Annotated in this window: 55 protein-coding genes, 2 tRNA genes and 1 pseudogene; 33 read left to right on the forward strand and 25 right to left on the reverse strand. The window is 31.8% G+C overall.

The genetic code is table 11. The features are described from left to right. The first annotated feature begins 204 nt into the window (after positions 1 to 204). The 5 genes from thrS to WNY78_RS03575 all read left to right on the forward strand — a co-directional run bounded on the left by thrS (position 205) and on the right by WNY78_RS03575 (position 6,871). The gene (gene thrS / locus WNY78_RS03555) at positions 205 to 2,148 is read left to right on the forward strand and encodes a threonine--tRNA ligase (protein ID WP_342871814.1); all 1,944 of its coding nucleotides are present in this window, start codon (positions 205 to 207) and stop codon (positions 2,146 to 2,148) included. A 28-nt stretch (positions 2,149 to 2,176) separates the two neighbouring features. Further along, positions 2,177 to 2,728 (forward strand): translation initiation factor IF-3, encoded by a 552-nt coding sequence (infC, locus tag WNY78_RS03560; protein WP_321223362.1) that lies wholly within the window; start codon positions 2,177 to 2,179, stop codon positions 2,726 to 2,728. A 64-nt stretch (positions 2,729 to 2,792) separates the two neighbouring features. Then, positions 2,793 to 2,990, forward strand: coding sequence for a 50S ribosomal protein L35 (gene rpmI / locus WNY78_RS03565; RefSeq protein WP_020897364.1), 198 nt, complete (start codon positions 2,793 to 2,795; stop codon positions 2,988 to 2,990). A 105-nt stretch (positions 2,991 to 3,095) separates the two neighbouring features. Next, a complete protein-coding gene (rplT, locus tag WNY78_RS03570) occupies positions 3,096 to 3,440 on the forward strand; it encodes a 50S ribosomal protein L20 (RefSeq protein WP_321245548.1) in 345 nt (114 codons plus the stop codon). A 161-nt stretch (positions 3,441 to 3,601) separates the two neighbouring features. After that, on the forward strand, positions 3,602 to 6,871 hold the full coding sequence (locus WNY78_RS03575; protein ID WP_342871815.1) for an amidohydrolase family protein: 3,270 nt from the start codon (positions 3,602 to 3,604) through the stop codon (positions 6,869 to 6,871). Positions 6,872 to 6,914: 43 nt separating this feature from the next. Here WNY78_RS03575 and WNY78_RS03580 read toward each other — a convergent pair whose 3' ends face one another. Together WNY78_RS03580 and WNY78_RS03585 are read right to left on the reverse strand one after the other, a co-directional pair. Beyond that, positions 6,915 to 7,622: a response regulator transcription factor gene (locus WNY78_RS03580; RefSeq protein WP_342871816.1), complete on the reverse strand. Its 708-nt coding sequence runs from the start codon at positions 7,620 to 7,622 to the stop codon at positions 6,915 to 6,917. After that, on the reverse strand, positions 7,615 to 8,640 hold the full coding sequence (locus WNY78_RS03585) for a sensor histidine kinase (protein ID WP_342871817.1): 1,026 nt from the start codon (positions 8,638 to 8,640) through the stop codon (positions 7,615 to 7,617). The genes WNY78_RS03580 and WNY78_RS03585 overlap by 8 nt, the downstream gene beginning before the upstream one ends. Positions 8,641 to 8,840: 200 nt before the next feature. Here WNY78_RS03585 and WNY78_RS03590 point away from each other — a divergent pair, with 200 nt between their 5' ends. The 3 genes from WNY78_RS03590 to WNY78_RS03600 all read left to right on the forward strand — a co-directional run bounded on the left by WNY78_RS03590 (position 8,841) and on the right by WNY78_RS03600 (position 10,814). Next, positions 8,841 to 9,575, forward strand: coding sequence for a hypothetical protein (locus tag WNY78_RS03590; protein WP_342871818.1), 735 nt, complete (start codon positions 8,841 to 8,843; stop codon positions 9,573 to 9,575). A 101-nt stretch (positions 9,576 to 9,676) separates the two neighbouring features. Next, on the forward strand, positions 9,677 to 10,474 hold the full coding sequence (locus tag WNY78_RS03595; RefSeq protein ID WP_342871819.1) for a sterol desaturase family protein: 798 nt from the start codon (positions 9,677 to 9,679) through the stop codon (positions 10,472 to 10,474). Between the two features lies 1 nt (position 10,475). Then, positions 10,476 to 10,814: a hypothetical protein gene (locus tag WNY78_RS03600; RefSeq protein ID WP_342871820.1), complete on the forward strand. Its 339-nt coding sequence runs from the start codon at positions 10,476 to 10,478 to the stop codon at positions 10,812 to 10,814. Here the strand turns inward: WNY78_RS03600 and WNY78_RS03605 are convergent, their stop codons facing one another. From WNY78_RS03605 to tgt, 10 genes are all read right to left on the reverse strand, one after another. Then, positions 10,815 to 12,074, reverse strand: a complete 1,260-nt coding sequence (locus WNY78_RS03605; RefSeq protein ID WP_342871821.1) for an asparagine synthetase B — start codon at positions 12,072 to 12,074, stop codon at positions 10,815 to 10,817. Positions 12,075 to 12,156: 82 nt separating this feature from the next. Next, the gene (locus tag WNY78_RS03610; protein ID WP_342871822.1) at positions 12,157 to 12,885 is read right to left on the reverse strand and encodes a sulfotransferase family protein; all 729 of its coding nucleotides are present in this window, start codon (positions 12,883 to 12,885) and stop codon (positions 12,157 to 12,159) included. Continuing rightward, entirely contained in the window at positions 12,878 to 13,795 is a 918-nt protein-coding gene (locus WNY78_RS03615; protein WP_342871823.1) for an aminotransferase class IV, read from the reverse strand. The genes WNY78_RS03610 and WNY78_RS03615 overlap by 8 nt, the downstream gene beginning before the upstream one ends. Positions 13,796 to 13,962: 167 nt before the next feature. Further along, entirely contained in the window at positions 13,963 to 15,009 is a 1,047-nt protein-coding gene (locus WNY78_RS03620) for an AI-2E family transporter (protein ID WP_342871824.1), read from the reverse strand. Positions 15,010 to 15,243: 234 nt separating this feature from the next. After that, positions 15,244 to 15,630: a hypothetical protein gene (locus tag WNY78_RS03625; protein WP_342871825.1), complete on the reverse strand. Its 387-nt coding sequence runs from the start codon at positions 15,628 to 15,630 to the stop codon at positions 15,244 to 15,246. A gap of 10 nt (positions 15,631 to 15,640) precedes the next feature. Continuing rightward, a complete protein-coding gene (dnaB, locus tag WNY78_RS03630) occupies positions 15,641 to 17,179 on the reverse strand; it encodes a replicative DNA helicase (RefSeq protein ID WP_342871826.1) in 1,539 nt (512 codons plus the stop codon). Between the two features lie 165 nt (positions 17,180 to 17,344). Continuing rightward, on the reverse strand, positions 17,345 to 18,298 hold the full coding sequence (locus tag WNY78_RS03635; RefSeq protein ID WP_342871827.1) for an acetyl-CoA carboxylase carboxyltransferase subunit alpha: 954 nt from the start codon (positions 18,296 to 18,298) through the stop codon (positions 17,345 to 17,347). A 67-nt stretch (positions 18,299 to 18,365) separates the two neighbouring features. Then, complete coding sequence (locus WNY78_RS03640) at positions 18,366 to 19,280, reverse strand: DMT family transporter (RefSeq protein ID WP_342871828.1); 915 nt, start codon at positions 19,278 to 19,280, stop codon at positions 18,366 to 18,368. Beyond that, on the reverse strand, positions 19,267 to 20,337 hold the full coding sequence (locus tag WNY78_RS03645; protein ID WP_342871829.1) for an LptF/LptG family permease: 1,071 nt from the start codon (positions 20,335 to 20,337) through the stop codon (positions 19,267 to 19,269). The genes WNY78_RS03640 and WNY78_RS03645 overlap by 14 nt, the downstream gene beginning before the upstream one ends. Continuing rightward, complete coding sequence (gene tgt, locus WNY78_RS03650; protein ID WP_342871830.1) at positions 20,338 to 21,468, reverse strand: tRNA guanosine(34) transglycosylase Tgt; 1,131 nt, start codon at positions 21,466 to 21,468, stop codon at positions 20,338 to 20,340. Between the two features lie 222 nt (positions 21,469 to 21,690). Between tgt and WNY78_RS03655 the strand changes: the two genes are divergently transcribed. From WNY78_RS03655 to WNY78_RS03665, 3 genes are all read left to right on the forward strand, one after another. Beyond that, positions 21,691 to 22,536: a transketolase gene (locus WNY78_RS03655; RefSeq protein ID WP_342871831.1), complete on the forward strand. Its 846-nt coding sequence runs from the start codon at positions 21,691 to 21,693 to the stop codon at positions 22,534 to 22,536. Between the two features lie 20 nt (positions 22,537 to 22,556). Then, positions 22,557 to 23,510, forward strand: a complete 954-nt coding sequence (locus WNY78_RS03660) for a transketolase C-terminal domain-containing protein (protein WP_342871832.1) — start codon at positions 22,557 to 22,559, stop codon at positions 23,508 to 23,510. A 337-nt stretch (positions 23,511 to 23,847) separates the two neighbouring features. After that, on the forward strand, positions 23,848 to 24,438 hold the full coding sequence (locus tag WNY78_RS03665) for an outer membrane beta-barrel protein (RefSeq protein WP_342871833.1): 591 nt from the start codon (positions 23,848 to 23,850) through the stop codon (positions 24,436 to 24,438). A 78-nt stretch (positions 24,439 to 24,516) separates the two neighbouring features. Here WNY78_RS03665 and WNY78_RS03670 read toward each other — a convergent pair whose 3' ends face one another. Continuing rightward, positions 24,517 to 25,452, reverse strand: a complete 936-nt coding sequence (locus WNY78_RS03670) for an FKBP-type peptidyl-prolyl cis-trans isomerase (RefSeq protein WP_342871834.1) — start codon at positions 25,450 to 25,452, stop codon at positions 24,517 to 24,519. A 126-nt stretch (positions 25,453 to 25,578) separates the two neighbouring features. Between WNY78_RS03670 and WNY78_RS03675 the strand changes: the two genes are divergently transcribed. Together WNY78_RS03675 and WNY78_RS03680 are read left to right on the forward strand one after the other, a co-directional pair. After that, entirely contained in the window at positions 25,579 to 25,959 is a 381-nt protein-coding gene (locus tag WNY78_RS03675) for an RNA-binding S4 domain-containing protein (protein WP_342871835.1), read from the forward strand. Positions 25,960 to 26,016: 57 nt separating this feature from the next. Then, positions 26,017 to 26,520 carry a phosphoribosyltransferase family protein gene (locus WNY78_RS03680; RefSeq protein ID WP_342871836.1) on the forward strand — a complete coding sequence of 168 codons (504 nt, stop codon included), beginning with the start codon at positions 26,017 to 26,019 and terminating at the stop codon, positions 26,518 to 26,520. On the opposite strand, the gene WNY78_RS03685 is transcribed toward WNY78_RS03680, so the two are convergent. Beyond that, positions 26,512 to 27,030, reverse strand: a complete 519-nt coding sequence (locus WNY78_RS03685) for a shikimate kinase (protein WP_342871837.1) — start codon at positions 27,028 to 27,030, stop codon at positions 26,512 to 26,514. The genes WNY78_RS03680 and WNY78_RS03685 overlap by 9 nt on opposite strands. A 129-nt stretch (positions 27,031 to 27,159) precedes the next feature. Here WNY78_RS03685 and WNY78_RS03690 point away from each other — a divergent pair. From WNY78_RS03690 to WNY78_RS03720, 7 genes are all read left to right on the forward strand, one after another. Further along, positions 27,160 to 27,232, forward strand: a tRNA-Lys gene (locus WNY78_RS03690). A gap of 56 nt (positions 27,233 to 27,288) precedes the next feature. Continuing rightward, positions 27,289 to 27,372 (forward strand) — tRNA-Leu (locus WNY78_RS03695). Positions 27,373 to 27,565: 193 nt separating this feature from the next. Continuing rightward, positions 27,566 to 28,465 (forward strand): MerR family transcriptional regulator, encoded by a 900-nt coding sequence (locus tag WNY78_RS03700; protein ID WP_342871838.1) that lies wholly within the window; start codon positions 27,566 to 27,568, stop codon positions 28,463 to 28,465. A 53-nt stretch (positions 28,466 to 28,518) separates the two neighbouring features. Then, a complete protein-coding gene (gene crtI / locus WNY78_RS03705; RefSeq protein ID WP_342871839.1) occupies positions 28,519 to 29,985 on the forward strand; it encodes a phytoene desaturase family protein in 1,467 nt (488 codons plus the stop codon). A gap of 1 nt (position 29,986) precedes the next feature. Continuing rightward, complete coding sequence (locus WNY78_RS03710) at positions 29,987 to 30,826, forward strand: phytoene/squalene synthase family protein (protein ID WP_342871840.1); 840 nt, start codon at positions 29,987 to 29,989, stop codon at positions 30,824 to 30,826. A gap of 4 nt (positions 30,827 to 30,830) precedes the next feature. After that, complete coding sequence (locus tag WNY78_RS03715) at positions 30,831 to 31,280, forward strand: beta-carotene hydroxylase (protein WP_342871841.1); 450 nt, start codon at positions 30,831 to 30,833, stop codon at positions 31,278 to 31,280. A 16-nt stretch (positions 31,281 to 31,296) separates the two neighbouring features. Further along, positions 31,297 to 32,442, forward strand: a complete 1,146-nt coding sequence (locus tag WNY78_RS03720; RefSeq protein ID WP_342871842.1) for a lycopene cyclase family protein — start codon at positions 31,297 to 31,299, stop codon at positions 32,440 to 32,442. On the opposite strand, the gene WNY78_RS03725 is transcribed toward WNY78_RS03720, so the two are convergent. The 6 genes from WNY78_RS03725 to WNY78_RS03750 all read right to left on the reverse strand — a co-directional run bounded on the left by WNY78_RS03725 (position 32,439) and on the right by WNY78_RS03750 (position 39,453). Further along, positions 32,439 to 33,422 (reverse strand): hypothetical protein, encoded by a 984-nt coding sequence (locus WNY78_RS03725; protein WP_342871843.1) that lies wholly within the window; start codon positions 33,420 to 33,422, stop codon positions 32,439 to 32,441. The two genes, WNY78_RS03720 and WNY78_RS03725, sit on opposite strands and share 4 nt — an antisense overlap. After that, complete coding sequence (locus WNY78_RS03730) at positions 33,423 to 33,998, reverse strand: TlpA disulfide reductase family protein (protein WP_342871844.1); 576 nt, start codon at positions 33,996 to 33,998, stop codon at positions 33,423 to 33,425. A 94-nt stretch (positions 33,999 to 34,092) separates the two neighbouring features. After that, a complete protein-coding gene (locus WNY78_RS03735) occupies positions 34,093 to 34,977 on the reverse strand; it encodes an anti-sigma factor (protein WP_342871845.1) in 885 nt (294 codons plus the stop codon). 83 nt (positions 34,978 to 35,060) lie between these two features. Beyond that, a complete protein-coding gene (locus WNY78_RS03740) occupies positions 35,061 to 35,732 on the reverse strand; it encodes a Crp/Fnr family transcriptional regulator (RefSeq protein ID WP_342871846.1) in 672 nt (223 codons plus the stop codon). A 122-nt stretch (positions 35,733 to 35,854) separates the two neighbouring features. Then, positions 35,855 to 38,125 carry an aconitate hydratase gene (locus WNY78_RS03745; RefSeq protein WP_342871847.1) on the reverse strand — a complete coding sequence of 757 codons (2,271 nt, stop codon included), beginning with the start codon at positions 38,123 to 38,125 and terminating at the stop codon, positions 35,855 to 35,857. A gap of 191 nt (positions 38,126 to 38,316) precedes the next feature. Further along, positions 38,317 to 39,453, reverse strand: a complete 1,137-nt coding sequence (locus WNY78_RS03750) for an acyltransferase (RefSeq protein WP_342871848.1) — start codon at positions 39,451 to 39,453, stop codon at positions 38,317 to 38,319. A 38-nt stretch (positions 39,454 to 39,491) separates the two neighbouring features. Here WNY78_RS03750 and WNY78_RS03755 point away from each other — a divergent pair, with 38 nt between their 5' ends. Continuing rightward, entirely contained in the window at positions 39,492 to 40,634 is a 1,143-nt protein-coding gene (locus WNY78_RS03755) for a hypothetical protein (protein ID WP_342871849.1), read from the forward strand. Between the two features lie 3 nt (positions 40,635 to 40,637). Next, positions 40,638 to 41,231 (forward strand): SCO family protein, encoded by a 594-nt coding sequence (locus tag WNY78_RS03760; protein WP_342871850.1) that lies wholly within the window; start codon positions 40,638 to 40,640, stop codon positions 41,229 to 41,231. On the opposite strand, the gene WNY78_RS03765 is transcribed toward WNY78_RS03760, so the two are convergent. From WNY78_RS03765 to WNY78_RS03785, 5 genes are read right to left on the reverse strand one after another with little or no spacing between them, the layout of a single operon-like run. Next, positions 41,228 to 41,425, reverse strand: a complete 198-nt coding sequence (locus WNY78_RS03765; protein WP_342871851.1) for a hypothetical protein — start codon at positions 41,423 to 41,425, stop codon at positions 41,228 to 41,230. The genes WNY78_RS03760 and WNY78_RS03765 overlap by 4 nt on opposite strands. Further along, the gene (locus WNY78_RS03770) at positions 41,426 to 42,379 is read right to left on the reverse strand and encodes a MoxR family ATPase (protein ID WP_342871852.1); all 954 of its coding nucleotides are present in this window, start codon (positions 42,377 to 42,379) and stop codon (positions 41,426 to 41,428) included. It lies immediately after the preceding gene. Between the two features lie 2 nt (positions 42,380 to 42,381). Beyond that, entirely contained in the window at positions 42,382 to 43,821 is a 1,440-nt protein-coding gene (locus WNY78_RS03775; RefSeq protein WP_342871853.1) for a peptidylprolyl isomerase, read from the reverse strand. Further along, a complete protein-coding gene (locus WNY78_RS03780; RefSeq protein WP_342871854.1) occupies positions 43,805 to 44,656 on the reverse strand; it encodes a peptidyl-prolyl cis-trans isomerase in 852 nt (283 codons plus the stop codon). Before WNY78_RS03780 ends, WNY78_RS03775 begins: the two co-directional genes overlap by 17 nt. 1 nt (position 44,657) lies before the next feature. After that, the gene (locus WNY78_RS03785) at positions 44,658 to 46,604 is read right to left on the reverse strand and encodes a peptidylprolyl isomerase (RefSeq protein WP_342871855.1); all 1,947 of its coding nucleotides are present in this window, start codon (positions 46,602 to 46,604) and stop codon (positions 44,658 to 44,660) included. Positions 46,605 to 46,909: 305 nt separating this feature from the next. Between WNY78_RS03785 and WNY78_RS03790 the strand changes: the two genes are divergently transcribed. From WNY78_RS03790 to WNY78_RS03840, 11 genes and pseudogenes are all read left to right on the forward strand, one after another. Further along, complete coding sequence (locus tag WNY78_RS03790) at positions 46,910 to 47,365, forward strand: SRPBCC family protein (RefSeq protein WP_342871856.1); 456 nt, start codon at positions 46,910 to 46,912, stop codon at positions 47,363 to 47,365. Then, complete coding sequence (locus WNY78_RS03795; RefSeq protein ID WP_342871857.1) at positions 47,358 to 47,594, forward strand: hypothetical protein; 237 nt, start codon at positions 47,358 to 47,360, stop codon at positions 47,592 to 47,594. The genes WNY78_RS03790 and WNY78_RS03795 overlap by 8 nt, the downstream gene beginning before the upstream one ends. Before the next feature lie 140 nt (positions 47,595 to 47,734). Continuing rightward, positions 47,735 to 49,591, forward strand: a complete 1,857-nt coding sequence (locus tag WNY78_RS03800; protein ID WP_342871858.1) for a M1 family metallopeptidase — start codon at positions 47,735 to 47,737, stop codon at positions 49,589 to 49,591. A gap of 117 nt (positions 49,592 to 49,708) precedes the next feature. Continuing rightward, positions 49,709 to 50,173 (forward strand): TerB family tellurite resistance protein, encoded by a 465-nt coding sequence (locus WNY78_RS03805; protein WP_342871859.1) that lies wholly within the window; start codon positions 49,709 to 49,711, stop codon positions 50,171 to 50,173. A 120-nt stretch (positions 50,174 to 50,293) separates the two neighbouring features. After that, positions 50,294 to 51,181, forward strand: coding sequence for a 2-dehydropantoate 2-reductase N-terminal domain-containing protein (locus WNY78_RS03810; protein WP_342871860.1), 888 nt, complete (start codon positions 50,294 to 50,296; stop codon positions 51,179 to 51,181). A gap of 313 nt (positions 51,182 to 51,494) precedes the next feature. Further along, a complete protein-coding gene (locus tag WNY78_RS03815) occupies positions 51,495 to 52,199 on the forward strand; it encodes an alpha/beta fold hydrolase (protein WP_342871861.1) in 705 nt (234 codons plus the stop codon). 33 nt (positions 52,200 to 52,232) lie between these two features. Then, positions 52,233 to 53,180: pseudogene (locus tag WNY78_RS03820) on the forward strand (hypothetical protein); the annotation flags it as partial. Between the two features lie 480 nt (positions 53,181 to 53,660). Further along, positions 53,661 to 54,755 (forward strand): carboxylate-amine ligase, encoded by a 1,095-nt coding sequence (locus WNY78_RS03825; RefSeq protein ID WP_342871862.1) that lies wholly within the window; start codon positions 53,661 to 53,663, stop codon positions 54,753 to 54,755. 15 nt (positions 54,756 to 54,770) lie between these two features. After that, positions 54,771 to 55,592 carry a GMP synthase gene (locus WNY78_RS03830; protein ID WP_342871863.1) on the forward strand — a complete coding sequence of 274 codons (822 nt, stop codon included), beginning with the start codon at positions 54,771 to 54,773 and terminating at the stop codon, positions 55,590 to 55,592. A gap of 6 nt (positions 55,593 to 55,598) precedes the next feature. Next, positions 55,599 to 56,798 carry a hypothetical protein gene (locus tag WNY78_RS03835; RefSeq protein WP_342871864.1) on the forward strand — a complete coding sequence of 400 codons (1,200 nt, stop codon included), beginning with the start codon at positions 55,599 to 55,601 and terminating at the stop codon, positions 56,796 to 56,798. Positions 56,799 to 56,847: 49 nt separating this feature from the next. Beyond that, positions 56,848 to 57,546, forward strand: coding sequence for a DUF3667 domain-containing protein (locus WNY78_RS03840; RefSeq protein WP_342871865.1), 699 nt, complete (start codon positions 56,848 to 56,850; stop codon positions 57,544 to 57,546). Positions 57,547 to 57,671 lie beyond the last annotated feature (125 nt).

Genomic DNA, 57,671 nt, shown 5'->3' on the forward strand with positions numbered 1-57,671 from the left:
TATATCCTAACCTTTTTTTAATTTATTTCTGAAAAATTTTAAACTAAAACTCTAACACCTATTAATGAATGTGTTATGACGATTAATTTACAATTAAACAAAAGTAATAACTAATCCTTATATATAAAGATTAAGTAGAACATCTATTGTATGTCATTATATAAGATACTATCTTTGTAGACTTAATTATTTAGGTTACTATATATGATTGATATTACTTTGCCAGATGGCACTATTAAAACTTTTGAAGATGGAACAACTCCAATGGGAGTTGCTAAGAATATAAGTGAGGGATTTGCTAGGAATGTTATTTCTGCAAATTTCAATGGTGAAACAATAGAAACATCTACTCCTTTATATAATGATGGATCATTAATTCTTTACACATGGTCAAACGATGAAGGAAAAAAAGCGTTCTGGCACTCAACATCACATGTACTAGCTCAAGCGCTAGAAGAACTATATCCTGGAATCAAATTATCTATAGGACCTGCAATTGAAAACGGCTTTTATTATGATGTAGATTTTGGAGAGCATTCGATTTCAGAAAAAGACTTTAAGGCTATAGAAAATAAAATGATTGAAATAGCTAGAGGTAAGCATGATTTTAAAATGCGAGCTGTTAGTAAAGAAGATGCTTTAACATTATATAGGTCTCAAAATAATGAATATAAAGTTGAATTGATTGAAAACCTTGAGGATGGTACTATCACTTTCTGTGATCATTCAACATTTACAGATCTGTGTCGTGGTGGACATATCCCTAACACAGGAATTATTAAGGCTGTAAAAATAATGTCAGTTGCAGGTGCTTATTGGAGAGGTGACGAAAACAATAAACAATTGACCAGGATTTATGGTATCTCATTTCCGAAGCAAAAAGAATTAACAGAATATTTACATCTATTAGAAGAAGCAAAAAAACGAGATCATAGAAAACTTGGTAAAGAATTAGAATTATTTACGTTTTCTCAGAAAGTTGGTCAAGGCCTACCTCTCTGGTTACCAAAAGGAGCAGCATTAAGAGAACGTTTAGAGAATTTCTTAAAGAGTGCTCAAAAGAAAGCTGGTTATGAAATGGTAGTTACACCACATATTGGACAGAAAGAACTATATGAAACCTCTGGTCATTACGCTAAATACGGAGAAGATAGCTTTCAGCCTATTACAACACCAAAAGAAGGTGAAGTATTTTTACTTAAACCTATGAACTGCCCTCATCATTGTGAAATTTACAATAGTAGTCAATGGTCATATAAAGATTTACCTAAAAGATTTGCTGAATTTGGAACAGTATATAGATATGAACAAAGTGGTGAATTACATGGTTTAACTCGTGTTAGAGGTTTCACTCAGGATGATGCTCATATTTTCTGTACACCTGATCAATTAGACAAAGAGTTTAAAGATGTTATTGATTTAGTACTTTATGTCTTTGGATCATTAGGTTTTGAGAATTTCACAGCTCAAGTATCTCTTAGAGATCCTAAAAATCCAGAAAAATATATTGGTAGTGACGAAAACTGGAAAAAAGCTGAAGATGCAATTTTAAATGCTGCTATTGATAAAGGTTTAAACTATGTTGTTGAAACAGGTGAAGCTGCTTTCTACGGACCAAAATTAGATTTCATGGTTAAAGATGCGCTAGGAAGACAATGGCAACTTGGAACCATACAAGTAGATTACACATTACCTGAGCGATTTGATTTAACTTATAAAGGTAGTGATAATGAACTACACAGACCTGTTATGATACATCGTGCTCCATTTGGAAGCATGGAACGTTTCATTGCAATTTTATTAGAACACACTGGTGGTAATTTCCCATTATGGTTGGTGCCTGAGCAAGCAATTGTATTGACATTAAGTGAGAAATATGAAAAATACTCCGAAAAAGTTTTAAGTTTGCTAGAAAATCACGAAATTCGCGCCCTCGCAGATAATAGAAACGAGACGATTGGAAAGAAAATTCGTGAAGCAGAAATGAACAAAATACCGTTCATGATTATCATTGGCGAGAATGAAGAGAATGAAAACAAGATTTCTGTAAGACAGCATGGAGGTGAAGATTTAGGCATGATTAGTGTAGAAGAGTTTTCAGAAATCGTTACAAAAGAAGTCAATAAGACATTAAAAACATTTAAATAAAAATTAGTTTAACTTAAATATATAAGCCATAGCAATACGTAGAAGACACAACTCTAAGCGAGTCGTAAAAGAAGATCAACACAAAATTAACTCTAAAATTAGAGCCGAAAAGATAAGACTTGTAGGTGATAATATTGAAGTAGGGATTTATGCAACTAAAGATGCACTAGCCATTGCAGATGAGCAAGGGTTAGATCTTGTTGAAATTTCACCAAAAGCTGATCCTCCTGTATGCAAGGTTATGGACTATAAGAAGTTTCTTTATGAACAAAAGAAACGTGATAAAGCTCTAAAATCTAAAGCAACAAAGGTAACAATCAAAGAAATTCGTTTTGGTCCTCAAACAGATGATCATGATTACGAATTTAAAAAGAAACATGCTGAGAAGTTTTTAAAAGACGGAGCAAAATTGAAAGCATTTGTGTTTTTCAAAGGACGATCAATCATATTTAAAGAACAAGGTCAAATCTTATTATTAAGATTAGCTCAAGATCTTGAAGAATTAGGTAAGGTTGAACAAATGCCTAGATTAGAAGGTAAGCGTATGACAATGTTCATCGCTCCAAAAAAAGTAAAATAAACTGAACCGACGCTTCGGAACAGGATTAAAGATAATAAGCGAATCGTAAATAAAATAGGAAACAATGCCTAAAATGAAAACAAAATCTAGTGCTAAAAAGCGTTTTAAGCTTACAGGTACTGGTAAAATCAAAAGAAAGCATGCTTTTAAGAGTCATATTTTGACAAAAAAATCTAAAAAGCGTAAGCTTAAATTAACTCATGATGGTTTAGTACATAAAGCAGATGAGAACAATATTAAAACAATGTTACGTTTAAAGTAATATCGTTTTAATCGGTTAAAACAAATTTATAAACCCTGGAGTTAGGCAAAATAATTTAGCAAGTATCGAAATATCGATCGCCTACTACAAAAAACAATTAAAGAAATGCCAAGATCAGTAAATTCAGTAGCGAAGAGAGCCAGAAGAAAAAAGGTTCTTAAGCAAGCAAAAGGTTACTTTGGAAGACGTAAAAACGTTTGGACAGTAGCAAAAAATGCGGTTGACAAAGCGATGCAATATTCGTATAGAGACCGTCGAGTTAAAAAGAGAAATTTCCGTTCATTATGGATTATGCGTATTAACGCAGGAGCTAGACAGCACGGAATGAGCTATTCAAGATTTATGGGAAAACTTAAAGCTAATAACATCGAATTGAACCGTAAAGTTCTTGCAGATTTAGCAATGAATAATCCTGCAGCTTTTGAAGCTATAGTAAACAAAGTAAAATAAGGCGTTGGCCTAATTAATAACATCTATTCGCTTATAAAAACCGATTCAGAAATGAGTCGGTTTTTTTATGTTTAAACATTTCAATTTCCGAAGGATTATCATAAATAAATTTCTAACAGTTTCATTTTTTAGTAACTTACAATTCAATTAAAACTAATCAAATGAAACGCACTCAACTTATCACAGTCCTCCTTCTACTCCTTACTTTAAATAGCTTTAGCCAAGACAATGAAAAAGACAATGAAAAAGAGAAACCTTGGGATGTTTCTAACCCAGAAGGTAATTGGGATTTTAATGAACTGAAGCTCTCTACAAATGAAGGCACTTGGATGAACCTTGATGTGAGTCCAGATGGTAAATCCATAGTCTTTGACTTGTTAGGAGATATTTACAAACTTGACATTAAAGGCGGGACTGCTAAAATCTTAAGAGAAGGTCTACCTTTCGAAATACAACCACGCTTTAGTCCTGATGGACAACATATCTCTTTTACAAGTGATGCTGGTGGAGGCGACAATATTTGGATTATGAATAGTGATGGCTCTGACGCCAAACAAGTCACCAAAGAAAAATTCAGGTTATTAAACAATGCTATTTGGACACCAGATGGAAATTACTTAATCGCTAGAAAACATTTTACTTCTGGTCGTTCTCTTGGTGCAGGCGAAATGTGGATGTATCATAAAACAGGAGGAAGTGGGATTCAACTTACCAAAAAGAAAAACGATCAACAGGATGTTAACGAACCTACCTTATCACCAGATGGTAAATATTTGTATTATAGTGAAGATGTTTATCCAGGTGGATTTTTTCAGTACAATAAAGATCCAAACAGTCAAATCTATGCGATAAATCGTTATGACATGGACACTGGTAAAACCGATAGAATTACTGGTGGTCCAGGAGGTGCTGCTCGTCCGCAAATATCGAGAGACGGAAAAAAACTTGCTTTTGTAAAACGTGTTCGTACAAAATCTGTTCTATATATTCATGATTTAGAAACTGGAGAAGAATGGCCAATCTATGATCAACTTAATAAAGATCAGCAGGAAGCTTGGGCAATTTTTGGTGTTTATACCAATTTCAACTGGATGCCAAATAATGAAGACATTGTGATTTGGTCTGGAGGAAAAATCAATAAGATTAATATAAGCTCACTTGATGTTTCAGATATTCCATTTCAAGTTAATGCAACGATAAAAATTGCAAAAGCAATTGAAGTTGATACACCTGTGGCTCCAGATACTTTTGATGCCAAAGTGATTAGACATGCGGTGACTTCTCCTGACGGAAAGTCTCTAGTATTTAACGCGCTTGGTTACTTATACACACAGAAATTACCAAACGGAAAAGCAAAACGATTAACAACAGGAACCGATTTTGAATTTGAACCAGCCTTCTCACCAGATGGAAAAACGATCACATATGTTACATGGAATGACCTCAATTTAGGCACAATACAATCCGTTTCTGCAAATGGAGGAACACCAATACAATTATCTTCGGAAAAAGGCATTTATAGAAATCCGTCGTATGCACACAATGGTAAACAAATTGTATATCGCAAAGAAAGCGGAAACAATGAACAAGGAAGAACATTTGCTAAAAACGCAGGTTTATATCTTATGAATGCTGATGGGTCCAATGCTAAACGTGTTTCAAAAGAAGGGGATTATGCGATGTTTAATACTGATGATACTAGAATTATCTATCAAAAAGGTGGTCAGTTTTTTGGTGCTTTAACCAAAGAATTAAAAAGTGTCGATCTTAATGGTTTTGACGAACGTGTTCTTGTAAAATCTAAACACGGAAATCGTCTCGTTCCAAGTCCAGACGGAAATTGGATAGCTTTCGTTCATTTACATAAAGTATATATGGCTCCAATGCCTAAGGCTGGTAAAACTTTAGATTTAACAGACAAAACTAAATTTGTTCCTATTACAAAATTATCTAAAGACGCAGGTATCAATTTACATTGGTCAAAAGATAGTAAGACCATACATTATACTTTAGGCAATATGTATTATTCATCTAAAGTTTCCGAAGATATAAAACTAGTAGAATCTGGAATTAAAATAAACTTAGAAGTAAAAACGGATAAACCTAAAGGGAAAATTGCTTTAAAAGGAGCTCGAATTATTACAATGGAAGGTGATGAAATCATCGAAAATGGAACTATCGTTATTAACAACAATAGAATTATAGCTATTGGTAATGCATCTGATGTATCCATACCTAAGGATGCTAAAGTTTATGATGTCACTGGGAAAACAATTATGCCTGGAATGGTTGATGCACATGCTCATATTGGAGGTTTTAGATATGGTTTGACCACACAAAAGCACTGGCAATTTTACGCAAATCTTGCTTATGGAGTGACAACTTCTCATGATCCTTCTGCAAATTCTGAAACTGTTTTTGCGCTTTCCGAATTACAAAAAAATGGAACACTCGTTGGACCACGCCTCTACTCTACTGGATTTATATTATATGGAGCAGATGGAGATTTTAAAGCTGTAATAAACAATCTCGAAGATGCACGTTCATCAATTAGAAGGACAAAAGCTTTTGGTGCATTGTCAGTTAAAAGTTATAATCAGCCACGACGTGAGCAAAGACAACAGGTTTTACAAGCTGCTCGAGAGGAAGGTATTTTTGTAGTGCCTGAAGGTGGATCAACGTTTTATCATAATATAACTATGGTAATGGATGGTCATACTGGTGTAGAACATAATATTCCTGTTGCTCCAGTTTATAAAGATGTTTTAGAACTTTGGGGACAAAGTAATGTTGGTTATACGCCTACGCTTATTGTGAATTATGGAGGAATGAATGGTGAAATGTACTGGTATCAAAAAACGAATGTTTGGGAAAATGAAAAACTCTTAAAATATACACCTAGAGGAATTATAGATGCACGCTCAAGAAATCGTCTTATGATTCCTGATGAAGAATATGAAAACGGTCATATTTTGGTTTCAAAAACTTGTAAAGCATTGAGTGATGCTGGTGTTAAAGTAAATCTTGGTGCTCACGGACAACTACAAGGTTTAGGTGCTCATTGGGAATTATGGATGTTACAACAAGGTGGTATGTCTAATCATGAAGCCCTACAAGCAGCTACTATAAATGGTGCTAATTATATTGGCGCCGGAAATGATATAGGTTCACTAAAAGAAGGTAAACTAGCAGATTTAATTATCATGGATAAAAATCCATTAGAAGATATTAGAAATTCTGAAAGCATTATTTACACCATGATAAATGGTCGTTTATATGATACTGAAACGATGAATGAAATTGGTAACGAACCTAAAGAACGAACAAAGTTCTATTGGGAAAACAATAAATACAATCAAGCTTTTCCTTGGCACGAAGAAACTCAAAGTTTCACAAGAGGCGCTTGTGGATGTCATGTAGGATCTCATTAAAACTTAAAAGCCGATTCAGATTTGAATCGGCTTTTTAAAAATCTTAATTACCAAAAACAGCTAAAATCACTTCTTCTTTTTTATCTCTACTTAGTGGCACTTTAAAAGATCCTATTTCTAATTGATTTCCATGGCAAGCAGTTACTTTATCTTTGGCTATAATAAAAGATTTATGAACTCTAATAAAATTATCAGGAAGTAGTTTTTCAATATTTTTCATTCGCTCAAACACCATATGGTTATCATTTATACATCGAAACCTAACATATTCTTTCATACCTTCAACAAACAAAATGTCATCGGTAAAAATTTTTACAATTTTCCCTTCAGTTTTAACAGTAACAAATTCTATTTTTTCTAAATCGATATGTTCTGTGGTTCGATTCTCTTTATAACAAAGCTCCTTAGCTTTATTAACAGCTTGTAAAAATCGTTCAAAACTAAATGGCTTTAGCAAATAATCTACAACATTTAAATCAAATGCTTCAAGAGCAAACTCAGAATAAGCTGTAGTAAAAATAACTACTGGAGGATTTTTTAAAGATTTTAATAAATTAACGCCAGATAAAGAAGGCATTTGAATGTCTAAAAACAAAATATCTATCGAATTTGTGCTTAATACTTGTAAGGCTTCTATTGGATTTTTTATACTATCCACAAGTTCTAAATCTGAGATCTGTTCGATAAAACCAGACAAAAGATTCAAAGCTAAATACTCATCATCAACGATTAAAACTTTTAATTTAGACATGGTATGGATGGGCTAATTTCAATTTTAAATTTACAACAAACATTGTTTCTGTTTCATTCAATATAAAAGAATGTTCTGGATTTAAAATCTTCAAACGTTTCTTAATATTATTTAAACCAATACCTCCTACTTCATCTTTTTGCTTTAATGCATCGTTTTTAGTATTAGAAACTTTAAATGCAAAACTAGTATCTTCAACACTTATATCTATTTTTATAAAGGCATTTGCATTGGTCTCTAAATCACTATGCTTAAAGCTGTTTTCGATAATTGGAATTAAGATCATAGGTTCAATCATCTGTTTTTTTATTTTTCCATGAATATGCATGGTGACATTTAAATTGTCTTCAGATTTTAGTTTATACAAGTCGATATAATCTTGTATTAAAGCTATTTCATTTTCTAGCAATACTAAAGTTTGGTCTTCTTGATAAACCATATAACGTAACAAATGTGAAAGTTTCAATACCATTGGAGCTGTCTTATCAGATTTAACAGTCGCTAATGAATAAATGTTATTTAAGGTATTGAATAAAAAATGTGGATTCATTTGTGATCTCAAATATTGCAATTGCGCTTCTTGATATGCTTGCAACTCAAAAGCTTGTTGCTTTGTTTTTACAAATCTATTAACTAAAATTTGGTAAAATGCACTAAACATCAAAATCAAAATATTACTAAGAATGATACCAATGAGAAGTGATTCTTCTTGTTCTAAAAACCCAAAATCAGTCTTAAAACTGGGAAATGTGACATTAATATAAAGCCTTATCAATGAAACTACAATCATTATAAGCAATACTATGAGACCATACAAAACATACTTTTTATTTTCAAAAAACGTGTTTACAGCCCAAATATTAGTATATGCCAAAAGCATCAATGGCACACCATTAATACAGCCTCTTAGCAAACTTGTATGGAAGTCCAAAAAATAAGAAAACACCCAAGTTTGAATTGCTAAATAGCCAATCCAAAAACAGATATGTGTACAGTATATTAAAGTTTTACTTTTCATATTAATTACTCAAAAGTAGTCTAAAAGACTATTGATACAATGGTTTTTAAACCAACTGTAGACTTTCTTCAACAAACAGTGAAAAAGTTCTAAAAGTGCTACTCGATGAGTTTTTAGAGCATTTGGTTGAACTCTTTTTATTAGAATTTAAAAATCTAGAATATTTGTCTCATAATTATAAACCAAAACACATTAATATTATGAAAATTTCAAAACTTTTTTTTATCGGACTAATTACAATGAATCTGATTATCGTTACTACTTCATGCAGTTCAAATGATGACAATACAGTAACACCTAAAACTACAGAACTCAATGAAGAAGAAGCTGTTGAACTTATTGAATCATCACTACGAAAAAGTACTGCTGGATTTAATGATACCTCTAAAACATTTTCAGAGAGCCTAACAGCTGACATTACTATAAACGAAGATTGTAGTGTAATCTACAACGACACCTATGTTGTAAATTATGAAGAAAGTATTGTTCAAGCTTCATATACTGTAGATTGGAGTTACGAAATGACTTGCAACAGTATTGGAATTCCGCAATCTGTTACTTTTTCTTCTTCAACAGATGGAAATTATAGTACACAACATATTATTTCAAATGATTATTCGACATCTAACTTTGACATTATAGGCTTACAACCTTCATCTGAAACCATGGTATTAAATGGAGACTATGTAAGAAATGGCATGCAAGAATTAAACGTTGTAAATACAAGAAGTGTCACAAGCATCTTAACTGTAACCTTAACAGATATTGTTATCGACAAGAGCACAAGCAACATCACCTCAGGAACAGCATCTCTAACCTTAACTGGCACAAGTCAGAATACTAATTTTTCTTTTGAAGGCAGTCTAATTTTTAATGGCGACGAAACTGCCACTTTAACTATAAACGAAAACACATACGTCATAAATATAGGGTAGGTTGATTTGTAGCCATGATGAGCAAAGCAGAACATTGTGCCAAATGCTTTGCTCTGATTGGTACAATCATCTTCTATTTTATCCATTTAAAAACAACGTGCATGGAATATTTAATCTCAAACTTTGGAATAATACAAGCAGTAACAATTGCCATCAGTATTGTTTTTCTTAGATATCTATTTTTTTCTGGAATTCTGTATAGCATATTCTACCTATTCAAAAAGCAAAGGTTTAAGCATAAACGTATTCAAAAAAAATTCCCAAAACTGATTAGAATAAAAAAAGAAATAAAACATAGCTTCTCAACAGCTATAGTTTTTACAGGTATTGGCTTGTGCGTTTATGCGTTAAAAATTAATGATTTAACTAAAATTTATACAGATTTAAGTCTCTATGGATCAGGATATTTTTTCCTTTCTATTTTAATTATACTACTTCTACATGATAGTTATTTTTACTGGATACATCGCTTTATACATCATCCAAAGTTATTTGCAATATTTCATAAAGTCCATCATCAATCGAGAAATCCAACACCATTTACAGCTTTTTCTTTTGATGTAACTGAAGCTATTATAGAAGCTGCTATCATACCTGTGATTATATTATTCTTACCAATGCATCCTTTAGCTATTTTCATCTTCTTTAATATTTCTCTAGGTTTTAATATAATGGGACATTTAGGATACGAGTTTTTACCTTCTTGGTTTATCAAGCATCCTATTTTAAAATGGATAAACACGTCTACCCATCATAACATGCATCATCAAAAAGCCAATGCTAATTATGGATTATACTTTAATTTCTGGGATACTCTGATGAAAACTAATCATAAACACTATCACAAAAAATTCTATGCGATTACAAGAAAAAATAAGAAGACATCTATTACTGATTAGCATGATATTCACAACACTAGTGTATGGACAACAGATTCCTGACAGTCTTAATACACCTTTAAAAAGAGCTACCTTACAAACTAAGGAAATGTCAAAGAAACTGAACCTTACTAAGACTCAAATCCCTACCATTGATAGTCTAAATTTAATTTATGCTGAAAAAGTTGAAAAAGAAGTTATCACTTCTGATAGAAGTAAATTAGCAAAATACTTTAAAATGAAAGGACTATTAAATGAAAAAGAAATGTTCTTAAAACAAATATTAACTCAAGCTCAATTTAAAATTTACGAAAAAATGCGGTCTAAAGCAATGCGTAACATCTACAAAAATGGATTATAATTACGTTTTTTGCTTCTTCTTTTTAGCAGCAGGAAATAAAACATTATTAAGTATTAATCTGTATCCTGGAGATGTAGGATGCAAATCTAACTCGGTTTTTGGATCACCAACTTTGTGCGTATAATCTTCTGGATCATGTCCTCCATAAAACGTAAAAAAGCCTTTTCCCTTAATTCCATGTATGTATTTTGCTTCACCATTAGTTTTGTTTTCACCTAAAACCAATACGTTAGACTTAATCTCCTCTCTCGTAAAAGATGTGGTTTGTCCCATAAAGCCTTTAACTAAAGCAGTATGATTTTGGTTGAGCATTGCAGGAATTGGGTCCCATTTTGCTGAGAACTCCATGAGCGAAAAATAATCTGTAGTTTTCGGGATACGACGTTTTCTTGTCATATCAATTGAAGAAAACTCATACACATTAGGACTTGTTTCCAATAAAAAATCCTTAAATGCGAAGGTTTTAGAATAATCAATTTTGTTTTGATAGCCAGCATCACTCCCATCTCCATCAAACATTGGCTCACAAATATCAACACCATCTGCAGACAATGCGATATCAAAACTATCTGTTGCACTACACATGGCAAACATAAATCCGCCTCCTATCACATATTCTCTAATTTTTTTTGCAACTGCTAATTTTTCTTCGGAAACTTTAGAATAACCTAATCTCGTCGCCAATTCTTCTGCAGTCTTTTTTTCTTGAATATACCAAGATGCAGAACGATATGCTCTATAAAACTTACCATACTGTCCTGTAAAATCTTCATGATGTAAGTGTAGCCAATCATAAAGTAGTAAAGCGTCATTTAATACTTCTTCGTCATAAATAGTTTCATAAGGAATTTCGGCATACGTCAAAACCATAGTCACAGCATCATCCCAAGGTTGTAAACCTTTTGGTGTATAGACTGCAATTTTAGGCGCTTTTTCTAAAACGACTGCTTCCATATTTTGTGACGGACTAGCAATCATTTCTAAAATTTCTTCTGCTTTAGAATTGGAGATGACCTCAAAAGTAACACCTCTAATTTGACATTCTCTTTGAATTTCTTCAGAATCTGGTAACAAAAAAGAACCACCTTTATAATTTAAAAGCCATTTGACTTTTAACTGTTTTTCTAGCGTCCAATACGTAATACCATAAGCTTTTAAATGGTTGCCTTGACCTTCAGCATCCATAGGAATTAAAATGTAGGACGCATAAGATTGCATAGAAACAAGTAATATAAATACTAAGATAATTGTCTTTTTCATTGCTAATTTTTCATTTTCGCATGTTGAAATATACTCAAAAATTATTCCGAAGCTAAACCCTTTAATATAGTTTTATAGTTTTTTATGATAACGCCAACTTCTTTAACTCATTGTAATATGGAAGGCATTCTTTTAATAATGGTTTTAAATGCTTCGGAAAAGGATCTGTTTTAGGTTTATATTTAGAAAACCCAGATGATTTATGTACATTATCATACCAATAAGTTGACCATATGCCATCTTCAGGACGTTTGGATGGTTCCCATTTGAGCATGTTTTTATCAAACGGAATGTCAATATGCTCGCATAATTGTCTCAATACTCCTTCAGGATTTAATAATACATTCTTAGAATCTAAAACCACAAAATCAATATTTTGCTTTTTAAACTCTTCAATTAAATCGATGTGCAATTTATAACCCACATCATAAAGCGTTGGATTCTTAATGACTTTAGCAAAAGACGGCAACATTTCCGAAGGGTTTCTTGTCAATATAACATTGGTCAATCCTTTCATAAATGAACGATCTAAATCTAACAAATGATGTGTCATATTCTTAAAAAAAAGCACATCACTTTCCGAAGAATTAATCATCATGTCCACCACTTTTTCACCATCATTCTCCATCGTAGATAAAATATCGTCAGCTCCAGGATGATATTCTACAGCTTTAGAATTTCGTAAATAATAAGCATATAAAGGTTCATCAAAAACCTTGGTGTCAGTGCGCTGAGCAAAACTATACATTAATGCAGTAGAAATATTTCTAGGGCCAGACCAAATAGATATTCGCTTAATAGTTTTAGCCATTTGCAACCGCTTCATTAATAAGTTCATGATATAAACTACTCAACTTTTTAGTCATATCTCCATACGATTTTGTACCAATTTCTCGTCCGTCAATTTTGGTTACTGGAGTTAAACCTCCAAAAGTTCCAGTGACAAAAGCTTCATCTGCACCATACACATCAAATAATGAAAAATCTTTTTGATGACACGTAATATTATTTCGTTTACAAGCTTCAATCACTTTAGCTCTAGTGATCCCATTCATACAGTATTGACCAGTGGACGTCCAAACTTCATCATTTTTTACAATGAAAAAATTGGTTGCATTACAAGTTGATACAAATCCATTGACATCAAGCATGAGCGCTTCGTCTGCTCCAGCTTCTATTGCTTGAATAAGTGCTTGAACTTCGTGTAATTTACTATGGCAATTCAATCTAGGGTCTAGATAATCTGGAGAACCACGTCTTATTGTAGATGTAAAAAGTGTAATTCCTTTTTCTTTACTTTCTTCGGAAGCTTTTTTGTATTCAGGAATAATAACAATATTAGGTCCAGAAATGGTGAGTCTTGGATCTTGGGAAGGTGTTTTTTTAATACCTCGAGTGATCATAATCCGCACATGAACATGATCTTTCATATTATTTTGGTTGAGAACATCCCAAACAATAGTTGTCAATTCTTCTTTAGAAAACGGAAATTTCATACCAACACTTGCTGCAGATGTCCATAAACGATCTAAATGATCGTTGAGAAATACGAGCACACCTTTATGTAAACGTAAGGCTTCCCAAATTCCATCTCCTACGAGATATCCACTATCAAATACTGATATTTTAGCATCTTCTCTTCGGAAATAGTCTCCATTAATATAGATTTTTATGTCTTTATTCCTGTCATCTGCGACAGCATTATGCGTTCCGTGAACCATTTTTTGAAATTAAATATGATTCTAGAAAGATAAATATTTTGGTTGACAGTTGAAGTTATTTGTGAGATTTAAAAGAGTTTTCAATCACAGTTTTCAGTCACAGACTTACTCTTGTGGATAAAACTTAAGATTTAAATTATAAGAACAATTATTCTACAAAAACAACTCTACTTTCCCATAGATTTTATTTTAGGTTCTGGACCAGAAAGTAAGGATGCAATAGTTTTAGTACCTGGAAATTGCTCAAGAATAATTTTAATAAACACTGTAATTGGAATGGCCATTATTAAACCTGGAATTCCCCAAATAAATCCCCAAAGCATCAACATAATTAACACAGCTATGACGTTTATAGAAAAGGATTTTCCCATAAAAATTGGTTCTAATATGGCTCCAAACAATACTTGAACTAAGGTTATTGAGAGAATGAAAAAGAATAATGTACTTGTAGGATCTAATTCTACAAACGCAAAAATTGATAATAAAATAACGCATATAAATGAACCTACCATTTGAACGAAGTTGATTAAAAATCCAAATAAGCCCCAAAATATCGGAAAACTCACATCAAAATAAACACAAGCTAAACCTGTAAATATCCCAGTAAGTGCACTAACTAAAAACTTAACCTTAATGAATGTAATTAAGTCTCTTTCAATTTTCATGAATGCTTTAATAGATGTATGCTTTCGCTTTAATATCGTATTATTTAAAACTTGATGCATATTAATAGACTCAGATAACCATAGAATGGTAAAAAAGACAATCATTAAGATGTTAGTTAGAAATTTTCTAACGAAATCAAAAGTAGATCCAATACTTTCTTTTGCGAAAAACTGAGCTAAAAAGTTACCATCTGGATTGTATTCCATACCAACTTTGTCTTGCATATATAACATCAAATCATTGATTTTCACTTCTGCCTTAGCAAAAAAGCCTGTTTCATTAGATAAAATCTGCTTACTTGACAGTTGTACCAGTTCGACACCAATAAAAACACCTAATCCAATAACTGCTACTACAATAATAATACTCAATAGTCTTGGCACATTACGTCGTCCTAACCATCGCATTAATGGTAAAAACAATAAGGCAATAAACATTGAAGAAATCAATGGTATGAAAATAAAAGATAAAATCTTAAGTAAATAAAATACAACAGGTACTACTATAAAAAGTAGTAAAATATTAGTTGTTCGTCTTTGTTCTAACATGAGGCAATGGTTATTTCTTAATCAAAAATTCATTTTGACTTTTTCTTTTACCTGCAAAATTTCCATTTTTGCACTCTAATTTCGCTATTTCTTTTTATCGTAGCGATGCTATGTTAAAAAAAAACAGCTTCATTACATCACAAAAGCGAAACCTCTCGGTTTAAAACTAAAAATCAAAATAAATTCTTAAAAGCAAATTTAGGGGAAAATACTTTGATATAAATTAAGAGTATCTTAAAATTTACCGTAGAAATCGGTAATATCAAAATAATATTTTAATTGCTTATTAGTTTTCGTGTCTATAATTGATATTACATCAAAACTTTTTCCATCCTTACGATTTAGAGATTGTGTCTTAAACTTCCAACCTACTCCACGTTTACCGTGCTTTCTATCTATAAATTCATATTCTTTAGGGATTCCTTCAAAACTGTTTTTCGCTTTTATAACTACTGCATTATCAATAGACAACCCATCATTATTTAAAGAGCTTGAATTTTTAGTTTTTTCAGCTACTGTTTTAGATGTACTGGATTTGAAACTTCCACATGACGTCATAAAAAATAATGACAATGCGATTAAAACCAATTTTAAACATAAAAGCTGTTTTACTTTTATCATAATTAATTATTTAAAATGGCACATCGTTATCATCTTCCTCTGGAGTTCCAAAAGCATCTGAAGCTGATGGGAATTTATCTGGAGTAAATGTATTATCATTTGCTGCAGCATTCATTTTAGAATGAAACTCTCCAAAAGGCGTATCAAAATCATCTAGATTATCAAACTTACCTAAATGTCCAATAAACTTCAATCTAATACTTTCTAGTCCACCATTTCTATGTTTTGCAACGATAAATTCTCCTTGACCTTCGGTTGGTGAACGTTCATCATCATCCCATTCGTCAATTTTGTAGTATTCTGGTCTGTATATAAAGGATACAATATCTGCATCTTGCTCAATTGCTCCAGATTCACGTAAATCTGATAGTAATGGACGTTTACTTCCACCACGCGTTTCTACTGCACGAGATAACTGAGATAATGCAATTACCGGAATTGCTAATTCTTTTGCTAGTGCTTTTAGGTTTCTAGAAATGGTTGAAATCTCTTGTTCACGATTTCCTCCTTTTTGACTTCCACCTGCTGTCATTAACTGCAAGTAATCAATCATAATCATTTTAATTCCGTATTGAGACGCTAAACGTCTTGCTTTTGCACGTAAATCAAAAATAGATAACGATGGTGTATCATCAATAAACAAAGGTGCTTTTTCTAAAGTCTTCACTTTCACATTGAGCTGTTCCCACTCGTGCTTTTCTAATTTTCCGGTTCTTAACTTTTCCGAAGATAGGTTCGTTTCCGAAGAAATTAAACGTGTTATTAATTGTACAGATGACATCTCCAGCGAGAAAAACGCAACTGGAATATTACTATCTACAGCAACATTTCTTGCCATCGTTAATGTAAATGCTGTTTTACCCATACCTGGACGTGCAGCAATAATGATTAAATCACTTGGTTGCCATCCTGAGGTCAACTTATCTAATTTGGTAAATCCTGTTGGAATACCACTCATTCCCTCTTTATTGGAAATCTCTTCAATTTTCTTTTTTGCTTGAATTACCAAACTTTGAGCAGACTCCGTAGATTTTTTGACGTTACCTTGGGTGACTTCATACAATTTAGCTTCGGCAGTATCTAATAAATCAAAAACATCTTTGGTTTCATCGTATGCTTCTTCTATAATTTCGTTGGAAATTTTAATTAAACTTCGCTGAATATATTTTTGAAGAATAATACGAGCATGAAACTCAATATGCGCAGAAGATGACACACGTTGGGTTAAAGAAATTAAGTAAAAATCACCACCTATTAAATCTAGTTTTGCATCTTTCTTTAATTGACTAGAAACGGTTAATAAGTCAATAGGCTCACTGTTTTCAAATAATTTGAAAATAGATTCAAAGATGTGTTTATGTGCATCTTTATAGAAAGCGTCAACACTTAAAATGTCAATCACCTCATCGACTCCTTTTTTATCGATCATCATAGCGCCAAGCACAACCTCTTCTAAATCAAGAGCTTGAGGTGGTATTTTACCTTTTTCTAAGCTAATAATTGTGCTTTTATCTATTGGATATCCTTGAAGTGGGTTGGGTTGTTTCATAAGTACGAAAGTAAAAAAAATGTATTCTAATAATGAATTTGTATTGTCTCAATCTTAACAGGTCATCAACAATTTAACTGTTAATAACTTGATTATATTGTTAATAGCGACAAAAAAAACCGAAACAAAAAGTTTCAGTTTTTTTAAGCCTATGTTTTATAAGGATTAGCCTTTATAAACTCCCATCTCTAAGTATTTTTCCATGCGTTGATTTACTAATTCTTTTGGTGATAAGTTTTTAAGGGCTTCATAATTTTTCTCTATAGCGTTTTTAACTGCTAAAAATGTGGCGTGTCTATCTGTATGTGCTCCACCTAATGGTTCTTTAATAATCTCATCAATTAACTTTAGGCGTTTCATGTCTGGTGATGTTAATTTTAAAGCTTCTGCAGCTTGTTCTTTATACTCCCAGCTTCTCCATAAAATTGAAGAGCAAGATTCTGGTGAAATTACAGAGTACCACGTGTTTTCTAACATCAATACTTTATTTCCTACACCAATACCTAAAGCACCTCCAGATGCACCTTCTCCAATTATAACTGTTATGATTGGGACTTTAAGACGTGTCATCTCTAGAATATTTCTTGCTATTGCTTCTCCTTGTCCGCGTTCTTCTGCTTCCAATCCTGGATAAGCACCTGGTGTATCAATTAAAGTCACTACAGGAATACCAAATTTCTCAGCAGATTTCATTAAACGTAATGCTTTACGATACCCTTCTGGATTTGACATCCCAAAATTTCTATATTGTCGTGTTTTTGTATTAAACCCTTTTTGTTGTCCGATAAACATGTAAGATTGATCTCCAATCTTACCTAAACCACCAATCATGGCTTTGTCATCTTTAACATTTCGATCGCCATGTAATTCTAAAAAAGAATCACCACATAACGCTTTAATATGGTCTAATGTGTAAGGTCTTTCTGGATGTCTAGAAAGTTGTACACGTTGCCATGCAGTCAAATTTTTATAGATCTCTTTTTTAGTTTCGAGTAGCTTTTTTTCAATTTTTTTACACGTTTGTGTAACATCAACTTCACTCTCCTCGCCTATTATCTGACATTTCTCAAGTTGGTCTTGAAGTTCTTTTATTGGTAATTCAAAATCTAAATATTCCATAGAAATTTTGATTTGTTATTATTAGTTATTAGTTGGTCATTGATTAGTTAATACAAATATAAAAACTTTAATCCGTTTTGCTTGATAAGGCTCTTTTGTTTTTGTGGTTCTTGTAATTTTTAAGAATTCCATCTGCTATAACTGTGGCTAACACCAAGAAAGCTCCATAATAAAATTGTGTACTCATTATTTCGGTTTCGGGAAATAAAAACAAAGCTAAAGCGATACCATATAAAGGTTCTAGATTATAAGTTAATATTACTGTATACGGACTTAAATGCCGCATCACATCTACAGAACCGATGAAAGCATAGGCTGTACAAATAGATGCTAGGATAAGAATATAAATCCAGTCTGATGTTGATAGAACGAAAAATTCCGTAGAAAAACCACCTTGAAATATCAGTATGAATAATGATAGAAATCCAACACCACTTATAAATTCATAAAACGATATAACTGTAGCACGATGTTCTGCAATAAATCTTCCGTTAATGACAGCAAATAATGTTGAGAATAAGGCTGAGGAAATGCCTAATAAAATTCCATTTAAGTATTTGATTTCACTTTGTGTGATTAGAAAAACGCCTAGTATGACAATCATTCCGAAGATAATTTCATACCAAATAATCTTCCGTTTATATATTAAGGGTTCAATAAAAGAAGCAAAAAAAGCACCTGTAGAAAACATGGCTAGGGTTATAGAAACATTGGATTGATTGATGGCTTCAAAAAAAGTAATCCAATGCAATGCAATGATGATTCCTGCTCCAAAAAATTTAAGCTTAGTTTTAGTTGAAACTTGAATTTTCAGCTTAATCATTTTGATATACAAAAACATCAACACACCTGCAATGAGCATACGATACCAAACTAATGCAGTAGATCCAATAGAAATTAGTTCTCCAAGAATAGCTGTAAAACCAGCTATAAAAACTAGAAAATGTAAATGGAGATAATTTTTAAACTTAGCGTTTGGCATTGAACAGCAGATAAGCAGCTAAGATACCAAAAACAACATTAGGTAACCATACAGCCACTATTGGAGAAAAGCTAGATTGTGCTGCCATCACACCAAATACTTTATCAAAAAATACAAAAATCATGGCAACTGTAATCCCAAAAGCTAGATTAATTCCCATACCTCCTCTACGTTTAATTGAGGATACAGAAACGGCTATGATAGTTAAAATAAATACCGAAACTGGCAAGCTCCATTTTTTGTATTTCACGACTTCATAACGACCAATGTTTGATGATCCTCTTCCCTTTTCTTTCTCAATAAACTTTATAAGATCTCCATATTGAAGTGTTTCGGCGATATATTCTTCTGGAGTTAAATCATCTGTATCAAACTCAAACTCCATATCTTTTCTCCTTGACGTCTCAATGATATCATTATCTGCACCAAAGACACGTTTTGTATAATTTATTAATCGGTAAGTAGAGTCTTGATCAACAATTGAAGTTGCAGTAATCTTATACGTCATTTTATTACCTTCAAAATGTTCTAGAGTAAAATTACTACCTCGTTTTGTAACTGGATTAAAACTACTTACATAGATATAATCATTATCATTAATTTGCCGGTAAATATTTGTGGTTTGAGTAATTTGAGCATTTTTTTTAAGGTACTTATATTTAAACTCATTAAACCCTTTACTTGCATTTGGTGCAAGGTATAATCCCATAATTAGCGCTAAACCAGCAATAATTGTAGCTCCAATCATATAAGGTCTTAAAAATCTCCAAAAAGATACTCCAGAACTTAAAAAGGCAACAATCTCTGTATTATTTGCAAGTTTAGAGGTAAACCAAATTACAGATATAAATAAAAATATAGGGTATAATAAATTAGCAAAATAAATCGTGAAATCTAAATAGTATTGTGCTACTGCTCCAAAAGGGACTTCTTGTTCTAAAATCTTATCAATTTTCTCAGCAAGATTTACTGTAATCCCAATAGGAATAAACAGTAATAACATCATTAAAAATGTAAACAGATAACGTTTTAATATGTACCAATCGAGTATTTTCACTTATAATCTTTTATCCATTTGTTTCACCATCTTATCTTTCCATTCTCTAAAATCTCCAGCTATGATATGTTTTCTAGCCTCTCGAGTTAACCACAAATAGAACCCTAGATTATGTATTGTTGCTATTTGTTTTCCTAATAATTCGTTTACAGTAAACAAATGTCTTAAGTATGCTTTGCTATATTCTAAATCAACAAACGTAATACCCATTTCATCAACAGGAGAAAAATCATCTGCCCATTTTAAGTTTTTGATATTTATAGAACCGTGAGCTGTAAATAACATTCCGTTTCTAGCATTACGCGTTGGCATCACACAATCAAACATATCTACACCTAAAGCAATATTCTCTAAAATATTTATTGGTGTCCCAACTCCCATTAAATAACGTGGTTTGTCCCATGGTAGAATTTCACAAACAACATCTGTCATAGCATACATTTCTTCAGCAGGTTCTCCAACAGATAATCCTCCTATGGCATTACCTTGAGCTCCAGCGTTTGCAATATATTCTGCAGATTGCTGACGCAAATCCTTATAAGTACTTCCTTGAACTATTGGAAAAAACGTCTGCTCATAATCATATGTAAAAGGCGTTTTATCCAAATGTGTTAAACAACGTTCTAACCAACGATGTGTCATATGCATGGATCGCTTAGCATAATTATAATCACAAGGATAAGGTGTACATTCATCAAATGCCATGATGATATCTGCACCAATACTACGTTGAACTTCCATCACATTTTCTGGAGTAAACACATGATAACTTCCATCAATATGAGACTTAAACTTCACACCTTCTTCCTTTATCTTTCTATTATCAGATAATGAATAGACTTGGTAACCTCCAGAATCTGTCAAAATATTACGATCCCAATTCATAAACTTATGTAAACCTCCTGCTTTCTCCAAAATAGGCGTTTGAGGTCTTAAAAATAAATGGTAGGTATTAGCCAAAATGACATCTGGATTGATTTCATCTTTAAGTTCGCGTTGATGAACACCTTTAACAGATGCAACAGTACCAACAGGCATAAATATAGGTGTCTCAATTTGACCATGATCTGTTGTAATTACACCAGCTCTTGCTTTACTTTGAGGATCACTTGCTTTTAATTCAAAATTCATAAAACGTATTCGTAAGTGGGCAAAGATAATTATCTCAATGTATTATGGTCTTAAACATTTAATAAAATTATGACTTCGGAAACTTAAAAACTACAATTCATATTTATTTTGAATAAAAATTGTTAGCAACTGACTAAAATCGTTAATAAGTGCAGTCATTCTATTTTTGATTCCCTTTACGAAAACTTTACTTTTGATACTTAAAATATTCACTCTATTTATATGCCAAATACACAACAATTACAAGACTTAACAACACAAGTTCGTAGAGACATTTTACGAATGGTTCACAAAGTAAACTCTGGTCACCCAGGAGGTTCATTAGGATGTGCCGAATTTTTCGTAGCACTCTACCAAGATATCATGGATAGAAAAGATACTTTTGATATGGACGGAATTGGTGAAGACCTATTCTTTTTATCAAACGGTCATATTTCACCTGTTTTTTATAGTGTTTTGGCTAGATCTGGATATTTTCCTGTAGAAGAGTTAAACACATTTAGATTAATTAATTCAAGACTACAAGGTCATCCAACAACTCACGATGGTTTACCTGGAGTACGAATCGCATCAGGATCATTAGGTCAAGGATTTAGCGTCGCTCTAGGTGCTGCACAAACTAAAAAATTAAATGGTGATAACCATTTAGTATATAGTTTACATGGTGATGGTGAGTTACAAGAAGGTCAAAACTGGGAAGGCATCATGTATGCTGCTGGTAATAACGTAGATAATATTATTTCTACTATAGATTTAAACGGACAACAAATTGATGGATCTACAGATACTGTATTACCAATGGGTAGTATGAGAGCCAAGTTTGAAGCTTTTGGTTGGACTGTTTTAGATATTGAAAAAGGAAATGATATAGATGCTATTTTAGAAGGAATGGCTAAAGCAAAGTCACTAACAGGAAAAGGGAAACCTGTATGTGTATTATTACATACAGTAATGGGTAATGGTGTAGATTTTATGATGCACACACACGCTTGGCACGGAAAAGCGCCTAACGATGAACAATTAGCCGAAGGATTGTCTCAAAATCCAGAAACATTAGGAGACTACTAACCATCACAATCTAGAAAAACATGAAAACATATACAAATACAGGAAATAAAGATACACGCTCAGGTTTTGGAGCCGGATTAACAAAATTGGGTCAAACAAATGAAAACGTTGTTGCATTATGTGCAGATTTAATTGGTTCTTTAAAAATGGACGATTTTAAAGCAAATCATCCAAAACGTTTTTTTCAAGTAGGAATTGCAGAAGCTAATATGATTGGTCTTGCAGCAGGAATGACAATTGGAGGAAAAATTCCGTTTACAGGAACTTTCGCTAATTTTTCTACTGGTCGTGTTTATGATCAAATAAGACAAAGTGTAGCCTACTCTGATAAAAATGTAAAAATATGTGCATCTCACGCAGGAATAACACTTGGAGAAGATGGTGCAACACACCAAATTCTTGAGGATATTGGTTTAATGAAAATGCTACCAGGAATGACTGTAATTAATACCTGTGATTACAATCAAACCAAAGCTGCTACTATTGAAATCGCCAAACATCATGGTCCTGTTTACTTACGTTTTGGAAGACCAAAAGTTGCAAATTTTACTCCAGAAAACCAAAACTTCGAAATTGGTAAAGCTATCAAATTAACTGAAGGGACAGATATTACAATTGTCGCAACAGGACACTTGGTATGGGAAGCTTTGGAAGCTGCAAAGACATTAAATGAAAAGGGAATTTCTGCGGAAGTTATAAATATCCACACCATAAAACCTCTAGATGACAAAGCTATTATAGATTCTGTAACTAAAACAGGATGTGTTGTTACTGCCGAAGAACACAATATATTGGGTGGTTTAGGAGAAAGTGTTGCGAGAGTATTATCATTACATAAACCTGCACCTCAAGAATTTGTTGGAACTAACGACACATTTGGAGAATCTGGTACACCAGAGCAATTGATGGAAAAATACGGATTAAATGCTGATGCTATTATAAAAGCTTCGGAAAAAGTCATTAAAAGAAAATAATGAATTGACTTAATTAATTCAATAGAATTAAGACTTTAAAATCTAGCTTTAATCGGCTAGATTTTTTTGTTTATACCTATTATTCTTATCTGGCAAATTTCAGAATAAAAGAAATAATTTTCGTTTGGCAACGTTTTTGATAATATAAACTCATCTTGATTTTTTGTACTTAACCGAAAATGAGAGGAAATTTATTCAGTTGAAACTATTTTTGAAGGTCATAGTGTCGCTATGGATAAGAAAATAGCTGAAAAATATGAACAAATTTAATCCGTTTTTTTAGTAATATAAAAAGTTAAGATGAGTTTAAAAATCCAAATCACAAAAAACGAATATTATGCAAAAATTAGTTATTAGTACGTTTTTATTAACGTTGTTTTGTTTTAGTGCTCAAGCACAAAACGGGAGTTCATTTGGTATTAAAGGTGGACTTAATTATAATGCCAATGGAGATTATTTTGAATCTATTGGTGAAAATGCGCGACATCCAGATCGCAATGTTGGATATCATATTGGTGTCTTCGGAAAAATTGGAAACCAATTATATTTCAGACCAGAATTGATGTACACGAGTACAAAAAGTGATTATGATAGTGATGAGTTCACTATGAAAAAAATCGATGCACCTTTACTTGTAGGTGTTAAAGTAATTGGACCTTTAAGTGTATTTGCCGGACCATCGTTTCAATACATTCTTGATACCGAATTTGATGGTATAAATATCGATAATGTCGAAGATGAGTTTTCAGTTGGTTTAAACTTTGGTATTGGATTAAACCTTAATAAAGTTGGTATTGACTTAAGATATGAAAGAGGATTTAGCGAAAACGAAGGTACTTTTATTGGAAACAATTTAGGTGCAGGAGTTGTAAGTAGAATTGACACAAGACCAGATCAATTAATTTTGAGTTTGTCTATTTCATTATAATGTTATAGAAAATCTATTGAATAAAAAAAGACGCTAAGAGCGTCTTTTTTTTGTTTTGTATGACAAATAGATATCCTATTAACTATCTATTTGATTACTTTCTGTAGAATCTTCGTCTAAATAATTTGGTATGCCATCCATATCAGAATCATCATTAGTTGGATCTCCATCGTTATCTAAATCTTCATATTTTGTTAACACGCCATCACCATCATCATCTGGATCGATATAATTTGGGACTTCATCACCATCAGTATCATCGTCTGTAATGTTTTCATTAAAATCAAGATCTTCTAAATGTGTATAAACACCATCATTATCATGATCGTTTGGTTCTGAAGCATATAATTCAAACTTAAAAATCAAGTTAGAGTATGCAGGTATCGTATAAGGTGGAGTATTGTAATATGCTAAACCTGAAGGTAAAAACATAACACCTAAGCCATAATTATCATAGCTAAATGTTCCGTCTTCATTAATGATTGGTCCACTTTCTGCAGTTTTAAAATCTTGCATTACATCTCTCCAACCAGGAATAACTCCTATCAAATCTAATGTTGTTGGGTTTACCGTACTATCAAATACATCACCATCTTGTACAGATCCTGTATAACTAATACTTATATCATCTGTAAAATTAGGTTTAGGTCCGCCATCACCTTCAAATAATGCTGGATTTAAATCTAAAACATAATATTCGTAATCTTGACTTTGATAAGTAGCTGTATACATTACAACATCATTCATCAATAATTCGTTAGGATTACCTTCACCATCTGTCGGTGAATCTGAAATAATAATATCATCTTTAGAGTAATTCGCATTAGGATCACTAAAAAAAGATTTGTTATAATAATGTGATTGTAAATAATCTAAAAGTGAATCATTGTCTATGATTTGTTGCTCTCCTCTATCACGAGCTGGTATGATAACTACATCAACTTCATCTGGAGTACAAGCTCCAAAAGTTGCAGTCAAAACAACAATTAAGATTATTATGTATTTAGAATTCATAGTGATTAATTTTTCTTTAATTCAAATAAAATTTGAATTGTTCAATATTGCTTATTTTTAAGGCGCAAGATACAATAATATAATACTTTTGCACAATACAATTAACGTCAATTTCACAGTTTTAATATGCGAATAGATAAATATCTTTGGTGCACTCGATATTGTAAAACAAGAAGTATTGCAACTAGTGCATGTAAAAAAGGTCATGTAAAGGTCAATGGTCAAGTAGTTAAACCAAGTAGAGATGTTTATGCGACTGATAAAATAGATTTTAGAAAAGACCAAATCAACTATCAATTAATAGTTAATGACATACCAGAAAGTCGTGTTGGAGCTAAAATTGTAAATTTATATGTCACAGATGTTACTCCAAAAGAAGCTTTTGACGCTAAGGATTTGCTTAAATATTCTAAAGATTATTATCGAAAAAAAGGCGTTGGAAGACCTACAAAGAAAGATCGTAGGGATATTGACGATTTTTACGACACTCCAGAAGAAGATATCTAAAATTTAAAGGACGATTAAGAAAACTCTTTTTTATATTTGATGAAACTGAAATCACCTATGAATATTACTAAAAACATTATATTAGATCATCAGGAAATTCAACATAAAATAAAACGTATTGCTTATCAAATCTATGAATGTAATATTGATGAGAATGAAATAATTCTTGCTGGAATAGAAGATAATGGATTCATTCTTGCCAAAAAGCTGAAAAAAGTTTTAGAAAACATTTCTGATGTTAAACCAATACTTTGTAAGGTTACGATTGATAAAAAGAATCCACTGGGTGACATAAAAACTTCACTTACTAAAAATGAATACTCAAATACATCAATAGTATTAATAGATGATGTATTAAACTCTGGAAGTACTTTAATTTACGGCGTAAAACATTTTTTAGACGTGCCTTTAAAACAGTTTAAAACCGCTGTTTTAGTGAATAGAAATCATAAAAAGTATCCCGTAAAAGCAGATTTTAAAGGGATTTCTTTATCAACATCTCTTCATGAACATGTTGAGATTGATTTAACAAGCAAAACACATCAAGCTTATTTAAAATAGTTTTAGAATTAATTTATCTACGACCTCATTTATCATTAAACCATCTGTTTTAATACTCAAACTTGACTGTTCATAAAATGGTGCTCGTTCAAAAATGTGTTTTCCAATAAATTCGTTAAGCTCAGTTTTAGTTTGTAAATGTGAGATTAATGGTCTTTTAGACTTTTCTTCAAATAACCTATATGATAATGTTGGAATAGACGCTTTCAGATAAATACTTAATGCATTTTCAGATTCTAAAATTAATTTCATATTGTGGCCATAGCATGGAGTTCCTCCTCCTAAAGAAACCACTGTCTTATCTAAACCAATTAATTCATTTAGATAAAGACTTTCAACTTTTCTAAAATAAATTTCACCTTTAGTATCAAATATTAATTTTATTGATGCATGTTCTTTTTCTTCTATATAATCATCTAAATCAATATAATTATAATTTAAAATTTTAGCTAATTTCTTGCCAATTACTGATTTACCAGATCCCATATACCCAACTAAAAAAAGTATCATATTATTCTTATAAATTGATTTTTAAAAACATAACTAATGTTTAAACAAAAAAACAAAAAAATTTCTAAAAATAGGTTTGGTTTATTAATTAATCGTTTTATATTTGCACCCTCGTTAGAGAAACTTATTGACTAGTTAGCTCAGTTGGCAGAGCATCTCCCTTTTAAGGAGAGGGTCCTGGGTTCGAGCCCCAGACTGGTCACAATAAAAAAAAGTTAAGCATTCGCTTAACTTTTTTTTTACCTTTATTGAAATAATGCGCACGTGGCGGAATTGGTAGACGCGCCAGCTTGAGGGGTTGGTGGACATTAGTCCGTGGAAGTTCGAGTCTTCTCGTGCGCACTTTTAATCTCCCCAAATCCAAATCACATTTTCGTAAAAGCTTCAGTGCTATCTTGAGTATTTTTAATTTTATATTCTATATTTTTTTTTAAAATCTAGTGACTGTTTTTATTAGGCATAGTATTAAAAAAAATAAAAATTTAGCTCTCTCTCCAAAAAAACGTTATTTTTGTTTAACCTTTCTAAATTAAAAATGAACAATATAAAAAGTACTTTTAGTATAAAAGATCTTGAAAACCTAACAGGAGTAAAAGCACATACTATTAGAATTTGGGAGAAACGATACAATTTACTCCAACCAGAACGTACAGATACAAATATTAGATACTATAGCTTAGCTAACCTTCAAAAGCTTTTAAATATTAGTTATTTAAATAGTAATGGTTACAAAATATCTAAAATTGCATCCCTTAATGCAAAGCAAATACCAATATTAGTGAAAGAGGTTGCCCAAAGTGACCTCACAAACAATCATGCAATTGACATATTTAAACTGTCAATGTTAAATTTTGACCAAAAACTCTTTTATGATACCTATGAGACCTTAATAAAAGAGAAATCATTTCTTGAAATGTTTTATCAAGATTTTATTCCATTACTATCTGAAATTGGCATGCTTTGGCAAACCGATACCATAACTCCAGCACACGAACACTTCTTAACGTCTTTAATTAGACAGAAAATTTTAGTTAATACTGAGAACATTCAATCTCAAAGTCAAATTAAAAGCGACAAAGTTTTTGTTTTATATCTTCCCGAAAATGAAGTACATGAATTAGGATTAATGATTATTAATTACCAATTAATAGCCAATGGATATAAATCTATATTCTTAGGGCAAAGCGTCCCTCTAGATAGTTTAAAAGACCTTCTTAACTATTATGATGACATCACGTTCTTATCTTATTTCACAGTCAAACCTGAGAAAGAATATCTTGTAGATTATCTCAAAGAATTTTCAGAAAAGTTACTAATCAAAAAATCTATTAAACTATGGGTTTTAGGAAGAATGTTAAATGATTTCGATTTAAAAACACTTCCTAAGCAGGTAACATCTTTTAACTCTATCGAAAATTTAGTTAAAAATTTATAAAAAACTTCAGTAAAAGTTAGTTTTGTTTAACTTTGTACTACATTTGTTAAACAATGAATAAAAACATATCTATTATAGGTTCTGGATTTTCAGCCCTTGCTGCATCTTGCTATTTAGCAAAAGAGGGCTACGAGGTTACCATTTTTGAAAAAAACAAAACTATTGGAGGTCGTGCTAGACAATTAAAAAAAGATGGGTTCACGTTTGATATTGGTCCAACTTGGTACTGGATGCCAGATGTCTTTGAGCGTTTCTTTGCAGATTTCAATAAAAAACCAGAAGACTATTATACTTTAGAAAAACTTAATCCTGCTTACAGTGTTTACTTCGGAAAAGAGGATTACATCACTATTGAGGATACCTTAGAAAAAATTTGCATAGCATTTGAAAATGAAGAGAAAGGCAGCTCAAAAAAATTAATGGAATTCATTGATAACGCTCAAAATAATTACGACGTTGCCATTAAAGATTTAGTCTATAGACCTGGTGTTTCTCCATTTGAGCTAGTAACTCCTGTGACCATAAAAAAAATAGGTCAGTTTTTTAGTACTATAAAAAAAGATGTTAGAAAAGAATTTAAGAATGATAGGTTAGCTATGATTCTCGAATTTCCCGTGTTATTTTTAGGAGCAAAACCAGATAACACACCATCATTCTATAGTTTTATGAATTATGCCGATTTTGGTATTGGCACATTTCACCCTAAAAAAGGAATGTACCAAGTGATCCTTGCTATGGAAACCTTGGCAAAAAGCTTAGGTGTAAAAATCCTAACAGAAAACTCTATTGATAAAATCATCGTAGATAATGGTATAGCAACTTCTTTGATTTCAAATGGTATTGAATATAAAAGTGACATTATTTTGAGTGGAGCAGATTACCATCACACAGAAACCTTATTGGATTCTCAGTATGTGCAATATTCTGAAAACTTTTGGGAGAAAAAAACATTTGCGCCTTCATCACTATTATTTTATATAGGCTTTGATAAAAAACTAAAAAATGTCAACCATCACACCTTATTTTTTGATGTAGATTTTGATGTACATGCTAAAGATATTTACGACAAAGCTAAATGGCCAGACGATCCATTATTTTATGCTAGTTTTCCATCTATAACAGATACAAGTTCTGCTCCTGAAGGTAAAGAAGCTGGTATATTCCTAATTCCGTTAGCTCCAGGATTAGAAGACACTAAAGACTTACGAGAATTATATTTTAACAAAATCATTGACAGATTTGAAAATTTAACCTCTCAAAGCGTCAAAAAAAATATTATATTTAAAGAGTCCTTTTGCGTTAATGATTTTATTAAGGATTATAATTCATATAAAGGAAATGCTTATGGAATGGCAAACACGCTTTTACAAACCGCATTTTTAAGACCCAAATTAAAAAGCAAAAAAGTAAAAAACCTATATTTCACAGGTCAATTAACGGTTCCAGGACCAGGAGTTCCGCCATCACTAATTTCAGGAAAATTAGTAGCTGAGCTCATTAAAAAACACCACAGCAATTAATATGAAGTCAATCTTTGATTCTGTTTCTCACAAGTGTAGTAAGACTGTTACAAAGTCTTACAGTACATCCTTTACTCTTGCAACAAAAATGTTGTCAAATTCTATACGTCAAGACATTTACAATATTTATGGGTTTGTAAGATTCGCAGATGAAATTGTAGACACTTTTCATGATTATGATAAACAAATGCTTTTTGATAATTTCTCTAGAGATTTAGAGCTCGCTCTTGAACAAAAAATTAGTTTAAATCCTATTTTAAACTCATTTCAAGAAACATATCATAAACACAATATAGACAAACATCTCGTTGATGCATTTATGAAAAGTATGCGTACAGATTTACATAAAAGCACTTATTTATCTGATGATGAATATAATGAGTACATCTATGGCTCTGCAGATGTTGTTGGACTCATGTGTTTAAAAGTGTTTGTAAAAGGCGACTATGAAAAATATGAATCACTAAAAGACTCTGCTATGAGTTTAGGCTCTGCATTTCAAAAAGTAAATTTCCTAAGAGATTTAAAAGCAGATTTTGAAGATTTAAGTCGGTCTTATTTTCCAAATACAAATTTAAATCATCTAGATGAAATATCTAAACAAGCCATAATAACTGATATTGAAAATGATTTCACTAATGGCCTTGAAGGAATTAAACGTTTACCTATTGAAGCTAAATTTGGAGTTTTTGTAGCCTATAGATATTATAGTCAATTATTAAAAAAACTAAAGAAAACACCTGCTTTAGAAATTAAATCAACCAGAATAAGAGTGCCAAACTATAAAAAAATTGAGTTACTCACGAGAAGTTATGTCAAATATCAATTAAACCTATTGTAATCACATGCAGACAGTATTTTGGATATTAATTTTCTTAGGTGTGTTTAGCACGATGGAATTTATGGCTTGGTTTACTCACAAGTATGTCATGCATGGTTTTTTATGGAGTTTACATAAAGACCACCATCACAAAGATCACGACAGCTGGTTTGAACGTAACGATGCTTTTTTTATATTTTACGCCATTGTAAGTATGACCTGTTTTTACTTATGGAGCTATGAAGATGTATGGTACTGTTTACCAATAGGTCTGGGTATTATGGCTTATGGTGCAGCATATTTTTTAGTTCATGATATTTTTATTCACCAACGTTTTAAGTTATTTAGAAACGCAAATAACTGGTATGCTAAAGGTGTAAGACGTGCTCACAAAATTCACCATAAGCATTTGGGAAAAGGAGATGGCGAGTGCTTTGGGATGTTATTTGTACCTTTCAAATATTTCAAAAAATAAGCAATTTATCTCATCTATGACAACGCCTTCCCATTTCGATTTTATCATCATAGGAAATGGATTAGCAGGACTCCAACTAGCTTTAAAATTAGCTTCGGAAACGTGCTTTGACAACAAAAAAATTGCATTAATTGATCCTTCAGAAAAGTCTACCAACGATAAAACATGGAGTTTTTGGGAAACTGAACCATCACAATGGAATGCAATTATTCATAAATCTTGGAATAAGGCTTCTATAATTACTTCCAAAAAAACGACCAATTTAAATCTCAAGCCTTACTCCTACAAAACAATACGTGCTATAGATTTTTATACGGAAGCTAAAGCACAACTCAATCTAAAGGATAATATTTATTTTATTGTTGAGCTCGTAACTTCTGCAATAGAAAAAGATGAAGTTACAGTTACAACCACTAATAATTCATATACAGCAACTCATGTTTTTGATAGTCGAGTACCTAAAGACTTTTCTTCGGAAAAAGGCAACAGTATTACAATTGTTCAACATTTTAAAGGCTTAGTTATAAAAACAGAAACAAACGTTTTTGATGAAGATAAAGTGACCATGATGGATTATCGTCTCAAAGACGGAAATCAAACTACATTTACATACGTTCTACCGTTTTCAAAAACTGAGGCTTTAGTAGAATTTACTTATTTTACTGAACAAACAGTTGCAGAATCTGTTTACGACGATTATATAAAAACCTACATTAAAGCGTATTTAAAAATAGACTCCTACTCTATTTTAGAAACCGAAACTGGTCAAATCCCAATGACTAATTACAACTTCTCAAAATTCAACACTAAAAAAATTACTAAAATTGGCACAGGAGGTGGATGGGTAAAAGGGTCAACAGGTTATTCTTTTAAAAACACCGAAAAAAAAGTCGCTATAATAATTGACAACTTAAAAGCTGGACGAATACCATCAAAAGGATTATTCCAAAGAAAATATAAGTTTTATGACAAAGTGTTTTTAAAAGTTCTCAAGGACGATAACCACAAAGGTGAATGGATTTTTGAGAGTTTCTATGCTAAAAACTCAGTGCAAACCATGTTCAGGTTTTTAGATGAAGACTCTACATTTGGTGAAGAACTTAAAATTATGATGTCACTGTTTTCTTGGAGTTTTATTAAGGCTTTTTTTAAAACGCTTTAATTCTCTTCTTTACAATTTTTGTAATCACATATAAAACTATACATTGACATCATGTTATCAGAATGACTTTCTGAGTCAAAACTAAATATAGATAACGGTGCATAAAATTTAAAGTCAGTATCACTAGAATTTTGAAAAATCAGTTTCTCCTTAAAGAAGTTTTCAATTGAAGATTGTTTTGCAAATTTAGATTCATAAATCTTACAATCTACGAGTGCATAATCCATATTATCACCAATCAATGAATTCTCATATAAAGCTTTTTTTAGATCGCCATTTTCAACTGCATCACTCAAAATACTTTTTACTAAGTTAGAATTAGCTTGATAACTATGTCTATATAAACCATGAAACTTTATTACAGGGCTAATTAAACTATCATCAAAAACAATTACACCAACCTTCTCTTCATAAGGAAACCCTTTATTGTTTATTAATCTAGATAACAATGAATCTAAAAATACCGTCTTATCAAAAACATTGGATAAATCTATTTTTTTTGAAGGCAATAAACAATACGCTTGTTGATCGATATCCATTAAAATCTCTAATGAATCTGTCATTTCTTTATCAGAATGATTTTCAAAATATGATCTATAGCTTTCAAAAGCTCCAATAAATTGTTCCCATTGCTCAGTTTCATGAAATGTTTTAAAACTATTTTTCTTGAAATATGGAAGACTAACTCCTTTTTTAGCTAAGCGTTCAGACCAAATTAAAGCTTGATTCCAATCTTTGGTTTTAATAGTTAAAACTAATGCATTGTTCATATCAAAGGCTAACATCTTAGATTTTAATGAAAAAGCACCATTAAAATAGGTGTTTGCAGAATCAAATTCTTTTATTAATAGTTGTTTTTCAGCTTTTAAAACAAGATCATCATAAGTTTGATTTTTAAAATCTAAAGTCTTTTCTGTTGAGCAATTCAATAGAAATGCAAACGTCAAAATCACAACAATTATTCTAATAAATACTTTCATCTAATTATTTAATAAACCATCAATAGTCTTTGTTACCTTCTCGCTATTCCAATCTGCTGCACCAGATTTATCAACAACAATTTCTCCTTCTTTGCTTATGATAAATGTTCTTGGTATTGAAGATACATTAAATTCTTGAGGATAATTGGTTAACGATTGATAAGCATTGAAGCTGTATGCTTTCTTATTAATAAAACTACGTATGATATCAGTTTCTTCATTTGAAACAAACAAGAAGATCACATCGTCATTAGATTTATAGTTTTGATATAGCTTATCTAAACTTGGCATTTCTGCAATGCAAGGTGGACACCATGTTGCCCAAAAATTAATCACAATCACCTTTCCTTCCGCAGAAGAAAAATCAAAAGTTTCTCCTTCCAAATCTTTTAATGTCCAGTCGTAGTTTGTGAGTTTTAATCTTTCCGAAGCATCAATTACGCTAGGTTTTATAACCATTGCAATTCCTTTTTGCAAAAATACTTGAATGGGTTGTCTCGTTTGAGGTATAATCATCAACAAGATAACAACAAAAATTAAAATATTAAATAGTTTTGATTTTTTGGACTTTGACATAACAATTTATAATTAAGAAACGCATTACCATAGTCGGTAATGCGTTTCAAATCTAACAACTAAAATTCTAAAAGTTGTGTAATAATAATTTTAATTAGTTTCGAGTTACAGAACCAGACACACTTGCCGTTGGTCCTGTTCCCATAGAAATTGCAGTATGCGTCATAGCATCTGTTGGCACCACATGTGCTAATGGTTTTAAGGTAAAAGGCAATGGACTATTATCTGGACTAGGCTCAACAGAAATTACAATTGTTGCACCTCTTAAATCTGTTGGAAACATCATTCCTGCTGGAGCATTTTGTAAATAGTCTTCACCAGGATATCCAGGACCATTTCCTGCATCACCTTTGAACATTGAAGTTGCAGCATTTTCATCTGCAGCTAAAGGATCAATAAAAGTCCCTGTACTAATTGGAGTTCCGTTTAGAACTGCCCAACCTTCGTATTTCCATCCATCTGTTAATGTTGGTAAATCTAGTCCTGCTACTGCGCTTCCGCTAGAATTATCTAAAAACCAAACACCACTTTCTTCGTTAGTATCATCCATATCTGTTGGAGTTGCTAAAATATAAGTTCCTGTTGATGCGCTAAAGTTTCCAACAATACCATTAGAATCAACATTAGCTGAAGTCCCAGAAAAATCACCAGCTAAAATTTTTGTTGCTGCTGGAGTTGGATCTGGATCTACTGCTGGTTCAATTGAAAGCACAAATGTGGTTGCACTATTTAATTGCGCTGTATTTACTGAAAATGTTTGTGGAAAACTTACACTTGAAAACGTACCTGTAGATACTGGTGCTCCATCTACTATTATCCATCCTTCGTAAACAAAATCACTTCCTAGCGATTCTAATCCGTTAAGGTTAAGGGTCAAATTTGAATTTGTAGGAGCACTCGCTCCATCATCATCACTGCTGCAAGAAGTGGCTATAAATCCTAAAGCCAAAACTGTGAAAAACATTTTTTTAATCATCATATATAATTTTAAAGTTATTTTATACTTCAAAATTATAGCTTGTCAATATATTTAAATGTTAGCTAGCTAACACAAGTGAAATTTTAAGCAGATTTTTTTATAATTCTTATTTCTTTTCTATTGAAATCAATATAATTTTCCTCTTTGAGTTCATTAAGTAAAATATTAAGTGTTGGTCTAGACGTACCAATTAAAGAAGCAATATCTTTTTGAGTGTATGGATGCTTAATAACATGATCTCCAGTTTTTGGACAATCATAACCATAATCTGAGCATAATTCATCTAAAAACTCTACAAGTCGCGTTTTAGTATCTTTAAATAATAACAATTGCAACCTACGTTCTAACTTTTTAAACTTAAAACCAATAAATTTATAGACCTTAAAACTAAAGGTTTGATTATCTCGCATCAGTTCATGCAAGGTGGTCACACCTATAGGGCAAATAGATGTAGAATTATCTATAGATTGAGCAAATTCATCTCTAACATTATCACCAAGAATGGCTTTCTCACCAAATAATTCGCCTTTAGACAAAATAGCTTTTACAATTTCGTCACCATTTTCATTATAGTATCCAATTTTAACTTTACCGTTTTCTATGAGATATACTTTATTAGCAGAGTCGTCTTCGAAGTATATATAATCTTTCTTTTTATAAGCATCAAAGTCGTGATCTTTTTTATACGCCTTAAATTTATGTGGACAAAGCACCTTAAAAAGGTTGACATCGTCAAAAAACCACAGTGACTGCATTTGAATGAGTTTTATTGTTAGATATTTCAGCAGTCGTATAAAGACCCAATTCCTTACAATAATTGTCATAAAAAAAGCCTTTGATTTCTCAAAGGCTCATTTCAGTTTATATCAAAAAAATACTATGCAGCATTTTCTTTTTTAATTAAGTTTAATGCAGAACCTTCTTTATACCAATCAATTTGAGATTGGTTATAGGTATGGTTTAACATAATTACATCTTTACTTCCATCTGCATGAACAACTTCTAATGTTAATTGTTTACCAGGTGCAAAATCTTTTAAATCTGTAAAGTTAAATGTATCATCCTCTTGGATTAAATCATAATCTGCTTCATTTGCAAATGTTAATCCTAACATTCCTTGTTTTTTAAGGTTTGTTTCATGGATACGTGCAAAAGATTTTACAATTACTGCAGCGACACCTAAAAAGCGTGGTTGCATTGCTGCATGCTCACGAGATGATCCTTCTCCATAATTATGATCTCCAACAACTATTGAAGGAACACCTGCAGCTTTGTATGCTCTTGCTGTATCTGGAACACCTCCAAACTCTCCAGTTAATTGGTTTTTTACAAAATTTGTTTTCTTACCAAATGCATTTACTGCTCCAATTAACGTATTGTTTGCAATATTATCTAAATGTCCTCTAAAACGTAACCATGGTCCAGCCATAGAAATATGATCTGTTGTACATTTTCCAAACGCTTTAATCAATAATTTAGCTCCTGTAATAGAATCTCCTAAAGGTTCAAATGGTTTAAGTAATTGTATTCTTTCAGATTTTGGATCTACAGTAACCTGTACTCCACTTCCATCTGCCTTAGGTGCTAAATATCCATTATCATCAACTGCGAAACCTTTAGGTGGCAATTCCCATCCTGTTGGTTCGCTTAACATCACTTCTTCACCATTTTCATTGATTAACTTATCTGTCATTGGATTAAAATCCAATCGACCTGCAATAGCAATTGCAGCAGTGATTTCTGGTGACGCTACAAAAGCGTGTGTATTTGGATTTCCATCTGCACGTTTAGCAAAGTTTCTATTAAAAGAGTGTACAATACTATTTTTTGGTGCATTTTTTGGATCTTCATAACGAGCCCATTGACCAATACATGGTCCACAAGCGTTGGTGAAAATCTTTGCATCTAGTTTTTCAAAAATATCAAGAATTCCATCTCTTTCTGTGGTATATCTTACCATTTCAGATCCTGGATTAATTCCTAATTCAGACTTCATCTTCAAACCTTTATCTAAAGCTTGCTGTGCTACTGATGATGCACGAGATAAATCTTCATAAGATGAATTGGTACAAGAACCAATTAATCCCCATTCTACTTTTAATGGCCAATCGTTAGCTTTTGCTTTTTCGGTCATTGTAGAACCTACTGCAGTTGATAAATCTGGAGTAAATGGTCCATTTAATAATGGGTTTAACTCAGTTAGATTGATATCAATAACTTGATCAAAATACTGCTCAGGATTTGCATATACTTCGTCATCTCCTGTTAAATAATCTTTAATTTTATTTGCAGCATCTGCAACATCTGGTCTATCTGTAGCACGTAAATAACGCTCCATTGATTCGTCATACCCAAAAGTTGAAGTTGTTGCTCCAATCTCTGCTCCCATGTTACAAATTGTACCTTTACCTGTACAAGACATTCCTTTTGCTCCAGGTCCAAAATATTCTACAATAGCTCCAGTTCCACCTTTAACAGTTAAAATATCTGCTACTTTTAAAATGACATCTTTTGGTGCAGTCCAACCAGATAATGTACCGGTTAATCTTACTCCTATTAACTTCGGAAATTTTAACTCCCAAGCCATTCCTGCCATTACATCAACAGCATCTGCACCACCAACTCCAATAGCAACCATTCCTAATCCTCCTGCATTTACAGTATGAGAATCTGTACCAATCATCATTCCTCCAGGAAATGCATAATTTTCTAAAACTACTTGATGGATAATTCCTGCTCCTGGTCTCCAAAATCCGATTCCGTATTTATTAGATACAGATTCTAAGAAATTAAAAACTTCATTACTTGTACTGATGGCATGTTGTAAATCTATTGAAGCACCATTTTTTGCTTGTATCAAGTGATCACAATGTACTGTAGTTGGTACTGCTACCTTAGCTTTTCCTGCTTGCATAAATTGCAATAATGCCATTTGAGCCGTTGCATCTTGACATGCAACTCTATCTGGTGCAAAATCAACATAATCTTTACCTCTAGTAAATACTTTGGTTGGATTTCCATCCCAAAGGTGAGAGTATAATATTTTTTCTGAAAGTGTTAATGGTTTTCCAACAATATCACGAGCTGCATCTACACGCTCTGTCATATTAGAATACACCTTTTTTATCATGTCAATATCAAATGCCATATGCTTTATTTATAAGGTTGAATTTTTATTTTTTTAGTGTAGCAAATTTACGAATATTAAAGCAGATTTTAAAATGTGTAATAAAATGTAAAAAAGTATGCAGATACATCAATAAAAGGAGTGAAATCCAAACTTTAATTGATAATTTAACAATTATATTAGGTCAAAATTATATAATTAACAACTAAACGTTATTTAAAACGATTCTTAATTTTATGAGTATCTCTAAGATTCGTCATTGGTCTTTCAAAAAACGTATAGAGTAAATAAGAAGTAATTAAAGTAAGTAGTACATAAATTGAAAGGTAAATCATGAGTTTTGAGCTTGATAAACCTTCCGTAGGAAAAAAATGTTTCATTAATTGCATCACCACAGAATAGTGAATTAAATACATTGAATACGAAATCAAACTAATGATCGTAACGGGAACTAAAATCATTTTAGGTGCCGATTTAATTTGTGACAACAAAGGAAGTGTAAAAGCTATCGCGATAGAATGTATTGGTAGATATAAAACATTCCAAAAAAATGGATGCGTTTCTATAAAGATACGCTGTGATGGTATTACAATATTGAGACCTAAAAACAATAGTCCTCCAATTATGAAAAATAAGATTCTAAATCGTCTCCAAAAATTGGGTTTAATTAGAGAAATGCAGGCAGCTAGAACTCCATAATAAATTGCATCTATTCTATAGATAGTAACAGCTTTTAAATTCACATTCCAAAACATCATATCTGTTCCTCGATGATTTATGTTATAATACACTTTAGTCATCAAGAAGAAAAGTATTATAACACACGTTACGATACAAAACAGTCTAGATTTGTTGATTTTCAATTTCAGAAACAACACGAGATACAATAGAAATGGTCCAACGATATAAGCAAATTCTTCAATTGGTAAACTCCATGATTCTCCAAAAAACAAGGGCATTTCCCATGAGAAGTTTTGCATAAAAAAGAAGTATTGCCATAAATTTTCTGGCAAACTTGTTCCTAAAAATAATGCTAAAAGCACATTAAATACTAGAATTAAACAGTAGTTAGGTAAGGTTCTAAACCAACGTCTTACCCAGAAATAGGTGATTTGTTTTCGAGTAAATTCCGAAGACACAAAAAGAATATAAATGAGTCGTCCAATGAGAAAACCACTCAACACAAAAAAGATTTCTACACCAATTACTCCAGCCAAACTCATTACATCTGTGAGTACGTTTTTTGTCTGCGGAAAAATCCAAACCGCATGTGAACAAACTACTAACACAATAGCTACTGCTCTCATGATGTCTAATCCAAAAATTCGTTTCTCGTAGTTAATCTTCATTTTTTTTATAAATGTGGTTTCATTACATTTGATTATATATGAAAAGACGATCTAAATTTATACTAATTTTTCTGGTTTTAATTCTTGCTGGTGGATTTATTTATTTCAAATCCCTAAAGACAAGACATCAAGAATTAATAAAATCTAAAGTCTATTACACTTTGGGTATAGTAGATTCTGAATGGAAAACAGACCTAACCGATAATAGCGTCACCTTCACCACACCTACTTTTGTGATTAGTAATATTTACAAATCTATGGAAGGCCCAAAATCTGATCAATTTGTAGTAATTGATAGCGACCAAGAAGAATTATTATGGTTAACGTCTTTTAAAACCAATGCGGTTTCATCTAATGAGCAACGTAAAATGTCTAATGATTTTGTGTGTCATACTAATTTTGAATATCGAGATGCTGAGCATTACAACCGTTGGAATATGACTGAACGCATCAATTCTCAATATCCTAGAATTACGTCAATAAGTAATGGTGTTGAAGAATTTGAGTTACCTAACGGATTTGGTTTCCCAGTGTTTTCTAACGAACGCCTTTTTATTAATGCGCAAGCACTTAATCATAATATCACAGATTCTACGTTTAATATCAAGCATAAAATTAAGATTGGTTTTACAAAGAACAGTGACAAAACACTAATTCCGTTGCAACCAAAAACAGTTTTTATGATGTTTCCTTATGATCCTCAAAATCCATTTCAAGGTCCAACCGAACAACTTCCTAATGCATGTATTCCTGTAGAAACTAAAAATCATTCGTATTTAGATAACGACGGAAATGCGCTTTCGGGACATTGGATTATTAAACCAGGAAAACATAGTTATACGTATGATGCATCTCAACAATTACAAATAAAAGATAGTATTAGATTACATCAAATCACGTCTCATTTACATCCTTTTGCAGACCGTTTTAAACTGAAAGATAAAACTACAGGAGAAGTTATTTACGATTGTAATAGTGAAAATTTCACAGATAAGATTGGGTTAAAAAACACACCATCATTTTCTAGTCAAAAAGGAATTTGGATGTATAATGATCACATTTATGAAATGCTTTTAGAAGTTGATAACATTACAGATAATGATCAAGAAATGATGGCAAGCATGGCAATTTTCTATTATGATGCTGAAATGGATACTAAAATCAAAGAATTAAAACTATAGCTTTTGAAAATTAAATTGATTTTAGTTTTTCTTGTTGTATTGATGTCTTGCAATAACAAAACTTCAGAGCTTCCTATTTTGAGTTATAATTATATAGACGGAAAAAAGGAATACTATAAAATTGATCAATTAGAATTCACAAATCAGGATGGAGAAACGATAACTTCATCTTCTACGGAAGGTAACGTGCATACTATGAATTTCTTCTTCACGAGTTGTCCTTCTATTTGTCCACCAATGCGAATAAAACAACAGGAAATTGCGGAGACGTTTTCCGAAGAAAAAGGATTTAAGCAATACTCAATTTCTATAGATTATAAAAATGATACGGTAGATCAACTCAAACATCATGCTGAACTTCACAACATCAAATCAGCGCAATGGAATTTACTGCGAGCAACTTCCGAAGAACAATTAGAAAAGATCGCAAATTTGTTAAAAACGAACTTCAAACCTAATGAAGATGGTACAGATTTTTACCACTCTAGCTATGTTGCTTTAATTGATAAAGAGCAATATATACGTGGTTTTTATGATATTTTGTTGGATGAAGAAGTTGAACTTCTAAAACAAGATATTAATAGTTTACTCGACTAGTTTTTATTACTATACATCATTTTAATTAGCACAACAATTGCTATCAAAATTGCAAGCAACTCCAAGAGTGTTCCAATGGTCAAAATCATTGCACCATATGGCCAATGTTGGATTTTAAAAAGGGCACCTAATATGGTTGCTCCAATTCCTAAAAGAAGAATGATTGCTGCTGGTATGAGTTTTTTTAGATTCATTTAAAACAAGCTCTTAATGATTTGTTCATCTGTAATACCTTCCGCTTCGGCTTTGTAGTTTTTGATAATTCTGTGACGTAAAATCCCAGAAGCTACTGCTTGTACATTCTCGATATCTGGAGAAAATTTACCATTAATAGCAGCATGTGTTTTGGCTGCTAAAATTAAATTTTGAGAAGCTCTTGGTCCTGCTCCCCAATCTACAAATTCAGCAACAAGCTCTGAAGCTGTTGAAGCTTTTGGTCTTGTTTTACTCACCATTTTTACGGCATATTCAATCACATTATCTGCAACAGGAATACGTCGAATAACATTTTGAAAATCTATAATTTCTTGAGATGTAAACAATGAGTTTACAGTTGCTTTATGATCTGAAGTTGTTGCTTTCACAACCTGAACTTCTTCAGCAAAAGAAGGATATTCTAAATTAATAGCAAACATAAAACGGTCTAATTGCGCTTCTGGTAAAGGATATGTTCCTTCTTGCTCAATTGGGTTTTGAGTTGCTAATACAAAATATGGTAAATCTAATTTATAATTATGTCCAGAAACAGTAACAGAACGTTCTTGCATAGCTTCTAATAAAGCTGCTTGTGTTTTTGGAGGAGTACGATTGATCTCATCTGCCAAAATAATATTGGCAAAGATTGGACCTTTTATAAATTTAAAATGTCTGTTTTCATCTAAGATTTCACTACCTAGAATATCACTAGGCATTAAATCTGGTGTAAATTGAATACGTTTAAAATCTAAACCTAAGGCTTGCGCAATTGTGTTTACCATTAAGGTTTTTGCCAAACCAGGAACACCAATTAATAAAGAGTGACCTCCAGAAAATATAGAAATAAGAATCTGATTTACAACCTCATCTTGACCAACAATAACTTTGGCAACTTCGGTTTTTAAGGCATTATACTTTTTAACAAACTGTTCTATTGCAGCAACGTCAGACATATTTATTCTTTTTCAGTTTTTAACCAGTTACTATTAAACTCGCAACCTTTATAATCATCATTGATTTTTACATAGGTATCTGCAATTTTTTCTTCTTGCCAAATTCCTATTGCTTTAAATTGCTTCTCTTGCAATGCCAACGATTTGATTTTTAGATAATCACGAGCAAAATCTGCTTTATGATCTTCAGTTCTATCTGTAACAGTTAATATTTTAAATTTAATTGGATTAATTCTATCCTGATCTTGTAATACTAAACTAATTTCATTGTCTGCTAAATCTTGAATTTGCCCATATAATTCAGGATCCATTTTTGTTAATTCTAAACTAGAATCTTGTGTATATGGGTTGATTAATTGACCGCCTTCAAACTTCGTTTCTTCTTCATCACTAAACTCACGAGCAGCATCTGCAAACGTTAAATCTCCAGATTCTATACGTTCTTTTACTTTCGTGATTTTTTCTTTAGCTGCTAATACAGATTCATTAGTGATTTCTGGACGCAATAAGATGTGTCTCACGTCATATTCTTGACCTCTAATTTTTTCTAATAAAATAATGTGAAATCCAAAATCTGTTTCAAAAGGTTCAGATATTTCTCCTTCTTGTAATGAAAATGCAACATCACGAAACTCTTTTACCATTTGAGGACGTTTTCTATTAAGTGTGTAAGCACCACCTTTAGAACGAGCTGCAGTATCATCTGAATAAAACACAGCTTTTGTTGTAAAACTAGCTCCATTTTCTATGACATCTGCTTTATATTCTTTAAGTCTATCAATTACCGCTTGTTTAGCTTCTTCAGATACTTCTGGAATCACAACAATTTGAGCTACTTTAAGTTCTGTACCAAAAATTGGTAATGAATCTTTTGGGATACTATTATAATATTCTCTAACCTCTTCTGGAGTTACCTCAACGTCTTCAACAATTTTACGTTGCATATCACCAGCTAACTTTGCGTTCTTGTTAATTTCAAACATTTCTTCACGTAAACTTTGCTCACTATCCTTATTGTAGAATTCTAAAAGCTCTGTCATAGAACCTCCTTTTTGCTCTAAGAAAGCACTAATTTGCTGTTCTATATTAGAACGAATCTCTAGTTCGTTTACTGTAATACTATCTTGTATGGCATGGTGAGCGTACAATTTGTCTTCTAGCAATTTTCCGAAGAGCTGACATCTAGAAATCTCTTTTATAGAAACACCTCTAGCTTGTAACTGTATATACTCTTTATCGATATCTGAATCTAAGACCACAAAATCTCCAACTACAGCAGCAACACCATCCACTTTTTGGCGACCAGTATTAGTACCAGTCGTATCTCTTTGTTTTTTTGATGTATCAACCACATCTTCAATAATTTCTTGTGCTATTGAGAAATTCACAGCAAAAATTGTTACAACAAACGCTGTAATAATTGATTTATTTATAGACTTCAAATTGTTTATTTTTAATTGCATCTTTAGTAATATCTTTTTCTAGTTGTTTTATCAACTCTAATTTTCTTTTGTTAATTACAATTTGTTTAATTGTAGGTTTTACGTACTCTAAAGGCGCCAAATCATTTTGAGAAAGGACGTCTTCAATTTGCATCAAATATAGGTCTAATGAATCTTTGAGTTGTACATAATTAGATTTTTTTAACAGTTCTTTTTTGTTTTCAGAATTTAGAACTTTAATTTTTTCGGTAATCTGCGACGCTTTAATCCATATGGAGTCATTAAGAGAATAACTTTTAAACTGAACAGATATAGAATCTAGAAAGCGTTTGTCTGCCGAATCAAAACGTTTAAATCGTTTTTTTATATCATCTTCATTAATTGCATTTTGCGGAATCGTTATATATCTAAACTTCACTAATTCTTCATTAAGCTTAAAAGTTTCTTGATTAGCTTCATATACTGCTTGAGCTTGCGCGATAGTCATTGAGGTGTCAATACTTTTTTTAACAAGAGCCTCAAGAAATGCTTTAGTATATAAATCGTTTTTATATTGTTTGATGAGTTTATTAAAATCGGCTTGTTTGTCTTCAGATAAATTTCGCTCTGCACCATCTAACAACAGTTGTTGTGTTGCCCAACGATTAATAAAACTATTAACGATCTGCAAACTATCATTTACAGGAGTACCTTCTGCTACGATACCTTCAATATCATCTAAATACAGGTAGTTTTCATCAACTCTAGCCAAAGGGATTCTATCGTCGGTTTCTTTAAAGAAATCGCATGATATTAATAATAAAGCCAATAATAGTATTACAATGAGTTGTTTCAACTTAGTTTTTTAAAATTTGTTTTTTGACTCGTTTTAATATTTTATTATCAACAATCACTTTAAAGCGTTCATTAAGTGATGCAACCCAATTATCTTCTATGTAATTTTGATAATCACTCACCACTTTACCTTTTGCTTCTTCAAGTGTTTTTTTACTGGAAGGCATGACTTCTTTTACAAGTACCACATGGTATGAATCATTGTGCTCATAAATTTGAGAGACTCCTTTTTTAAATTCAAAATCCTTTGGCAATGCTTGATTTCCTTCTTCAAAAACATTAGCGGTAGAAATCACATTAGGATTATCTTCTTTATTTATTGATGCTATAATATCTTCTACGGAAATATCTTTTTTCAACTCACTTTGAGCTTTTTCAATTGTTTCTTTTGACACCGAAGATAAAATGACTGCATCTACTCTATTACTCCATATATAATTAGAGGTGTTATCATCATAGAATTTTTGAAGCCCTACAGAATCTTTTGCAGCTGCATTCCAAACTTCTTTTTCCATGAGATCGAACAATAACAAGCCGTCACGATATTCTTTTAAGACAAAAGCAAAATCTTCATTTTCAAATTCTAGATTATCTTCATGATATTTTAAAACTTGTTCTTCAAAAAAGTCGTCATATTCAGTTTTTAAAAGTGTTTTATAATCTACTAATCTATTATGATATGTACGTTGATTAGACATTAAGTGATCTGCAAAGTCTTTATAGGTAATTTCCGTATCACGAATGGTAATTATTGAACCCTCTTTTATATCTTCTGGTGTTCTCCATGATTGTTTAAAAAATCCATCAGTAAGAATAGTTTCCATATAAGCCAACCCTTCTTTTTTATGTTCTTTAACTTCGTATTTTGTCACTAGCTTTTTCACCAATGCAGAGTTTATAAGTTCTGATCTAGAATCACGCTTAACTCTATTTTGAAGTTCATTTTTAACCTCTTCAAAAGGTTGAATTCCTTTTTTATTAATTAATTTAACAATATGCCAACCATAATCTGATTTGAAAGGCTTAGACATATCTCCTTTGTTTTCTAAAGAGAATGCCACATTTTCAAATTCTTTAGAACGCAATTGACCACCTGTAAAAGGTGCTAAGGCTCCACCTTTTTGAGACGAGCTCTTATCATCTGAAAACTGCTTAGCCAATGATTCAAATTTTTCGCCTTGCTCTAATTTTTTATAGATTTGATTGATACGTGTTTCTGAATTAACAGTGCTATCTTTTTGTTTAATAGACACCATTATATGAGCCACAGTTACTTCTCCTAAAGATTTACGCTTTTCAAAAACTTTAACAACATGATATCCAAAACGAGTTCTAAAAGGCATTGACACTTCTCCAACAGGCGTATTAAATGCAGCAGACTCAAATGGGTATACCATTTTAAACCCACCAAAATATCCTAAGTCTTCAGCAAAAACACTTTTGCCATCATGCACCTCTTTTTGTACAGCTTCAAAACCTTCTTTAATAACACGTTCACGTAATTTTAATACTTTATTATAAATAGCTAAAGTATCATCTTTAACAGATTCATCTAAACGAACCAAAATATGTGATGCTTTCACATCATTTGTTGTGCGTTCATAAGCTTCTCTTACTAAAGCATCTGTCACTTTATTGTCAGACATGTAGTTTTTAGTCAACTGCTTTTTATAATTATTAAATTCTCTAATATATTTTGCATCTTCATCTAGACCTAAACGACGTGCTTCTTTTACTTTTAATTGGTAATTAATAAACAACTTTAAATAAGCATCAATGTCTTTTTGGCTCTCATCTTTTACAAGGTCTAAGTTTTTATTATAGACTCTTATAAACTCTGAAGCCATTACAGCATCACCATCAACTGTAAATAATACGTCATCTTTTTCTACTTGTGCTTGCGCAAAAAAAGTGAAACAAAAACAAACAATAGTTATTAATAATTTCATTCTAATATATTTAATTTAAAAAGTTGTAGTACATCCATCATACCAAAAAGAGTTGTATGATAGATATTTATGTTTTATTCATACCATTGGATTAGTATGTCCAATTTCAGCAAAAATAAAACAATTGTCATATAAAACAAGTCGCTTTTAACAAACGTTAAGACATTATATGTATTGTAATGATTTATAGGTTTAAATCACAAGTCTAACCACTTGTCTAATATTATGGTTATTGAACTTTCAAACGCCTATTTATTTAGGGAATTACTTATCTTTGAAGTTAGAATAATCCCTCTACATTCAAAATGAAATACACTACAGAAATAAAGGTTGAAGTGCCTTTAGATGAGTTCATCAAAAAGATGGACAATGTTGATAACATGAAACATTGGCAACGTGGATTAGTTTCTGCAGAGCATATTTCTGGAGACCTTGGTCAATTAGGTGCTAAAATGAAACTCACGTATCAATTTGGATCACGTAAAATGGAAATTATTGAAACCATTACAAAACGTAATTTACCAAACGAATTTCATGCTAATTACACTATGAAATCCATGCAAAATATACAGCAAAACTATTTTGAAAGAACCACTAACGGATTTACAAAATGGACATCCTCTAGTGAGTTTGTGCCTTTAAATTTCAAAATGAGACTTATGTTATTTTTTATGCCTAGAGCCTTCAAAAAGCAATCACGAAACTATATGCAAGATTTTAAAAATTTTGCTGAAAAAGGAACCTCTGTAACCAATGCGTAAACTAAAACTCTTATGGGACTTTAGAGGTCCAGATGCTCTAAAAATTGCAGAGCACCACGAAAAACATCTCAAAGAATTTATTGCCATTAAAAAGACAAATCTTAACATTACCGGATTTGAACAACTCAATGATTTGCATAGTATTGCATTTATGGTTGTGACAGATGATGAAATGAAACCTATTAGAGATGCTCTCAAACCACATCGTGGCACGTTGTATCAAGACTAAGATTATCTCAGTTTTTTAATTAACGATTAAGTCTTCTTTATTACAGATAAAATATTTACTTTTCAGTCCATGAAGTGATTTAAACGTTTTTCATTTAAATCACTCCTACTATAAATTTTCACGATTTTCAATTTTATATTATGAAAAAACAAACGCTTTTATATGCGCTAATTATTCTTGCTTTTAATTGTGCTGAAGAAAAAAAAGAAACACCTACAACTCTTAAGTATGTTAAAGAATCACACTCAAATGCTAAACCAAATGAGGCAGTCATTAAACACTTAGATTTAGATATTGTTGTTGATTTTGAAACTCAGGTTATTGATGGTAAAGCCACTTACACTATTGAAAGTACTAATGCTTCGGAAATTGTCCTAGACACAAAGTATTTAGATATTATTAGTACAGAAGCAGATGGCAAACCAGCAGAATTTAAATTAGAACCATTTAATAAACAATTAGGACAGGCTTTGCGTATTCCAATTTCCGAAGACACAAAACAAATTACAATACACTATAAAACCACAGATAAAACTGAAGCTTTGCAATGGTTGAGCCCTCAGCAAACAGCAGACAAAACGAATCCGTTTTTATTTACTCAAGGTCAGGCAATTTTAACGAGAACTTGGATTCCTATACAAGATAGTCCACAAATTCGTATTACTTATAACGCAAAAGTGGTTGTGCCTAAAGATTTAATGGCAGTTATGAGTGCCGAAAATCCAAAAGAAAAATCGGCAGATGGTGTCTATCACTTTAAAATGAAACAACCTATTTCGCCTTACCTTATTGCGTTAGCTGTTGGAGATATAGAGTATAAACCTGTGAGCAAACGCACTGGTGTTTATGCTGAAAAATCTATGATTGATAAAGCGCAAGCAGAATTCATTGACATGGAAAAAATGGTTGCAGCTGCTGAGAATTTATATGGAGCATACGATTGGGATCAATTTGATGTGATTGTTTTACCTCCAAGTTTTCCGTTTGGTGGTATGGAAAATCCGCGTTTAACCTTTGCAACTCCTACAGTGATTGCAGGAGATAAAAGTCTAACGTCTTTAATTGCTCACGAATTGGCGCACTCATGGTCTGGAAATTTAGTAACTAATGCCACTTGGGATGATTTCTGGCTCAACGAAGGATTTACGGTTTATTTTGAAATTAGAATTATGGAAGCACTCTACGGAAAAGATCGTGCAAACATGATTGCGTTAATTGGTAGACAAGATTTGGAAGAAGAAGTTGAAGGGTTTAAAGACGAACCAGATATGACAAAACTCAAATTAAATTTAAGTGATAAAAATCCTGATGATGGTATGAACAGTATTGCTTATGATAAAGGCTATTTATTTTTAAGAACTCTAGAAGAAACCGTTGGTCGCGAAAAAATGGATGCATTTCTTAAAAGCTATTTTAAAACCAATGCCTTTTCTACAGTTACAACCGAAGGTTTTATAGATTATCTCAACAGTAACTTATTAGAACCAAACAACATTACGTTCAATGTAAACGAATGGATTTACCAACCAGGAATTCCAGACAATCAATCTATAATTGTTTCTAATAAGTTTGAAAATGCTGAGAATACCTTACAATCTTTCTTAGATGCTAAATCTGTTGATGTGTCTAAAACTAAAGATTGGACGACTCAAGAATGGGTACATTTTATTAGAAATTTCCCTGAAACAATTACTACAGATGATTTAGCACGATTAGATACAGCTTTCAATTTTACTAATGCATCAAATTCTCACATTGCAATGGTTTGGTACGAGCAAGCCATTAATCATAATTATCATGGCAATGGAGTTGATCAAAAAATAGAAGATTTTTTAATACGTGTTGGCAGACGTTGGTATGTCTCTACGTTGTTTAAAGCTTTTAAAAAAGCAGATAAGGTTGATGAGGCTTTGGTGATTTATAAAAAGTCTAGACCAAATTATCATAGTGTAACAGCAAATACTATTGATGCGCTTTTGGGATATGATGGGAATTAATTTTGTTCTAAACAGAGTATCAACCTGACTCGAAAACAAGAGCAAGAATTGCATATCAATCCAATAGCGTAAATTTGATTTTAAACTATATTTTTTTTAAAACTATAAAAACTAAACATGGGACTATTTGACCAATTTATAAAACAACCTGAAACTAAAGAAATAACCTATAAACCGCTTTCTGATTATGAAGCTTGGATTGGAATTCTTTATGCTTGTATGTCTGCAGATGGAACTGTAAGCGATGTAGAAATTGATGCGCTTTCGAGAATGATAGTGCTTAAACAAAAGTTTAAAGGAATTGATATCTCACCACTTTACGATTCGGTAGCTGAAGCAAAATTAAAAATTGGTGGAATTGGTTTAGTTGAAGTCTGCGCTGAATATGTTAATGAAAATGATAAAGACACTTTATTTTCTATGGCAATTGAAATCGTATTAGCTGATGGAATTCTTGAAAAAGATGAAGAAAAAGTGATTGAGTTAATCGCCAACCGAATGAAAATTAATATGGAATTAGTTGAAAAAATAATTCAAGTCATGTTAATTAGAAATAGAGGGAATGTTGTAATTGTTGATTAATAAATCGTCACTAACAATATATTCTACCCATTGTTAAGGTTGTTCACACACAACATTGTGAATCTTCGTGTTTTCACATTTCCATAACGCTTTGTTACTTTTTTAATAAAGGGAACTCAAATGAACACTAAAACACAAATCGGCATTTTAGGCGTTGGAGCCATTGGAACAGTCATAGCTTGTTATTTAAATAAGAAAACAGGTAATGAATTGTTCTATTTCAGCAGAACAAAGAAAGAGCAACTCAAGCTCATCACACATAATGCAAGTCTTTGCACAGCTATAGAAACTCATACCTCAAATTCTAAAATTCATCAACTAGATTGGTTAATTATCTGCATAAAAGCACATCAATACGAAGGTGCAAAACACTGGTTTACACCATTAATTCAACCAAAAACTAAAGTTGTAGTCATTAGAAACGGACTTCAATTAAAAGAACCAATCTTACCTTTTACTTCGGAACAAAACATATTAGAATGCATCATAGACTGTCCGACTGAGCTAGTTAAAAATAAATATTATAAAACCCTTAAAACACCTTTACTAACAGTTCCTAAAAGCACTTTAGCAAACACATTTGAATTACTTTTTAATACCTCGGAAATTGACATTCTCCAAGTACAAGATTTCAAAACCCAATGCTGGAAAAAACTTTGTGAAAGTGCAACACTTGGAGCAATTCTTTGTTTACATAACGATACGTGTAGAATTTTTAAATCTAAAAGCGTTCAAAAACAATATAGAAATCTAATTGCAGAAACCATAAAAGTTGCCGTAGCTGATGGTGCGAAAATAGAAGCTAATTTTTCAAACAATATACTTACCAAAATTTTGAACTATCCTGATACAAAAGGAAGCTCTATGTTAACTGATTTGCGCAATAACAAACTTCTAGAATTAGATGCAAAAAATGGTATTATTTCTCAATTAGGTAAACAATATAACATTGAGACTCGTTTAAATGATTCTATAATTATAAAATTGAAGTCAGAAATTAAAAACTAACTAATAAAGTTGAATCTCATAACTTTAGTAGCTTGAGAAACATTATTAATTTCTTAATGAACTATCAAATTTCATTCGAAAATTAAATTATATTCAATAAACGCAAGCTTTTTACTCACAATCTTTAAAAATAAAAACTCGCTTCAAATATTGTTAAAAAATAAATTTAAAAAAACGATATTAGTTTATTATTACTAAGATTAAATAGCTACATAACACATTGATTAATAACATAATCATATTAGCTCTATTTAATTGAAATAATGTAGTTTTGCACACTTAAATTTTAAATAACTAACTAAAAATTAAACTCTTGAAGGAATCTCATCATAAATGGTATTCACCAACCTTAAGTAAAGATATAGAAATGCTTGTTTTTGGACATTCTGGTTACCCAGTAATCTTATTTCCAACCACAATGGGAAAACACAATGAGTGTAGAGACATGAAACTTGTAGAATCTGCAAGATGGTTTGTTGAGCAAGGTTTGGTTACTATATATTGTCCAGATAGTATCAACGAATTGAGTTGGTATAATAAAAAAATTCATCCTGCAGATCGTGCTAAAAATCATGCATGGTATGATGAGTTCATCATGAATGAGCTCGTTAATAAAATTTGTGATGAAAAAGGCTTACAAAAAGTGGCTGTTGCTGGTCCTAGTTTTGGAGGTTACCAAGCTGCAAATTTTGCATTCAGACATCCAGAACGTGTAAGTCATATGTTTAGTATGAGTGGTTCTTTTGACATCAAATCTTTTGTAGGAGATTATTATGATGATAATGTCTTCTTTAATAATCCTATAGATTTTTTACCAGGAAATAATCATCCAGATTTATGGAATATGAAAATTGTTCTAGGTGTAGGTGAACGAGATATTTGTTTGGACGCAAATAAAAAAATGGCTGGTATATTAACCCAAAAAAACATACCTTTTTGGTACGATGAACATAAATGGGCAGAACATGATTGGCCATTATGGAATCGTATGTTTCCACACTACTTATCTAAATTATAAACTAATTAATCCAACACATAAATCTTTTCAAAAATGAGAAAAATAGGAATTTTATTCGGTCAAGAAAACACCTTCCCTTGGGCTTTTATTGACAGATGTAACGAAAAAATAAAAGAACAAGGTATTAAAAACATGATGGCAGAGGCTGTTTCAATAGATACTGTTGAACAAGCAAAATCTGATGAGTACGCTGTTATTATTGATAGAATATCTCAAGACGTTCCGTTTTATAGAGCATTTTTAAAAAATGCAGCCATTACAGGAACTGCAGTAATCAACAACCCATTTTGGTGGAGTGCTGACGAAAAGTTTTTTAATAATGCTTTAGCAGAAAAAGTTGGTGTACCAGTACCAAAAACTTTTATTTTACCTTCATCTCATAGACCACCAGATACAGACGAGAACTCATTTAGAAACATGAAATTTCCATTTGATTGGGAAAAAATGTTTGAAACAATTGGTTTTCCTGCATACATGAAACCACATGATGGTGGTGGCTGGAAAAGTGTGTATCGAGTAGAAAGTCCTGAAGATTTATGGGAAAAACATGGTGAAACGGAGAATTTAGTCATGATGCTTCAAGAAGAAATTAACTTCACAGAATATTTTAGATGTTACGCATTAGGTACAGATAAAATACACATTATGCAATATGAGCCAAGAAATCCTCACCACTTACGTTATGTTTTAGATGGAGATCCTGTTGATAAAAAAATATTAGATTTAGTTGAAGAATATTGTATTAAATTAAACAAAGCATTAGGTTACGATTTTAATACAGTTGAATTCGCGATTAGAGATGGGATTCCTTACGCTATTGATTTTTGCAACCCTGCACCAGATGCAGATGTAAATTCTGTAGGACAAGAGAACTTTGATTGGATTGTAGAAAATGCTGCAGATATGGCAATTTCAAAAGCAAAACAATACAAAAAAGGACAAATGAACCTTACTTGGGGAACTTTTGTGACAGATCAAATTTCAGCACCTGCAAAACCAGCCAAAAAAGCTGCAGTTAAAAAGAAACCGGTTGCTAAAAAACCTGTAGTTAAGAAAGCTGCTGCTAAGAAAACTGTTGTAAAAAAAGCACCAATAAAAAAGGCAGCTACAACAAAGTCATCAACTAAAACTGTTGCTAGTAAGACAACAACTGCAACAAAAGTGGCAACAAAAAAAGCACCTACAAAAACAGTAAAAGCTAAAAAGGCTGCTCCTAAAAAAGTAGCAGTAAAAAAAACTACAGCGACTAAAACAACTACAAAAAAAGCAGTTGCAAAAAAAGCTCCTGCTAAAAAAGCAGCAACGAAAACAAAAGCTACTAAAAAGTAGATTTTACAGTCATTTCGAGCGTAGTTGAGAAACAATGGTTTCTTAATTTTAAAGCATTTCGACTACGCTCAATGTGACAGATATTTTATAGTTCATACTCTCAGATTATGACTTTAATTTAACCTTACAAATATGAATTTCACATTAGGCATTGAAGAAGAGTATCAAATTATTGATCCTATTACAAGAGAATTAATTTCTCATGATCAAAAGATTGTTACAGAAGCTGCCAAAGTACTCAACGACCAGGTTAAAGCAGAAATGCATCAAGCTGTTGTAGAAGTAGGTACTAATATTTGTACTGATATTACAGATGCTAGAGCACAAATCTCACATCTTCGACAATCAATATCTGGTATTGCTAACGATTTAGGTTTTAAAATTGGTGCTGCTGGTACACATCCCTTTTCTAAATGGGAAAACCAACACATCACTCCTAATCCTAGATATGATGAAATTATCAATGAGTTACAAGATACTGCGCGTTCAAACTTAATTTTTGGATTGCATGTACATGTTGGTATGGAAGACAAACAAATGGCAATCCACTTAGTGAATGCTATGCGTTATTTTTTACCACATTTATATGCTTTATCAACAAATTCTCCATTTTGGGAAGGACGCAATACAGGTTTTAAATCGTTTAGATCTAAAGTGTTTGACAAATTCCCAAGAACAGGAATTCCAGGCGTTTTTGACAACTATGCTCAGTATGAGAATTATGTAAATATATTGGTAAAAACGAATTGTATAGATAACCCAAAGAAAATTTGGTGGGACATTAGAGTTCATCCATTTTTCCCAACGTTAGAAGTTAGAATTTGTGACGTACCATTAACAGTAAACGAAACGGTTTGCATTACTGCATTAGTACAAGCTTTAGTTGCAAAATTATATAAATTAAGAATGAACAATCTTAATTTCATGAATTACCACAGAGCACTAATTAACGAAAATAAATGGAGAGCAAGTCGCTACGGAATTGATGGAAAAATGATTGATTTTGGTAAAGAGTGTGAAGTAGAAACTAAACTCTTAATGCTAGAACTCCTAGATTTTATTGATGATGTTGTTGATGACTTAGGGTCTAGACATGAAATAGAATATATTCATCAAATGATCGAAAACGGAACTGGTGCTGACAGACAATTAGAAATTTTTAAACAAACAAATGACCTCATAAAAGTCGTTGACTATATTACAGACCAAACCATATCAGGTCTTTAAATTAACCTACAATTAATGATGATGAAAGATAAAGTGAAACTTGCCATTTTGGACATGAATAATGACAAACCCAATCAAGGATTGCGTTGTATAACCGAAATTGTGACTACTTTCAATGAAGATGTAGATTATGAAATCTTTAATGTACGAGCAAAAAATGAATTGCCAGATACATCATTTGATATTTATATTTCTAGTGGTGGACCAGGAAGTCCGTTAGACGAAGGTAGTTGGAGAAAACCTTACTTAGACTTAATGCAAGAGCTTTGGGATTTTAATAAAATTTCCGAAGGTAAAAAGAAATCAGTATTTGTAATCTGCTACTCATTTCAAGTACTTTGTCATTATTTTCAATTAGGAGATATAAAACCAAGACGTAGCACTTCATTTGGGATATTAAAAATGCACCAAACCAAAAAAGGACATAAGGATCCAATTTTTGAAGGTCTTAGTGATCCTTTTTATGCTGTAGATTCTAGAGATTGGCAATTGATTCAACCAAGACTTACTGTCTTTAAAAATCATGGCGCTACAATTTTAAGTCTTGAAAAAATTAGAACACATGTTGAACTAGAACGTGCCATCATGGCTGTTCGTTTTTCTTCGGAATTTGTTGGAACTCAATTTCATCCTGAAGCAGAACCTGTAAGTATGGAAGCTTATTTTTCTTTAGAAGAAAACAAGCAGGTGGTTATTAATAGTTTTGGTGAAGAAAAATACAACCAAATGATGGATCGTATGGATGATCCCGAAAAAATAGCGCTGACATATAGCACCATATTACCAAAGTTTATTCAAAATGCAATTGCTAAAGTGAAGCAACCCATAATGTCGTAAAGAACAATGATAAAAGATATTCGAAGTGCTTATAATTCTAATTTTACTGAAGAAAAGTATCAAACATTCCTTAAGGATATTGACTCAACATTTAATTATAATGTAAAATTTAAAATTGCCGAAACACCAGTTTTTATTACTAAAGCTTTAAAATCAAAATTAGTAGAAGCTTGTAATGAGATTATGTCTGTTATCAACAAACCAAACTTTAAAGAATTAACAAATGGTGCTTTTTTTGATGCAACTACTATTGTACCAAATGAAGATGACCATTCTAAGTTTATTCAATTAGACTTTGGGATTTGTAAAAATGAGAATGGGGAATTAGCACCAAAACTTATAGAATTACAAGGGTTTCCGTCGTTATACGCCTTTCAAGAATTATTAGGACGAAAATATCGCGAACACTTCGGAAATGTGATTCCTAAACATTTTTCTCAGCATTCAAGTGGAATATCAACACATGATTACATCGAGTTGTTACGACAAGAAATTGTTGGAGAGACAGATCCTAAACAGGTTATTTTATTAGAAATAGAACCAGATCAACAAGCCACAGCAATAGATTTTTATGCTACTGCAGACAATCTTGGTATTAAAGTATTATGTATTACAGATTTGAAGAAAAGAGGAAAAACACTCTTTTATTTGGATGAAAACGGAAACGAAATTGTAGTTCTAAAAATATACAATCGTATTATTTTTGATGAACTACATCAACGTAAAGATCTTAAAACAGAATTCAGTTTTCAAGATGAAATTGATGCAGAGTGGATTGGTCATCCCAATTGGTTTTATAGAATTAGTAAATACACCATGCCTTTACTAAAAGGTGATTATGTGCCAAAATCGTATTATTTAGATCAATTAGAAAGCATTCCTGAAGATTTAGAAAACTACGTTTTAAAACCACTATATTCTTTTGCAGGAGCAGGTGTTCAAATTCATGTTACAAAAGAGATGATCGACAGCGTTACTAATAAAGCAAATTACTTATTGCAAGAAAAAGTAGTTTATGCACCAGTGATTGAAACAATGGATGTGCCAGCAAAATGCGAAATTAGAATGATGTTGCTTCACAACTCTAAAACTAACAAAACAGAAATCGTTAGTAACCTCATGCGTTTAAGCAAGGGCGAAATGGTTGGCGTAAAATATAATAAGGATAAAACTTGGGTTGGTGGAAGCACTGCTTTTTTTGAGTAGACACACAACCAAATATTTTATATTTTTAACATCGAAATAAAACAATTGAATGACCTGTATTTCTTGTAACCATAATCATGACGAAAATTACTGTCCAAATTGTGGTGAGAGAAACGGTATAAAAAAAATCACATTTAACTCCATCATTGAAGATGCGTTTTCAACGATTACCAATATGGATAAAGGCTTTTTATTTAATCTAAAAGCTTTGTTTTTAAATCCTCGAGAGATCACGACCAACTTTATTCAAGGTAAAAGGAAATGGATTTTAAATCCCATCTCTTATTTAATTATTTCTATCACGTTATATATTATTGTTGTTACGGTTTTAAAAACTCCAAGAGACATTGACGACATAAGAAGGCTTCCTAAAGATTTACCACAAAAAATAGGATATGAAGCAGGATACTTTATAGCAGGACATCTAAAATATTATTGGATATTTACTATAATTCCATTTGGACTATCTATTAAAGTAGTCTTTAACAAATTTAATTTTTTAGAAAATGTGGCTGTTAGTTCATTTGTAATAGGACAAGCTACTTTAATTGGTATTATTAGTTATGTTTTGCTAAAAGTACCTTTATTATATGATCCAGTTGTGTATTTTGCTATTGCTTGGATGATATATAGAATTTTTAAAGGGAAGGATAAGATTGAATCAGCACTATTGGCTTCTGCAGTCATGGTGTTATTCGTGTTTCAGTTGTTTTTATTAATTATATTAATTGGGTGGATAAAGGCCTAACCTTTCTTAAGTTATCGACTTTGAAAACTGACAAAAAAGAAATCAGTTAAAGCTTAAATTACTCACATTGTAGTTTAGTGTTGCTTGTACTCTTCATAGACGAGCGTTAGCTTAGCAGTATTTCT

This window comes from Psychroserpens sp. AS72, assembly GCF_038900375.1.
In the GTDB taxonomy this organism is placed as follows: Bacteria; Bacteroidota; Bacteroidia; order Flavobacteriales; family Flavobacteriaceae; genus Psychroserpens.

What these genes read in the sequence shown, in the direction of transcription:
- thrS (WP_342871814.1), top strand. Translation starts at nt 205, where the DNA reads ATGATTGATATTACTTTGCCAGATGGCACTATTAAAACTTTTGAAGAT.
- rpmI (WP_020897364.1), top strand. Translation starts at nt 2,793, where the DNA reads ATGCCTAAAATGAAAACAAAATCTAGTGCTAAAAAGCGTTTTAAGCTT.
- rplT (WP_321245548.1), top strand. Translation starts at nt 3,096, where the DNA reads ATGCCAAGATCAGTAAATTCAGTAGCGAAGAGAGCCAGAAGAAAAAAG.
- WNY78_RS03575 (WP_342871815.1), top strand. Translation starts at nt 3,602, where the DNA reads ATGAAACGCACTCAACTTATCACAGTCCTCCTTCTACTCCTTACTTTA.
- WNY78_RS03580 (WP_342871816.1), bottom strand. Translation starts at nt 7,622, where the DNA reads ATGTCTAAATTAAAAGTTTTAATCGTTGATGATGAGTATTTAGCTTTG.
- WNY78_RS03585 (WP_342871817.1), bottom strand. Translation starts at nt 8,640, where the DNA reads ATGAAAAGTAAAACTTTAATATACTGTACACATATCTGTTTTTGGATT.
- WNY78_RS03590 (WP_342871818.1), top strand. Translation starts at nt 8,841, where the DNA reads ATGAAAATTTCAAAACTTTTTTTTATCGGACTAATTACAATGAATCTG.
- WNY78_RS03595 (WP_342871819.1), top strand. Translation starts at nt 9,677, where the DNA reads ATGGAATATTTAATCTCAAACTTTGGAATAATACAAGCAGTAACAATT.
- WNY78_RS03600 (WP_342871820.1), top strand. Translation starts at nt 10,476, where the DNA reads ATGATATTCACAACACTAGTGTATGGACAACAGATTCCTGACAGTCTT.
- WNY78_RS03605 (WP_342871821.1), bottom strand. Translation starts at nt 12,074, where the DNA reads ATGAAAAAGACAATTATCTTAGTATTTATATTACTTGTTTCTATGCAA.
- WNY78_RS03610 (WP_342871822.1), bottom strand. Translation starts at nt 12,885, where the DNA reads ATGGCTAAAACTATTAAGCGAATATCTATTTGGTCTGGCCCTAGAAAT.
- WNY78_RS03615 (WP_342871823.1), bottom strand. Translation starts at nt 13,795, where the DNA reads ATGGTTCACGGAACGCATAATGCTGTCGCAGATGACAGGAATAAAGAC.
- WNY78_RS03620 (WP_342871824.1), bottom strand. Translation starts at nt 15,009, where the DNA reads ATGTTAGAACAAAGACGAACAACTAATATTTTACTACTTTTTATAGTA.
- WNY78_RS03625 (WP_342871825.1), bottom strand. Translation starts at nt 15,630, where the DNA reads ATGATAAAAGTAAAACAGCTTTTATGTTTAAAATTGGTTTTAATCGCA.
- dnaB (WP_342871826.1), bottom strand. Translation starts at nt 17,179, where the DNA reads ATGAAACAACCCAACCCACTTCAAGGATATCCAATAGATAAAAGCACA.
- WNY78_RS03635 (WP_342871827.1), bottom strand. Translation starts at nt 18,298, where the DNA reads ATGGAATATTTAGATTTTGAATTACCAATAAAAGAACTTCAAGACCAA.
- WNY78_RS03640 (WP_342871828.1), bottom strand. Translation starts at nt 19,280, where the DNA reads ATGCCAAACGCTAAGTTTAAAAATTATCTCCATTTACATTTTCTAGTT.
- tgt (WP_342871830.1), bottom strand. Translation starts at nt 21,468, where the DNA reads ATGAATTTTGAATTAAAAGCAAGTGATCCTCAAAGTAAAGCAAGAGCT.
- WNY78_RS03655 (WP_342871831.1), top strand. Translation starts at nt 21,691, where the DNA reads ATGCCAAATACACAACAATTACAAGACTTAACAACACAAGTTCGTAGA.
- WNY78_RS03660 (WP_342871832.1), top strand. Translation starts at nt 22,557, where the DNA reads ATGAAAACATATACAAATACAGGAAATAAAGATACACGCTCAGGTTTT.
- WNY78_RS03665 (WP_342871833.1), top strand. Translation starts at nt 23,848, where the DNA reads ATGCAAAAATTAGTTATTAGTACGTTTTTATTAACGTTGTTTTGTTTT.
- WNY78_RS03670 (WP_342871834.1), bottom strand. Translation starts at nt 25,452, where the DNA reads ATGAATTCTAAATACATAATAATCTTAATTGTTGTTTTGACTGCAACT.
- WNY78_RS03675 (WP_342871835.1), top strand. Translation starts at nt 25,579, where the DNA reads ATGCGAATAGATAAATATCTTTGGTGCACTCGATATTGTAAAACAAGA.
- WNY78_RS03680 (WP_342871836.1), top strand. Translation starts at nt 26,017, where the DNA reads ATGAATATTACTAAAAACATTATATTAGATCATCAGGAAATTCAACAT.
- WNY78_RS03685 (WP_342871837.1), bottom strand. Translation starts at nt 27,030, where the DNA reads ATGATACTTTTTTTAGTTGGGTATATGGGATCTGGTAAATCAGTAATT.
- WNY78_RS03700 (WP_342871838.1), top strand. Translation starts at nt 27,566, where the DNA reads ATGAACAATATAAAAAGTACTTTTAGTATAAAAGATCTTGAAAACCTA.
- crtI (WP_342871839.1), top strand. Translation starts at nt 28,519, where the DNA reads ATGAATAAAAACATATCTATTATAGGTTCTGGATTTTCAGCCCTTGCT.
- WNY78_RS03710 (WP_342871840.1), top strand. Translation starts at nt 29,987, where the DNA reads ATGAAGTCAATCTTTGATTCTGTTTCTCACAAGTGTAGTAAGACTGTT.
- WNY78_RS03715 (WP_342871841.1), top strand. Translation starts at nt 30,831, where the DNA reads ATGCAGACAGTATTTTGGATATTAATTTTCTTAGGTGTGTTTAGCACG.
- WNY78_RS03720 (WP_342871842.1), top strand. Translation starts at nt 31,297, where the DNA reads ATGACAACGCCTTCCCATTTCGATTTTATCATCATAGGAAATGGATTA.
- WNY78_RS03725 (WP_342871843.1), bottom strand. Translation starts at nt 33,422, where the DNA reads ATGAAAGTATTTATTAGAATAATTGTTGTGATTTTGACGTTTGCATTT.
- WNY78_RS03730 (WP_342871844.1), bottom strand. Translation starts at nt 33,998, where the DNA reads ATGTCAAAGTCCAAAAAATCAAAACTATTTAATATTTTAATTTTTGTT.
- WNY78_RS03735 (WP_342871845.1), bottom strand. Translation starts at nt 34,977, where the DNA reads ATGATGATTAAAAAAATGTTTTTCACAGTTTTGGCTTTAGGATTTATA.
- WNY78_RS03740 (WP_342871846.1), bottom strand. Translation starts at nt 35,732, where the DNA reads ATGCAGTCACTGTGGTTTTTTGACGATGTCAACCTTTTTAAGGTGCTT.
- WNY78_RS03745 (WP_342871847.1), bottom strand. Translation starts at nt 38,125, where the DNA reads ATGGCATTTGATATTGACATGATAAAAAAGGTGTATTCTAATATGACA.
- WNY78_RS03750 (WP_342871848.1), bottom strand. Translation starts at nt 39,453, where the DNA reads ATGAAGATTAACTACGAGAAACGAATTTTTGGATTAGACATCATGAGA.
- WNY78_RS03755 (WP_342871849.1), top strand. Translation starts at nt 39,492, where the DNA reads ATGAAAAGACGATCTAAATTTATACTAATTTTTCTGGTTTTAATTCTT.
- WNY78_RS03765 (WP_342871851.1), bottom strand. Translation starts at nt 41,425, where the DNA reads ATGAATCTAAAAAAACTCATACCAGCAGCAATCATTCTTCTTTTAGGA.
- WNY78_RS03770 (WP_342871852.1), bottom strand. Translation starts at nt 42,379, where the DNA reads ATGTCTGACGTTGCTGCAATAGAACAGTTTGTTAAAAAGTATAATGCC.
- WNY78_RS03785 (WP_342871855.1), bottom strand. Translation starts at nt 46,604, where the DNA reads ATGAAATTATTAATAACTATTGTTTGTTTTTGTTTCACTTTTTTTGCG.
- WNY78_RS03790 (WP_342871856.1), top strand. Translation starts at nt 46,910, where the DNA reads ATGAAATACACTACAGAAATAAAGGTTGAAGTGCCTTTAGATGAGTTC.
- WNY78_RS03795 (WP_342871857.1), top strand. Translation starts at nt 47,358, where the DNA reads ATGCGTAAACTAAAACTCTTATGGGACTTTAGAGGTCCAGATGCTCTA.
- WNY78_RS03800 (WP_342871858.1), top strand. Translation starts at nt 47,735, where the DNA reads ATGAAAAAACAAACGCTTTTATATGCGCTAATTATTCTTGCTTTTAAT.
- WNY78_RS03805 (WP_342871859.1), top strand. Translation starts at nt 49,709, where the DNA reads ATGGGACTATTTGACCAATTTATAAAACAACCTGAAACTAAAGAAATA.
- WNY78_RS03810 (WP_342871860.1), top strand. Translation starts at nt 50,294, where the DNA reads ATGAACACTAAAACACAAATCGGCATTTTAGGCGTTGGAGCCATTGGA.
- WNY78_RS03825 (WP_342871862.1), top strand. Translation starts at nt 53,661, where the DNA reads ATGAATTTCACATTAGGCATTGAAGAAGAGTATCAAATTATTGATCCT.
- WNY78_RS03830 (WP_342871863.1), top strand. Translation starts at nt 54,771, where the DNA reads ATGATGATGAAAGATAAAGTGAAACTTGCCATTTTGGACATGAATAAT.
- WNY78_RS03835 (WP_342871864.1), top strand. Translation starts at nt 55,599, where the DNA reads ATGATAAAAGATATTCGAAGTGCTTATAATTCTAATTTTACTGAAGAA.
- WNY78_RS03840 (WP_342871865.1), top strand. Translation starts at nt 56,848, where the DNA reads ATGACCTGTATTTCTTGTAACCATAATCATGACGAAAATTACTGTCCA.